The sequence below is a fragment of the Variovorax boronicumulans genome (assembly GCF_029892485.1).
In the GTDB taxonomy this organism is placed as follows: domain Bacteria; phylum Pseudomonadota; class Gammaproteobacteria; order Burkholderiales; family Burkholderiaceae_C; genus Variovorax; species Variovorax boronicumulans_B.
On the sequence record NZ_JARXVG010000010.1, the window covers coordinates 170,171 to 225,206 of the forward strand.

Below are 55,036 nucleotides of genomic sequence, written 5' to 3' on the forward strand. Positions count from 1 at the left end.
ACGCTCGGGGGCATGCCTGCTCCCGCGAAAAAAACCTCCTCGAAAAGCGAGCCCGCCGCATCCTCGTCGGGCCGCTCGGACCGGCTCGATGCCCGCGTGCTCGAAACCCTGGTCGGCTACAACGCCCGCCGCGCCTGGCTGATGATCAGCGGCGTCTTCGCGGAGCGCATGGCGCCCTACGGGCTCAAGCAAATCGATTTCTCGGTGCTCTCGCTGCTGGCGCACAACCCGGGTGCCACCTCGCGGCAGCTGTGCAACACGCTGGACATCCTGCCGCCCAACCTCGTGAGCCTGGTGGCCACATTGGACAGCCGGGGGCTCATCGAGCGCCGGCCGCATCCGCACGACGGGCGCGCGGTCGGGCTGCATCTCACCTCCGACGGGGAAGCGCTGGTGCGGGAGGCCGAACAGACCGTGGTGCAATTGGAGGCCGATGCAAGCGCCAATCTCACGGCGCGCGAGCGCGAGACGCTGATCAAGCTGCTGCAGAAGATCTATCTCTGACTTTCCGGGGCGCTACAGGCCCCGCTCCACCATGTCGCACAGCCGCTGCCCCAGCGCATGGGTGGCCTCCGCATCGAGCGCGCGCAGCGGCCCCTGGATGATGAGCAGCGCCAGCCCGTGTACCGCCGACCACGCGAGGTATTCGGCATTCGGGCGCCGCGCCGCATCGAGCACGCCGGCGTCCACCAGCCGGTCGAGCGCCGCGCCCAGCAGCTGGAACGGGCCCATGCCGCTCGCACCTGCGGCCGCGGGGCCCATCTGGCCCTCGCCTTCCTCGGTGATCACGAACGCCGTTCGAAATAGGCCCGGCTCGGCCTGCGCGAAACGCAGGTAGGCCGTGCCGATGGCGCGCACCTGCGCGCGGGCGAAATCCACGGGCGGCTGGTCGAAATGCAGCACGGCCAGTTCAGACTCCATGGCCTTGGCCGCGGCCGAGAGCGCCGCCTCGCGCACCGCCAGCAGCAGCTCGTGCCGACTGGCGAAGTGCCGATAGGCCGCATTCGGCACCACGCCCGCGCGCCGCGTGGCCTCGCGCAGCACCACCGCATCGGGACCGCCATCGCGCGCCAGTTCGACGCCCGCTTCCAGCAGCGCGCGGCGCAGGTCGCCGTGGCGGTAGGTGGTGCGTGCGGCCGGCAGGCCTTCGGGGACGTTGTTCAACTTCATCGCAATTCCATGTGGACACTGTCCATTATCCCTGCTATTCTTTGTGGACGGTGTACACAAAGTAGTTCCATCGTATTCGCGCAGAAGCCAATGCGCATCCTTGAAACCTCGAAACCTCTCCAGCGAAAAGGAATTGCCATGAAAGTCCAGTCCTACCTGTTCTTCGAAGGCCGTTGCGACGAAGCGATCGCTTTCTACAAGAAGGCTGTCGGCGCCGAAGTCGTCCAGCTCATGCGCTACAGCGATGCGCCCGCCCATGCCTCCATGGAAAAAGGCGAAGGCTGCGCCGGTGCCATGCCCAGCCCCGACAAGGTGATGCACGCCCTGGTCCGCATCGGCGAAACCGAGCTGATGTTCTCCGACGGCCACTGCTCGGGCCAGGCGGAGTTCAAGGGGATCATGCTGTCGCTCACCGTCGCCAATGACGCCGATGCCCGCAGGTGCTTCGACGCGCTCGCCGATGGCGGCCAGGTGATGCAACCGCTGATACCCACCTTCTTCACGTCCAGCTTCGGCATGCTCGCCGACCGCTTCGGCGTGGGCTGGCTGCTGGTGGTCGACGCCGGCAAGTGATCACGACGCCGGCCTGCCCTGTCCCTGCCCCAAGGAATCCCTTCACATGTTCAAGAAAATCGTCCTCGCCATCCTCGCGCTGATCGCGATCGTGCTCATCTACGCAGCCACCCGGCCCGACACCTTCCGCGTGGAGCGCACCGCGCGCATCGCTGCGCCGGCCGAGAAGATCTTTCCGTTGATCAACGACTTCCACCGCTGGAGCGAGTGGTCGCCCTACGAGAAGCTGGACCCGGCCATGAAGCGCAGCTTCGGCGGCGCACCGGCCGGCCAGGGCGCCACCTACGCCTGGGAGGGCAACGACAAGGCGGGCGCGGGCAAGATGGAAATTGCCGAGTCCACACCGTCCTCGAAGGTCGGGATCAAGCTGGATTTCATCAAGCCCTTCGAAGGCCACAACATCGCCGAGTTCACGCTGCAGCCGCAGGGCGACGCCACGCAGGTCACCTGGGCCATGTCCGGCCCGAGCCCCTACATCGCCAAGCTCATGGGCATCTTCTTCAACATGGACCAGATGATCGGCAAGGACTTCGAAGCAGGCCTTGCCAACCTCAAGACGGCCACCGAAAAGTAACCAATCCAAAGGAAACCACCATGTCCCCCATCCACGCCTACCTCACCTTCGACGGCAACGCACAGGAAGCCATGCGCTTCTATGAAAAGACCCTCGGCGGCACCATCCAGATGATGATGACCATCGGCGAAGCGCCCGACACCGAGCAGATGCCCGCCGACGTCAAGAAGCGGATCATGCATGCCTCGCTCGCCTACGGCGACGGCATGCTCATGGCCTCCGACACCATGCCCGGCCAGACCTACGAAGGCATGAAGGGCTTCGGCGTCGCGCTCACCCTCGAGACCGTCGCCGAGGCGCGCCGCGTGTTCGATGCCTTCGCAGAAGGCGGCACCGTCTCCATGCCCTTCGAGAAGACCTTCTGGGTCGAAGGCTTCGGGATGGTGACCGACCGCTTCGGCACGCCCTGGCTCATCAACGGTGGCAAGCCGCTCGTTTAAAGAAAGCGCCTTCTCGGCGATTTGAAGGAATTCCCTCCCATGACCGACACACTCGACAACCGGAAGCGCTGGCTCGCATTGATGGTGCTCTGCCTCGGCGTCCTGATGATCGTGCTCGACACCACGATCGTGAACGTGGCATTGCCCTCGATCCGCACCGACCTCGGCTTCACCGAGACGTCGCTGGTCTGGGTGGTGAATGCCTACATGCTGACCTTCGGCGGCTTCCTGCTGCTGGGCGGCCGGCTCGGCGACCTGTATGGCCACCGCAAGCTCTTCCTGATCGGCCTGGTGCTGTTCACCCTCGCCTCGCTGGCCTGCGGCATCGCCAACTCGCAGGGCGTGCTGGTCGCGGCGCGCGCCGTGCAGGGGCTGGGCGGCGCGGTGGTCTCGGCCGTCTCGCTCTCGCTGATCATGAATCTGTTCACCGAACCGGCCGACCGCGCCAAGGCGATGGGCGTCTATGGCTTCGTCTGCGCGGGCGGCGGCAGCATCGGCGTGCTGCTGGGCGGGCTGCTCACGAGCTCGCTGAGCTGGCACTGGATCTTCCTGGTCAACCTGCCGATCGGCGTGGCGGTGTATGCGCTCTGCGTGGCACTGCTGCCCAATGCGCGCGGACAGGCGCACGGCGAGAAGCTCGACGTCGCCGGCGCGGTCACCGTCACGCTGTCGCTGATGCTCGCGGTCTACGGCGTGGTCAACGGCAACGAAGCGGGCTGGGGTTCCACGCAGACGCTGGGCCTGCTCGGCGCGGCCGTGGTGCTGCTGGCGACCTTCATCGCCATCGAGGCGCGCGTGCAGCATCCGCTGATGCCGCTGGGCCTCTTTCGCCTGCGCAGCGTGTCGGTCGCCAATGTGGTGGGTGTGCTGTGGGCCGCGGCGATGTTCGCGTGGTTCTTCATCTCGGCGCTCTACATGCAGCTGGTGCTGAACTACACGCCGATGCAGATCGGCCTCGCGTTCCTGCCGGCCAACATCATCATGGCGGTGTTCTCGCTCGGCCTCTCGGCCAGGCTGGTGATGCGCTTCGGCATCCGCAAGCCGCTCGCGGTCGGGCTCTGGCTCGCGGCCATCGGCCTGGCGCTCTTTGCGCGTGCGCCGGTCAACGGCAGCTTCGTCGTCGACGTGCTGCCCGGGATGATGCTGCTCGGCCTGGGCGCGGGCATGGCGTTCAACCCGGTGCTGCTGGCGGCCATGAGCGAGGTCGATCCGGCCGATTCGGGCCTTGCATCGGGTGTGGTCAACACCGCTTTCATGATGGGCGGCGCACTCGGCCTGGCCGTGCTGGCCAGCGCCGCGGCGGCGCGCACCGGGTCCATGGCCGCAGCGGGCGCGCAACTGCCCCTGGCGCTCACCGGTGGCTACAACCTTGCGTTTCTTGTCGGCGCCGTGTTCGCGGCGCTGGCGGGTTCGATCGGGGCCTTGCTGCTTCGCACCGCACCACCGGCGCAAATGCAGAACAACGAAGAGGCGGCAGCGCCCCGCGGGACGGTGAGCGAATCGGCGCCGTGAGAACGACGCCATGCAGCCGCCGCTGTTTTTTCTTCAACGGTTCTATCTTTCATTCAGGAGATCACCCATGGCTCGCTATGTAGACGGTTTCATCGTTGCCATTCCCACCCACAACGTCGAGGCGTACCGCAAGCTCGCGCGCAAGGCCGGCAAGGTCTGGATGGAGTACGGCGCGCTCGAATACGTGGAGTGCATTGCCGACGACGTGAAGCCCGGCAAGCTCACTTCGTTTCCGCAGAGCGTGAAGCTCAAGGCCGACGAGACGGTGGCCTTCTCGTGGATCGTCTACAAGTCGCGCAAGCACCGCGACACGGTGAACAAGAAGGTCATGGCCGATCCGCGCATCGCGGCCATGGACCCGAAGACCATGCCGTTCGACGCGAAGCGGATGATCTTCGGTGGCTTCAAGAGCATCGTCGAGCTCTGATCCGGGGCGCCGGGCTCAGGCGAAGAATCCGTCGTAGACCAGCTTGAGCCCGGTCAGCAGCATCCCCAGGTACACGAAGCGATAGAACCACGTCGCGTCGATGCGCCTCGCAATGCGAATGCCGACCCACACGCCGAGCGGCGCGAGCGGCATCAACGCCACCGAGGTGGCCAGCGTGCGAAAGTCGATGAGGCCGAGCCACGCGTAGGGAATCCACTTGCTGAGATTCACCACGAAGAAAAAGTAGGCCATCGTCGCCGTGAACACCACCGGCTTGAGCCTGAGCGGAATCACATAGGCATTGACCGGCGGACCGCCCGCATGCGCGATGAAGCTCGTGAAGCCCGACACCACCGTGAGCACCGCGCCCACGCCGCGCGAGGGCAGCGGATCGTCGGGCTTCGGCGGAAACACCAGCCGCTGCGCGAGGAACAGCAGCGTGAACACGCCGACGATGCCCGCCACCGTGTGCGCCGACAGCACGCGGAACAGCAGCGTGCCGACCACCGTGCCGATCAGCCCGAACGGAATCAGGAACTTCAGCAGCGACCGGTCGAAGTCGCGCCGGAATGCGGCGAGCCCCAGCACATCCATCAGCAGCAACAGCGGCATGAGGATCGCGGCGGCCTGAGGCACCGTGACCGCCAGCGCCATCAGCGGCACCGCGAGCGAACCGAAGCCGGCGCCGAAGCCGCTCTTGCTGATGCCCAGCAGCAGCACGGCGGGGACGGCGACCGCATAGAAATGCGGGTCGGTGATGAGAGGGAAGGCCATGGGAGGTGACGGAGGACGCAGAAAAAAGCCTGCCGTCGGGGGCAGGCTTTGCGAGCGTAGCAGGCCCGGGACCGACGCTTCAGGCCGGCTGCTTCGACGGATCGAGCGGGTTCAGCACGAAGTCGAAATCCAGCCGCCAGCGGCCGTCGCCTTGCTGCTTCCACGGCGCGACCAGCGACTGGCGCACCGCGAACACCGCGTCGGAGTCGAGCCACTTGTCGCCTTCGCGGAACACGTGGGTGATGAGGTTTTCGTAGCCCGGCGCCTCGATCTTGAAATGCAGGTGCGCGGGCCGCCACGGATGGCGTTTGGTCGCACGCAGCAGGTCGCCCACGGGGCCGTCGACCGGGATCGGGTAGGCCTCGGCCAGCACGCTCCTGAAATGCAGCGAGCCGTCGGCCGCTGTGCGCAGGCGCCCGCGGTTCTCGGCGTGGTCGAGCTCCGCCTTCTGCACGTCGTAGTGGCCGCCTTCGTCAGCCTGCCACACATCGACGACCGCGTTGACCACCGGCTCGCCGTCGAGTCCGCGCACGGTGGCGTACACGTCGCAGGGCGCGCCCGCGGCGCCGTTGGCCACGTCGTCGCCGTGCGCGTACTCGGGCGCGCCTTCGAAGTAGAACGGGCCGAACACGGTGGCTTCGGTGCAGCCGGCGGGCTTGTCGTTGTTCATCGCGATCGTGAGCATCGACAGGCCCAGCACGTCCGACAGCAGGATGAACTCCTGGCGCTTGTCGTCGCATTTCTGGCCGGTGGCGGTGAGGTACTGGACGCCCTGGAACCATTCGGCTTCGGTGAGCTTCACCTCGCGCGCGAAGGCGTGCAGGTGCTGCACGAGGCTGGTCATGATCTCGTGCAGGCGCGGATCGGGCGTGTCGGCGAATCGCGCGAGCACGGCCTGGGTGATGTTGTCCTGGTTGAGGTTGCGCATCGTGGCTGTCTCCTTGTCTGGCCTTCGCGGGTCGGTGGTGTCTGTCTCTGGGGTGCTGCGGACTGTAGGCCGCGGGCTGCGCACCCGGAAGCGCCGCGGCGCAAATGATTTTTCCGCCCAGCGGAACGGTCGCGGCGTCGGGGATCCGGTTTCGCCGCGGAACGCGGTTGGCGTTCCGGCCTGAAAGCGTTTCGCGTTACGTAACGAATCGCGAAAGCAGCGCGGTTCGTCTCCTCGGTCTGCTGGGTGCGGCACGAGAAATCCCTTTGAAATCAACGAGATAGTCCGCTTTCGGCATTGCGGTGAAAACCCTGTGCGACGGCGGCACGCATGTTGCGCTTTGGGGTGACTTATTCCACGAGGAGGTTGCCATGATCACCAACACCCAAGCGCCCGTCGGCTCGCTTCCGGTCTTTGCCGACAACAGCGCGGCCCCCGTGGTCCTGGCCCAGGCCAGCGTCACGCCGGTCGCTCCCATGGGGGCGGCCGCGACAGCGGCATCCGCCGCTCCTGCCGCTCCTGCGAGCCTCGGCTCGCTGTCCAACGCCACGCCCGGCACGGTCGTCATGCGCGACGGCGTGCGGATTCCGGTGGACGGCAGCCAGAGCCTGATGGCCGGCGACCGCGTGATCGTTCCCGACGGCGGCCATGCCAATGTGCTGTTCCCCGGTTCGGCGGCCAACAAGGCGCCGCTGTCCGGCGTCTTCGCCGGCGGCACCGACGCCACCATCGGCTCGACCAAGCTGCCCGGCGGCCTGGAGCAGGTGAATGTGGACGTGGCCGCGGGCAACCTGGAGGTCACGCCGGCCGACAGCGATGCCGACGCCGCCGCCGTGGCCGTGACCAAGAAGGCCGCGGGCGGCAGCGGCATCGGACTGGGCGAATTCGCGCTCGGCGCACTCGGCGCTGTTGCGCTCGGTGCCGCGCTGAGCGGCGGTGGCGGCGGCGACGGCAGCACGCCCCTGCTCTTTGCCGGCATCGGTGACAGCGACGCGGACGCCGATGCGGATGCCGACGCGGACGCGGATGCCGACGGAGATGCAGATGCAGATGCCGATGCGGACGCGGACGCCGATGCCGACTCGGATTCGGATTCCGATTCGGATGCCGACTCCGACGCAGACTCCGATGCGGACGCCGACTCCGATGCCGATGCAGACCACCTGCTCGACCCCGGCGACAGCCTCGCCGGCCATCTGCTCGGCGCCCTGGACAACGCCCTCGGCCTGGGCGGCGACAGCGGCACTCACCCCCTTTCCGGTTCCTCGGGCACGCTGGGATCGCTGTTGCCTGTGGCCGACGGCCTCACGGACCTGGTGGACGACGTGCTCTCGCCGATCGCGGGCAACGAATTCAGGCCCAACGATCCGAACCAGTTCGATCCGGTCGACAACGCGGTGGACGACCTGGTCGTCGACATCGGCGGCGTGCTGACCCCCGTGGTCGACGGACTGCTGGGTGACGGCCTGACGGACGCGCTCGTCGCCTCGCTGATCGGCCAGGTCGATTACCTGACCGATGCGCTGGACAACATCCTCGAGAACGTGCTCGGCAGCGAAGGCCTGCTCGGCGGCGTGACCACCGGCCTGGGCATCGATGGCCTCGTGGACGGGTTGATCGGCGACGACGGCGTGGTCGGCCAGGTGCTCGAGGGCCTGCTGGGCGAAGAAGGCCTGCTGGGTGGGCTGCTCGGCGAAGAGGGCTTGGTCGGGCAGTTGCTGGGTGACGATGGTTTGCTGGGTGGCTTGCTCGGCGAGGACGGACTGCTGGGCGGTGTGCTCGGCAGTGAAGGCGGGCTCCTCGGTGGCGTGCTGGGTGATGACGGCCTACTGGGCGGTCTGCTCGGTGGCGAAGGCGGGCTCCTCGGTGGCGTGCTGGGTGACGACGGCCTGCTGGGTGGTCTGCTCGGCGGCGAGGGCGGGCTCCTCGGTGGCGTGCTGGGTGACGACGGCCTGCTGGGTGGTCTGCTCGGTGGCGAAGGCGGGCTCCTCGGTGGCGTGCTGGGTGACGACGGCCTGCTGGGTGGCGTGCTCGGTGGCGAGGGCGGCCTGCTCGGTGGCGTTCTTGGAGACGATGGCCTGGTGGGCGGCCTGCTGGGCGAAGACGGAGTCCTGGGCGGCGTGCTCGGCGGTGACGGCTCACTCGCGGGCCTGCTCGGCAGCGAAGGCCTCACCGGTGGCCTGCTCGGCGAGGGCGGGCTCGTGGACAGCCTGCTCGGCCCCGATGGCGCAGTCGGCAACCTGCTGAGCGATGGGCCGCTGGGCGGCGTGCTCGGCGGTGAAGGCGGGCTTCTCGGCGGCCTGCTGGGCGACGACGGACTCCTGGGTGGTGTGCTCGGCGGTGACGGCGGTCTCCTGGGCGGCGTGCTCGGCGGCGACGGTGGTCTCCTTGCCGGCGTGATCGGTGAAAACGGCATCGTCGGCGGCCTGCTGGGCGGCGACGGCGGTCTCCTCGGCGGTGTGCTCGGTGAAGACGGCATCGTCGGCGGCCTCTTGGGCGGCGACGGTGGTCTCCTCGGCGGCGTGCTCGGCGACAACGGCATCGTCGGCGGCCTCCTGGGCGGCGACGGTGGCCTCCTCGGCGGTGTGCTCGGTGAAGACGGCATCGTCGGCGGCCTCCTGGGCGGCGACGGTGGTCTCCTCGGCGGGGTGCTCGGCGACAACGGCATCGTCGGCGGCCTCCTGGGCGGCGACGGCGGTCTCCTCGGCGGCGTGCTCGGCGAAGACGGCATCGTCGGCGGCCTCCTGGGTGGCGACGGCGGCCTCCTCGGCGGCGTGCTCGGCGAAGACGGCATCGTCGGTGGCCTCCTGGGCGGCGACGGTGGCCTCCTCGGCAGCGTCCTTGGCCAGGACGGCCTCGTGGGCAACCTGCTCGGCGGACTGCTGGGCGGCAACGGCCCGGCCGCCAACATCCTCGAGCCGGTCTCGGCGGTGGTCAGCGTGGCCGATGCCGTCGAGCCGATCGCGTCCAGCGCGACCCACGCGGCGACCGGTGTCGCGGCGCCCGTGACCGACATCCTGGCCGGTGCAGGCTCGGCGGTGGCACCCGTGGTCGCCACTGTCGAACACACGGTCGCCCCGCTGGTGACCGAGGTCGTGACGCCGATCACCAGCCTGCTCGACCACGGCACCGGCAATGCGCAGTCGCCGGTGACGAACATCCTGCACGGCCTGCTGGGCTGAGATCCGGCCGCGCGGCCGGCACGAGGCAAAGAGGGACCGTCGCCGGTCCCTCTTTTTTTGCGCCTGCGCTCCGGGCACGCGCTATCGCGGCGCAGTGGATGGCCTCCTAAAATCCACCGCTCGGTAACGCCCGGGGCCACGGTCAATTCCCCGGAACCAGCCGCCACCCAAGACAAGCCTCCCGGAGACACCCGCCATGGACCGCTGGACCGAAATCGCACTGCTCGTGCAGATCGCCGATGCCGGCAGCCTGAGCCGTGCGGCCGAGGCGCTGGGCCTCTCGAACGCCGCCGCGAGCCGCCACCTGAGTGCACTCGAAGCCCGGCTCGGCGCGCGGCTGGTGGAGCGCAATACGCGGCGCCTCTACCTCACCGACACCGGCCGCGAGTTCTGCGCGCGCGCCAAGACCATCCTGGCCGACCTGGCCGATGCAGAGTCGACGGTGAACGCCACCGCGCTCAATCCGACTGGCGTGCTGCGCATCACCGCCTCGCTGTCGTTCTCGATCCATCACATCGCGCCGCTCCTGCGCGACTACACGCAGCGCTATCCGGGCGTGACGGTGCACGTGGAGGCGGCCAACCGCTACTTCGACCTGATCGACAACAACATCGACGTGGCGATCCGCACGCGCGAATTCGAGCCCGATTCGAACGTCACGATCCGCCGGCTCGGCGAGACGCGGCGCATCCTCGCGGCGTCGCCCCGCTACTTCGCGCATCACGGCTTTCCGAAGACGCTGGACGAGCTCAAGCAGCACAAGCTGCTGATCTACACCCACGCCAACAGCCCGAACGAGCTGCGCTTCACGCGCAAGGGCGAGACGCACACGGTGTCCGTCAACGGCCTGCTCGAATCGAACGACGGCCAGGTGCTGCGCGCCGCCGCACTCGACGGCATGGGCATCCTGGTGCAGCCGACCTACATCGTCCATGAAGACATCGTGGCCGGCCGCCTCGTGCCCACGCTGGACGACTGGGACCTGCCGCACCTGACGATCAACCTGGCGTACCCGAGCCGCAAGCATCTGTCGGCGAAGGTGCGCAGCTTCATCGATTTCATGGCGGCGCATTTCCAGAAAATGGACTACGAGCGCAAGTGGACCAGCCACTTCGGCGCCCACTGACCGAGCCTTTCACCAAAAGATGTGCGTAAACGCACATCCTGCTTTCCGGCAGCTCCGCACACTGGAACCGCAACCGCCGCATTCCGTGGCGGACCCTTCCTTTTTCAAGTTCGCAAGGATCTGCCATGAACACCGTAGCCGCCAATACCTCGCGTGCGTCGCTCACACCGTCGTCGCTCGCCTCGCCCTCCCCCGCCTCGCTGGACGATGCCGGCAAGCTGCTGCTGCGCGTGACCATCGGCGTGCTCGTGCTGCTGCACGGCATCTTCAAGCTGTCGGCCGGCGTCGGCTTCATCGGCGGCATGCTGGCCAAGGCGGGCCTGCCGGGCGGGCTGGCCTATCTCGTGTATGTCGGTGAAATCGTGGCGCCGCTGCTGCTGCTCGCCGGCTTCTGGACCCGCGCCGCCGCCGGGGTGATCGTCATCAACATGATCGTGGCCCTCGGCCTCGTGCACATGGCCGACCTGTTCGCACTGACCAAGCAGGGCGGCTGGGCGCTGGAACTGCAGGGCCTGTACCTGTTCGGCGCGCTGACCGTGGTGCTGCTGGGCGCGGGCCGCTTCAGCGTCGGCGGGACGAACGGACGCTGGAACTGATCCGCCGGTTCAGCCGGCGTCGCCACGCACCTGCGAGACCATGAGCTCGAGGCGGGCGGCGTCGGCCACTAACAGCGCCTTGCCGTCCTTGCGCAACACGCCGCTGCGCACCAGCACATTGAGTTCGCGCGTGACTTGCTCGCGGTTCGTGCTGATCTGGCTGGCCAGCTCCGCATGCTTGGGGGCGGGCTCCAGCCGGGACTCGTTGCCCTCGATGCCGGCGGCGCGCGCCAGGCGCAGCAGCTCGGCATGCAGCCGGTTCTGCACGCCGAGCGTGCTCAGGTCGATCACGCGTTCGGAGAGTTGCCGCACCAGCGATGCCAGCCGCTGCATCACCCGCTCGGCCACCAACGGCTCGTCGCGCAAGAGGGCCATGAAGGCGGGGCGGTCGAGGCTGGCGACCACGCTGGGCTCCAGCGTGACCACGTCGGCGGAACGCGGGCCGCCGTCGATGGCGGCGATGTCGCCGAAGTACTGGCCGGCCTCGGCATCGCGGAAGGTGACCTGCCGGCCGTTGGCCGAATAGGTCGTCACCCGCACCCGGCCCGAGACCAGCAGGAACACCTCGCCCTGCTGTTCGGCGCGCAGGAGCAGCGGCTTGCCCGCCTCCACGCTGTGCCACAGGCACTGCTGGGCGAGCAGGTCCAGGCGCTGGTCGGAGAGGCCTTCGAGCAGCGCGATCTGGCGCAGCGCGAGGCTGGAGCGGGGAGTGGATGCTGGTGTGGCCATGCCGGTCGGTAGGGGCGCGCGCATTATGCTCGGGTGCCGCTTCGAACCCGTTCATGGACAGACGTTCCCCTCCCCAGCCTTTTCCCCTGAAACCGCCGACACGGCGCAATCTGCGTTGGGTGAGCGGGCTGGTGCTGATGGGCTACGTGACGCTGCACCTGCTGAACCATTCGCTGGGCATCTATTCCTTTGCGCTGGCCGAGAGCGTGCTGCGCGGCGCGCAGAAGTTCTGGCACAGCCTGCCGGGGACGGTGCTGCTCTATGGCGCCGCCCTCACGCACCTGGCGCTGGCCGTCGTCGCCCTGTGGGAGCGGCGCACGCTGCGCATGCCACCGCTGGAGGCCCTGCGCGTGGTGCTGGGCTTTGCGCTGCCGCTGCTCATCGCCACCCATCTGACGGCGATACGCGGCGCCTACGAGGCCTACGGCATCGACGGCTCCTACGTGCGCGTGGTCTGGGGTCTCTGGAGCCTGCCGGGTGCGGCCGCCCAGTTCAGCCTGATGCTCGCGGCCTGGACCCACGGCTGCCTCGGCCTGCACTTCGCGCTGCGAGCACAGCCGCTGTACCGGCGCTTGTCTTCCCTGCTGCTGGCGATGGCGGTAGTGCTCCCGTTCACGGCGGCGATGGGGTTCATCTCGATCGGGCGCGAGTTCCAGTGGACCGGCGTGCCGACCGTGCCGGTGCCGACGCCCGCGCAAGGGCTGGCGTTGAACGAAGCCGAACAGAGCCTCAAGTGGCTGTATGTGCTGGCGCTGCTGGCACTGCTCTCGGCACGCTGGGGACGCAACTGGTTTGCGCGCCTTTCGCGCCAGCCGTCCATCGCGCTGCGCTACCCCGACCGCACGGTGCAGGTGCCGCGCGGCTGGAGCGTGCTGGAAGCGAGCCGCTCGCACGGCATCGCGCATGTGTCGATCTGCGGCGGCCGCGCGCGCTGCTCCACCTGCCGTGTGCGTGTGATCGGCGCGGCCGGGCACATCGGCGAGCCGGGCCGCGACGAGCAGCGCACGCTCGAACGCGTGCGCGCGCCGGCCGACGTACGGCTGGCCTGCCAGCTGCGCCCGCATGGCGACATCGAAGTCACGCCGCTCTTTGCACCGCTGCCCAACGCGGGCCGGCCCGCGCCGGTCGGCAGCTTCGGGCGCGAGCGCGACGTGGCGATCCTCTTCGTCGACCTCAGGCGCTGGTCGGGGCTCTCGGAGCGGCAGTGGCCCTTCGATCTCGCCTATGTGCTCGACCGCTACTTCGCCACCGTCGGCGCGGCCGTGCGCGAGAGCGGTGGCGTGCCCAACCAGTTCATCGGCGACAGCGTGATGGCGATCTTCGGACTCGAGACCGACCTGCCCACCGCATGCCGGCAGGCACTGCATGCGACCACGCTGATCGCCCAGCGCATGGACACATGGAGCGAAGGTTTCGAGGCGCAGTTCGGGCAGCGCCTGGAGTTCGGCATGGGCCTGCATGCGGGGCGCGCGGCGGTCGGTGAAGTGGGCTACCTGGAGACCACCACCTTCACCGCCATCGGCGAAGTGGTGAACACCGCAAGCCGCCTGCAGGACCACTCGAAGACGGCCGCGTCGCGCCTGGTCGTCTCGCTGTTCGCGGCACAACAGGCCGGCGTTGCGGATGCGATGGGAGCACCCGAAGCGCTCGCCGTGCGCGGCCGCTCCGAGCCGCTCGAAGTGCTGTATCCGCAGCCCGCAGCCTTGTCCCTGTAGTTGGCGAAAGCGGTGCGCAAACGCACAGCGCGAACCACGATGCGGTTTCACACTGCATCCCGTGGCAACGACGAATGTCCGCCGTCCACACCGTCATCCGAAGGGACACATCATGAAAACCAGCCAACTCATCGCTCTTTCCGCCGCAGCGCTCGCCATGCTGGGTGCTGCAGGCGCGCACGCCGAAGCCTATGAAGGCGTGCACGCGATCACCTCGGCCGCAGCCCGTGCCGACGTGCAGGCGCAAGCCGTGGCCACCGCACGCAGCGGCAACATCTATTCGGACGCCGCCGCCGAAGGCGTGGCCGTCGCCAATTCCACGCGCGAGCGCAGCAGCGTGCGCGAAGAAGCCGTCGCCACCGCGCACGACCCGCTGCAAAGCCTGGACAAGCGCGCGTTCTATCGCGACCAGGTGCCGTCGGCCTACAAGAAGCCCACGGTGTCGTTCACCCGCCAGGCCGGCCTGTAAGAACACGCTCCCTCGGCCCTGTCAGGGCCGCGCACCTTCCCACGCGTTCTGCAGCAAGGCACGAATCGCATCGCGCTCCAGGGGGCGCGGATTGGGGTACTGGTTCTGGAGCGCATGCGCGCAGGCCAGGTCCAGGTCCGACTCCTTCATGCCGATGTCGCGCAGCGCGACCGACGCGCCGTTGTCGCGCGCGAGGTCGAACACGGCCTGCGCCGCATTGCCTGCACCGAGTGCTTTCGCGATGCGCGCCATGGCTTCGGGCGCCGCCGCGGCGTTGTAAGCCAGCGCATGCGGCAGCACGATGGTGTGCGTCTCCGCATGCGGCAGGTTGAAGCTGCCACCCAGCGTGTGGCACAGCTTGTGGTGCAGCGCCATGCCGACATTGCCGAGCACGGTGCCGCAGAGCCAGGCGCCGTAGAGCGCATCGCTGCGCGCGACCGGGTCCTGCGCCGATGCGCGGATCGCCGGCAATGCGCGGCCCAGCGCGGCGATGCCTTCGTGCGCCATCAGGTCCATGACCGGATTCGCGTCGCTCGCGTACAGGCCTTCGGCCGCATGCGCGATGGCGTTGATGCCGCTGGTCACGCTCATGCCCACGGGCAGGCTCAGCGAAAGCTCGGGGTCGTAGATCACGGTGCGCGGCAGCACACGCCAGTCCTTGCCGGTCTTCTTCATGCCGGCCTCGGTGATGCCGTAGATCGGCGTCATCTCGGAGCCCGCGTAGGTGGTCGGGATCGCGAGGATCGGCAGGCCGGAATCGAGCGCGATGGCCTTGCCCAGCCCCGTGGTCGAACCGCCGCCGATGGCCACGGCGCATTCCGCACCCAGGCGCTGCGCCACATCCCGCGCTTCGCGCGCGGTTTCGATGGGCACGTGCATCACGGCGCGGTCGAACACGCCGGCCGCGCGCGCACCCAGCATGTCGGCGATGCGCTCGGCCTGCGGGCGCTGCTCGGGCGTGGAGAGCACCAGCGCGCGCCGCGCGCCGATCGCATCGATCTCGCGCGCCAGGTGCTGGAGCGAGCCCGCACCGAAGACCACGCGCTGGGGAACGCTGTTGTAGACGAAGGATTGGACAGGCATCGCTCGATCTTTCCTGAAAGGGTTCGGGCGAGTGTCCGCGCGCTCCCCGGACGGTTCAACCGCGCGAGCGGAAAGGAGTTTTCCGCTCGGCATGGGGATGTCGATGGCTCTCGATGGCACCGACGCCGCTCGCCTGAGCGAGCAGGCGCCTTCATTCCATCAGGCCGGCGAGACCTGCACCGTCGAGGCCGCGCGGCTCTCGGCGATCGTGAAGCGCACCGGCAGGAAGCGCTCGATCACCGCGCAGTTGGTGCGCGTGTGCTCCGTCACTTCGCTGCAGGTGAACGCGGCGGGCCTGCGCCCCTGCCACACGGCGAGGGCCAGCAGCAGTGCAAGCTGATCGGCCAGGTGCGGTCCGACGGCCGCCTCGCTCTTCTGGAATGCGCGCAATTCTTTCACCAGACCGTGCGCCACCTGCTCGGCGCTGAGCGTCTTCTCGCCGAAGGTCGTGAACACCTCGGTGACGTGTTCATAGGCCAGCGTGGCGATCAGCGCATTGCCCGGGCCTTCGTTCTGACGCACTGCACCAAGGCGCAATTGCTCGCCGGACCAGCCCATCGCGCCGCCCAGCGTATCGAGCTCGCGCGTCGATACATGGCGCGGCAGGCCCGGTGCCAGGCATTCCGCATGGGCCGATTGCTGCGCGCCGCGCGCCATCAGGTCGAAAGGCTGCAATGCGCCCGCGGCCGGCACGATGGTCGCTTCGACCTCACCACCGCCCGCCGGATAGAAGCCACAGCGGCGCAGCGTCAATTGCAGGTCAGCGCCGAGGCGTCGCACCAGCGGCGTGAAGGCGCGCTCCAGGAAATGGAAGGGCGGCGCCATCGGGTTGTGCGTGCCGCCGCTCAGGTGCACCGTGCTTCGCGCACCAGCGAGCAGCAGCGGCGGCAGCACGGTCTGCAACACCAGCATGCAACTGCCCGCGCTGGCGATGGCGAAGCGGTAGTCGCCTGCGCGCACCGGGCCCGGGGTGAAGCGCAGCGATTGCGAACCGAGCTCCGCACCTTCGACCTGCGCGCCGCTGATTTCGGCCGCGGCCTTCACGCACGCGAGGTGCTGGCGCATCAGGCCCGGCTTGGCGCGGCCTGCGCGAATCTTCTCGATGGCGAGGGGTTGACCCGTCACCACCGACAGCGCGAGGCTGGTGCGCAGGATCTGTCCGCCGCCCTCGCCTTGGGAACCGTCCAGTTCGATCATGCGCGGCCTCCTTCCTGCGCAGCTCCGTCGAAGCGCAGGACCGTCTCGCAAAGAAACGCGTCGAGCCCCGCCTCACCGGCCTGCGGCAGCGACGTGATCGGCACCGCAGCGTTGGCCGCCAGTTCGGCTTCGATGAACGCGTGGATGCCGGGCCAGCGCGGGCTGGTCGCGGCTTCGCCGGCGCGCATCTTCACTTCGAGCAGTGCGTTGATCTCGTCGACCAGCGCGGCATCGCGCACGACGTCGAGCGTACGCTGCGCCAATTCGGCAAAACGCATCGGCGGCACGCCGGGCTGCGTGCGGATCCAGCGCGCGGCCAGCAGCGGGCGCAGCACGTAGAGGTATTTCTTGTAGCGCACCTCGTCGGCTTGCAGGTGCTCGCGGAAGTTCTTCTTCGCCATCGAGCTGTAGTGATGCCACGCGCGCGCGTTGGAGAACACCGCTTCCGAGAGCGCGCGAAAACGCGGCATCGCGACCGCATCGTCGCGGTAGACGACGGGCGAGCGCAGCCACTCGAGCAGCGTCGGGTTCGATTCGCGCATCAGGCCCAGCGCCTTGCGCAGGTCCCAGCCGTTGATGTCCAGGTCGCCGCTGATCGGCACCTCGATCACATCGCGCTGCGGCGTCACCGTGAGGTACCACGGCAGGCGGTTCACGTAGATGAAGCGCACGTCATAGTCGCTGTCGGGCGAGGCAAAGCCCCAGCCGCGGCTGCCGGATTCGCAGGCGAAGAGGACGGTGACGTCGTGGCGCTGCTCGATGGCGCGCAGGTTGGCCATGATCTCCTCGCGCATGGCGGGGGCTATGGGGTGGGCGGAGCGGAGGAACTCCTTCTGTTCTTCTTGCTTCATGGCTCGAAATTCTCGTTCTTGTCTGTCGTTTTCTTTCGCCGGCACAACGCGGCGGCCAGCTCAGTCGGTCTGGCTGGCCATCGCCGCGGCCAGGATGCGCCGGCGCGGGTTCCACACCGTGAAGCACCAGATGCCCCACCACTCCTTGCCGTCATCGAAATAGTTGCTCCACTTGCTGCGTTCCGGTTCGCGCTCCGGGTCGCCGACCCAATCGAGCACGACGATGTCTTCACCCGACAGCAGTCCAGTGCATTGGCAAAAACGCGAAAACAGCTGCGCGCAATCGGCCGCGTCCGCGACACGCAGCAAGTGAGGCGGATGGCCGAAGGCCTCGCAGAACCATTCGAACCACGAGACCTCCTCGGGGTCGCGCTTAGAGTCCACGTAGTACTGCGGCGCGAAGCTGTCGGCGCGGACCACCGCCGATGCTTCGAGCGGCGTGGCTCGCGCGGCATCGACATCGGTATCGAACGCGAAACCGGCGACGAATACCGAGGCGAGCGAAGGATCGCGTGCGATCGCTTCCCGGCGGTAGCGTTGGGCGCCCGCCTCGATGTCGTCGCACAGCAGGCGCAGCACCGCACGATGATGCGCTTCGCCGACGTCATCGACATCCGCGGCGACACCACATACGGCAAACTCGAACCCCGAGCCGAGGCGCCGCAACGTTTCGCGCAACGCAACCACTTCGGCCTCCTTGTCCGATGAAAGCGACGTCACCTCATGCGAACGCGCGTTCATGCGGCCTCCAGAAAAAAGTAACGCGCCCACGCTCGCGCATCTCGGTCGGGCGCATGCATCTGCGCCCCGCTGCGAGGGACGTGCCCGGGGAAATTCGCGTCTATTTCGGCGCGGCGTTGCTTGTTGCTTCTCATGGTCTTGTCCTCCATTGATCGGCCGGGCATATGCCGACGGCCTTTGTCTAACCTTTGACGCAAACCACCTGCTTGAGCGTGTAAACCACCTCCACCAGGTCCTGCTGCGCCGCCATCACCGCGTCGATGTCCTTGTAGGCCATCGGAATTTCGTCGATCACGTCGGCGTCCTTGCGGCATTCCACGCCTTCGGTTGCGGCGATCTGGTCGGCGACGGTGTAGAGCTTCTTGGCCTTGATACGGCTCATCTTTCGACCGGCGCCGTGGCTGCAGCTCATGAAGCTTTCGGGGTTGCCCTTTCCGCGCACGATGTAGCTCTTGGCACCCATGCTGCCGGGGATGATCCCGAGTTCGCCAAGCTTGGCACTCACCGCGCCCTTGCGGGTGACGAACACGTCTTCGCCGAAGTGCGTCTCGCGGCTCACGTAGTTGTGGTGGCAGTTCACCGCTTCCACGTGCGCCTCGAAAGGCTTGGTGATCACCTTGCGCGCGGCGGCGACCACGCGCTGCATCATCACTTCGCGGTTCGCACGCGCGAACTTCTGGGCCCAGCCCACCGCGCGCACGTAGTCGCCGAAGTACTGGGCGCCTTCCTCGAAGTACGCCAGGTCCTGGTCGGGCAGGTTGCGCTGGTGCAGCTCGGCGTCCTTCTTAGCAAGCTCGATGAAGTGCGTGCCGATGGCGTTGCCCACGCCGCGCGAACCCGAGTGCAGCATGAACCACACAGCCCCCGCTTCGTCGAGGCACACCTCGATGAAGTGGTTGCCGGTGCCCAGCGTTCCCAGGTGCTTGTGGTTGTTGGTGTTCTTGATGCGCGGGTAGTCCTCGCAGATTGCATCGAACTCATCCACCAGTTGGGCCCAGGCCGCATCAGTTTCGTCGGGCGGCGTTTCCCACGAGCCCTTGTCGCGGCCCATGCGCTTGGGGTTGCTTCCGTGCGGCACGGCCTTCTCGATCGCCGAACGCAGCGGGCCCAGGTTGTCGGGCAGGTCGCGCGCGTTGAGCGTGGTCTTGCAAGCCATCATTCCGCAGCCGATGTCCACACCGACGGCGGCGGGAATGATGGCCTTGAAGGTCGGGATCACCGAGCCCACGGTCGCGCCGATGCCGTAGTGCACGTCGGGCATGGCCGCGATGTGCTTGAACACGATGGGCAGGCGGGCGGCGTTCTCGAGCTGCTTTTGCGCTTCGTCTTCGACCGGGACGCCGTTGGTCCACATCTTCACGGGGACGCCGTTGGCCACTTCATGCAGTTTGTAGTTCTGTTTCATTTCTTTTCTCTCCGAATGTCTATCTCTTTGTTCGTTTTCTACTTCCAGGAAGCCCACGGCCACTTCTTGAATGCCGCGATGAGTCCTTCGTACGTGCGGAGCGGGAAATCGTGCTCCACCCAAAGCTCGCGGTACTTCGCAAGCCCCAATTCCACATAGATGCGCTCCAGGATCGCATGGATGTTGCGCACCAGGTCCACGCGCTGGAAGGTTCCGCGGTCGAGCACCTGGTAGTTGTCCATGGCCGTCATTTCCCAGCTGGCCCAATCGCGATAGCCGCGCAGCTCGAAGGCCAGTTCGTCCTTCTCGCCCGTCACCACCAGATGAACCTCGCCGGGCTCGTCCATGAAGACCGCAGAGGCGTGCTGTGCGCCCTTCACCAGATCGAGCCCCATGCGAGCGAGGTCGCCCAGCGAATCGTGCAGGTACGACACCGCGAAGGCCATGGGCCCCGCATCGGCACGAAAACTCAACGTGGCCCAGCCGGTGCCGCTCAGCACGTAGCCGATCCGTTCCTGGGTGCGATCTTCTTCCAACATATCTTCTTTCTTCTGTTCAACGACAACGAAAAAGGAGGTGACGAGAAACGGTGGGTTGTGAACTGAGCTATCTGCCGAAACAGACCGGGACTCGGACCCGGGACCTTCATGGCCAAGACCATGACGCTCTTACCTGTAAACCCACCTGCATTCACCTCAAAACAAAAAAAGCAGCGACAAGAATCGACGAAACGTTTTCGTGCTCTGACCGCTGAGCTACGGTCTTTCGACCGGCGGGATTCGAACCCGCGACCCCGAGCGTTGGAGGCTGTAGTTCCGTCAGCATTCGCTGCAAAAAACAGTGCGACAAGGATGGCAAGACGTAGACCACGCCGGAGAACCGGCGCCGGGAGTCGAACCCTGGTCAAACCCTGGTCAAACCCTGGTCAAACCAGATGTAGTCCTGCCTGCATTCGCACAACAACTTGCACCCCCGTTCGGCGACAAACATTCGGTGCGAGGAAGAACATGGTTGGATGTACTCGCATCTGCATTCGCCGAACGACGACGTTCAATTTCTTCGGATCGGGCACCGCGGGCCAAGGCCCACGGCACCCTCTCTCTTTTCTCTCAGATCGAAGTCTCTTCGATCACACCCACCCAGTGGTCGGCGCCCAGGCCACCCGCGGCATACACCGCCAGCAGCTTGAACACTTCGTCGCTGAAGCCGCCGATGTTCAGCACATCGTCGCGCTCCTGCGCCTGGGTGGTCGCGTACGGCTGGATGTCGATGCACACCATCCGCGCCTTCGGGTTGCGCTGCTTGAACGCCTCCCACTCCTGCATGGTCGCGGTACCGCGGCCACGTGCGCGGTCGGCCCACGATTCGTTGTCCGACACCAGCACCACCAGATCGGCTTGCGCCTTCTCCTTGTTCAGCAGCGCCAGCGGCGCGCTGCACGAGGTACCGCCGCCACCCACCGCCGCCAGCTTGGCCGCGTTGGTCATCACCGAATCGCGGGGATTCAGCTTGAGCGACACCACCTTCGTCTCGAAGGGCAGCACACGCGCATCCGCATTGCGGCGCAGCACGGCGGCGGCCACCAGCGCGGCCACGTCGATGCAGCGCACCGCCGAGGTCGCAGAACCGCGGTGGCCCGTCACCGGCGAGCTCATCGAGCCCGACACGTCGGGGCAGACCACCACGCGGCCCTCTAACACCGGCACGTTGGCCAGCGCGAGTTCCATCGCGTCCTGCAGCGCTTCCTTCACCACGTGCGGCACCTCGGCGCCGGTTGCGGTGAAGGCCGCCATCAGCTGGTACGGCAGCACGCGCGCCTTGGCCACGGCCTGCGGGTCACGCAGCTTGGCAGCCACTGCATCGGCGAGGCCCGGCAGTTCGAACACGCCGTGGCGCGCAAAGGTGTTCAGGTTCTGACGCACCATCTGCCACGAACCACGCTGCGCGATCTGCGCCCAGGCCTGGGTGTCCAGCTCCAGCGCGGACAGCATCTGGAACGGCACGTCCGGCACCTCGAGCGAACGGTCTCGCTTGAAGCGCTCGAAAGCCTGCGTCACCGGAGGCAGGGCCTCCAGCGCATACGGACGATCGATCAGCCATGCGAACCACGCGGCGCGCCAGGCTTCGACGGGCTTGGGGTGAACCATCTTCACCACGTCGGCCAGCGAAGGCGCGTTGCCCACCGAGGCGTTCAGCAGTTGCGCCTCGGTCGCTTCGAGCAGCCATTGCTGCACGAGCTTCTTCGGACGCGTACCGAGCGACTTGCGGCCCACGGCACCCGAACGCAGCATCTGCACGAAGTTGCGCAGCATCTTGCCGTTGTCCACCACGCGGGAGAACACCTTGGCGAGCAGCGACACGTCGCGCACCGCCAGCGTCGCGGCCAGCAGCGCCGGCATGTCCTTCATGTGGCCGGCACGGCGTGCGTACACGGCGGTCTTGGCAACGAACACCGGATCGACTTCGCGGGTGCAGGGCCAGCACGGCGTCGAGCTGGTCCTGCGCCTGTGCGTAGAAGGTGTTGTTCAGGCAACCGGTTGCGGCGAGTTGCGCCAGCTGGTGCTTGGGCGACAGCGCGTAAGCCACGCCACCCGCTTCGTTGAGCGCGGTGGCCGAAGGCTGCAGGGCGCCACGGCGGGTCTGGAAGAGTTGAAGGTTGGCCATGTGACTTCTCCTTGTGAGGTTCTTTTTGTTCGTTCGATTTCTTGGATGTGTGATCCTTATCGCAACGGGTGTGCCAGCTCTGGGTCGTTTGCCGAATAAATCTCGCAACCTGTTGATTTGATTGAATCTTTTCCTACTTATCGCCTAGAAAATTGATGTCCAAGAGAGACGTCATCCGATACTTCTTATAATTTTGGCTAGCCTTTTATCCAATCAATGAAGAAAAAATCCATCATCGTCATCGGCTTCCTCGGCACCCAGCTCGATGCCGGCCAGGGCGCAGGCCGCTGGAACAAGTGGCGTCCCACCGTCTCGCTCGCGCAGCACGAGGACATGGTCGTCTCGCGCATGGAACTGCTCTACACGCTGCGCCACAAGGCGCTGGCCGAAGTGGTCAAGGCCGACATCGCCACCGTATCGCCCGAGACCACCGTCAACCTCGTGCCGCTCGACCTCGAAGACCCATGGGATTTCGGCGAGGTCTACACGCGCCTGTACGACTGGGCGCGCGCCTACGCGTTCGACACCGAGCGCGAGCAGTACTGGACGCACATCACCACCGGCACGCACGTCGCGCAGATCTGCATGTTCCTGCTGTCCGAATCTCGCGTGGTGCCGGGCGTGCTCGCGCAGACCTCGCCACCGAAGAAGCAGCGCGAGGGCGAAGCCGGCACCTGCACGCTGATCGACCTGGACCTCTCGCGCTACGACGTGATCGCGCGGCGCTTCGATGCGGAGCAGCGCGATGCGGTGGCGTTCCTCAAGAGCGGCATCGCCACGCGCAACGCGCGCTTCAATGCGCTCATCGACGAGATCGAGCGCGTCGCCGTGCGCTCACGCGCGCCGATATTGCTGGTCGGGCCGACCGGCGCAGGCAAGTCGTTCCTGGCGCGGCGCATGTTCGAGCTGAAGCAGGCGCGGCACCAGATGACCGGGCCGTTCGTGGAAGTGAACTGCGCCACGCTGCGCGGCGACGGTGCGGCTTCCACCTTGTTCGGGCACAAGAAGGGCTCCTTCACCGGCGCCGCGAGCGATCGCGCCGGGCTGCTGCGTACCGCGAACCAGGGCGCGTTGTTCCTCGACGAGATCGGCGAACTCGGGCCCGACGAGCAGGCCATGCTGCTCAAGGCCATCGAGGAGAAGCGCTTTTTTCCCGTGGGCGCGGACAAGGAAGTGGAAAGCGACTTCCAGCTGATCGCCGGCACCAACCGCGACCTGCGTAGCGACGTGGCCGAAGGGCGGTTCCGCGAAGACCTGTTCGCGCGGATCAACCTCTGGACGTACGACCTGCCGGGCCTCGCGCAGCGGCCCGAGGACATCGAGCCGAACGTCGACCACCTGCTGGCCATTCACGCGGCCGAGAACCATCGCGTCGTGCGCTTCAATGCCGAGGCGCGCGCAGGCTACCTGCGGTTCGCGCAGAGCGGCGAGGCGATCTGGAGCGGCAACTTCCGCGACCTCTCGGCGAGCGTGACGCGGCTGGCCACGCTGGCGGACGGCGGGCGCATTCCGGTCGCACTGGTCGAGGCAGAGATCGCGCGGCTGCGCTGGCTGTGGAAACACGGCGGGCCGACGGCGACGCTCAGCGGCGATGTGGATCTGGATGCGTTGCTGGGCAAAGAGCGAGCGGCTGCGCTGGACCTGTTCGACCGGCTGCAACTCGACGCCGTGGTTCGCGTGTGCAAGCAGGCGCGCAGCCTCTCCGATGCGGGGCGCCAGCTCTTCCAGGCATCGCGCGCACAACGCAGCGTGGTGAACGATGCGGACCGCCTCCGCAAGTACCTCGCGAAGCACGGGCTCGACTGGAACCAGTTGGGCCACTGATAGATTCGACGGTCCGCAAACCGGGACACCCAAGGGAGATGAATCGATGAAGAGCATGCGCGGAATCAAAGGCGCCTTGTGGGCCGCAGGCGTGGCGCTGGTGTTCGCCACGGGGGCGCAGGCGGGCGGTGTGCTGCGCCCGGGCCTGTACGAAGGCCTGATGCTGGCGGTCGATGGCGGCGGTGCCGTGAGCGGCAGCTTTGCGCAGCAAGACAGTTGCGCCTTCCGGATCGCGGGCCGCGCCAGCGCCAAGGGCGTGGCCGAGGTCCGCACGGTCAGCGAAGGTTCCGCGCCAGCCATCGAAGGGAGGCTGTCCGCCGGCACCGACAGCGTCAGCCTTGCCCTGCCGGGCGGACAGCAGTTGCCGGGCTGCGGCAACGTGCTGCCACCCTTGATCGACAAAGGCCTGGACCTCGACCTCACGCACAAGGGCACATGGACCCGCCTGGTCAGCGTGGTCGCCGACAGGACGGCACTGCGCAAGTCGCCCGGCGAGGCGGGGCGCGCCTACGTCGTTCGCGGCGATGTGCTGGGCGTCGTGTCCGGGAAGGCAGACCTGCTCGAAGTCGACTTCGTGAGCGCGCAGGGCCGCGTGATGCGCGGCTGGATCGCCGCGAAGGACGCGAAGGCGATCGGCGCGCCGTAGCCCCGACGGGTTGCCGCGCTATCCTCCGCGCCGATGGCCATCTCCGCATTCGCAGTGAAAGTCCCGGCAGCCGAACCGCTCGCGGAAGACCTGCGCCGCCGGTACGACGCGACAGTGGCGCTGGACAAGATCGGACGAATCCCCACAACGGCCTAACTTGCCCCATGCGCAACGTCCTCTTCATCTGCAGCCGAAACCAATGGCGCAGCCCCACCGCCGAGCAACTCTGGCGCCGCCATCCGCTGATCGCGGCGCGCTCCGCAGGCACCAGCCCGAATGCGCGGCACCGCGTTTCCATCGACGACATCGAATGGGCCGACGTCATCCTCGTGATGGAAGAAAAGCACAAGTCGCGGCTGGTGGCCGAATTCACACGGATGCTGGAAGGCAAGCCGATCCACGTGCTCGACATCCCCGACGAATACAAATACATGGACCCCGAACTCGTCGAAGAACTCCAGCGCTCGGTCGGGTCCATCCTCGAAATCGATTGACCCCATGACCGAGATCTACATCAGCACCGACGTCGAATCCGACGGCCCCATCCCCGGCCCGAACTCGATGCTCAGCTTCGGCTCGGCCGCCTACACGGCCGACAAGCAGCTCCTCTCCACCTTCAGCGCCAACCTGCACACCCTGCCCGGCGCCGAGGCCGATCCCAAGACCGCCGCCTGGTGGAAGACCCAGCCGGAGGCCTGGGCCGCGTGCCGCACCGACCTGCAGGACCCGGCGCGCGCCATGAAGAACTACGTGGCCTGGCTCAAGGGCCTGCCCGCGCGGCCGGTGTTCGTGGCCTACCCGGCGGGCTTCGACTTCCTGTTCGTCTACTGGTACCTGATGCGCTTCGCTGGCGAGAGCCCGTTCAGCCATTCGGCGCTCGACGTCAAGTCGTTCGCAATGGCGATGCTCAGGCTCGACTACCGCGACAGCACCAAGCGCGCCATGCCCAAGCGCTGGTTCGACAAGCTGCCGCACACGCACATCGCGCTCGACGATGCGATCGAGCAAGGTGCCCTCTTCTGCAACATGCTCGCGGAAAACCGCCGCGCCCCGGGTCCGCAATGACGAACACCGTCCGCCGATGGATGAAGCTGGCGCTGTGCGCCGTGCCGCTCTTCCTCGGCGGCTGCGTGCAGTCGATGTTCTATTACCCCGACCGCGTGCGCTACGAAACGCCCGACGCGCTGGGCCTGCGCTACGAGAGCGTGCAGTTCAAAAGCGCAGACGGCACGCGCCTCACCGGCTGGTTCATTCCCGCCGTGGGCCGGCAGAACCCGAAGGAAGCCAAGGGCACTGTGGTTCATTTCCACGGCAATGCGCAGAACATGTCGACGCACTGGCGCTTCGTGGCGTGGCTGCCGCGGCAGGACTACAACGTGTTCGTGTTCGACTACCGCGGCTACGGCGAGTCCGAAGGCGTGCCCGAACCGAAGGGCGTGTTCGAAGACTCCAGCGCCGCGCTGAACTACGTGCGCTCGCGCGGCGATGTCGATGCACAGCGCCTCTTCGTCTTCGGGCAGAGCCTGGGTGGTACCAATGCCATCGCCGTCGTCGGCTCGGGCAACCGGGCCGGTGTGAAGGCTGCGGCGATCGAATCGACCTTCTACTCGTACACGTCGATCGCCAACGACAAGCTCTCCAGCGCGGGCCTGCTGGTGAGCGACGACTACGCGGCATCGAAATACGTGGCGGCCATCTCGCCGATTCCGCTGCTGCTGATCCACGGCACGGCCGATGGCGTGATTCCGCATGCGCATTCGCAGCGGCTCTTCGCCGATGCGCGCGAGCCCAAGCGGCTGATCGAGGTGCCCGGCGCCGGCCATCTCGAACCGATGGCGGCAGCGCGATTCGGCACCACCTACCAGCAGGCGCTGACGGACTTCTTCGACACCGCGATGCGTTCGCCCCCACCATGAAGCACTTCGACGAAGCCGCCACCCGCGCGCCCCTGGGTTTCAAGAAGCTGGTGCCTGCCCTCCGCGCGGCTTTCTCGGCCGAGGCACGGGTGCCGCCGCGTCATGTGCACAGCATCGAGGCCGCAGGTGCGGACAAGGGCACCGTGCTCATCATGCCGGCGTGGAGCGATGCGGGCTTTCTCGGCATCAAGACCATCAACATCTTTCCCGGCAACGGCGCGCGCGGCCTGCCCGGGCTGCATGCGACCTATGTGCTGTACGACGCACATACCGGCGTGCCGCTGGCAATGATGGACGGCAATGAGATCACCGCGCGCCGCACCGCCGCGGCTTCGGCACTCGGCGCTTCGTTCCTCGCACGCGAGGATGCGCGCCGCCTTCTGCTGCTGGGCACCGGCCGCATCGCCCGCATGCTGCCGGCCGCGCATGCGAGCGTGCGTCCCATCGACGAAGTGGCGGTATGGAACCACCGGCCCGAGGGCGCCGAAGCGCTGGCCGCGCAGTTGCGCACCGAAGGCTGGAACGCGCGGGCGGCCACGGACCTGGAAGCGGCCGTGCGCCACGCAGACATCGTCAGCTGCGCCACGCTGGCCTCCGCCCCGCTGGTGCGCGGCGAATGGCTCGCACCGGGCTCGCACCTGGACCTGATCGGCAGCTTCACGCCCGCGATGCGCGAGGCCGATGTGCAGTGCTTCGTGGGTGCGCGCACCTTCATCGACACGAACGAAGCGCTGCAGAAATCGGGCGACCTGCTCGATGCGATCGCGGCCGGCACGCTGCGCGCGCAAGAGGTTCAAGGCACGCTCGCCGAGTTATGCCGCGGGCAACGCCCCGGCCGCACGGGCAGCGAAGAGCGCACCGTGTTCAAGGCCGTCGGCAGCGCGCTCGAAGACCTGGCCGCCGCCACGCTCGTGTGGCAGCACGCGGCCTCAGAAGTTTCAGGGTAAGTCCCGATCGTGCGGCGGGGCGGGCAACCCAAATGCGGGCCATGCGCAAGGGAAACTCCAGGGAACGAACAATCGCCGCCGGGCAGCCGGCCGATCCGTTCATGGCACGAAACTTGAAAGCAGCCCCTGCAACCCGGCGTTGGACGACAGGCGCATACGTCATACGGCTGATAGCGCCCGACGCCGAGTAGCACTAATCTGCTAATGCGATGAAATCAGAGAGGCAACCGCATGCTCACCATCCTTCAGAAAGCCAACATCCTCAGCAAGGTGGGGTTCGACGTACCGGCGCGACCGGACGACGATCTCTCGACCAATGCCGTGACAGGATCGGCCGCCAAACCCGAAGGCATTTCCCAGAAGGCGCACGACTGGGCCAAGGCCATCGAGACCCTGTACGTTGCCTATGTGGCGGCCCGCGCCGCCAAGAGCCTGCGAGATTCCGAGGAAGTGCGGCAGAACGCGATGCTGCAGAAGCTTTCTTCCAAGGCGTACGCCTGAAGCATCGGCCCCGGTTCCCCGCATCGCTCCGCGGGCGATGCATGAGCGCCGTCGCTACCGGCTGACGCTCACGGGCAGTGGCGCGGCAACTGCCCGCCCTGCTCGCCCACCTGTTTACTTGCCTTGCGCCGACTGCAGCACCGAGTTCTGCAGGGTCGAGACGACCTTGCTGTTCACGCGCGAGCCGCTGGTCACGTTCTGATCGGGCGCGGCGGCGGTGGCCATGGCTTCCTGGTAGACCTGGGCCGGATCGCGTTGCGCCGTGAACGGGTCCGGCCCGCGCGAGCCGCGCGTCACGTTCTGGTTCGGTGCGTGGGCGGTGTCCACGGCCTGCTTGTACATGGCGTCTGCATCGGCCGTGGAAACGAACGGGTCCGCACCGCGCGAGCCGCGGGTGACGTTCTGGTTCGGTGCATGGGCGGCGGCGATGGCTTCGGCTTCGACGGCTTCGCGCGTGCGGCCGGCGGACTGCTGGGCTTGCGCGGAAGTAACGGCGAGCACCGCGAATGCGGCGGCGAGGGCGAGTTGCGAGGTCTTCATGATTGGGTTCTTTGCGAGTGTTGGAGGGGCCGGCCCGCGGATGCGGGAAAACCCTGAGCAAGTTTCGCGCGGGCAAAAGGCATCTGCGTGACGGCCCCAGCCGGCGATGGGGTTGCTGATACCGGAGGCAACGCGCCGCGCACGCTTCTGGTACGGAAGATCTCGCACCAGCTCGCGCCCGGACTCCCATGCAAGGTTCACCGCGCACGATGCATGACAATCCGGCGCCGCATCTTCAATACGTGACACCTCATGGAATCGCCACTCGGAACCGTCATCGTCTACGCGCGGGACATGCAGAAATCCGCGGCCTTCTATGCCCGGCATTTCGGCTTTGTCACCACCGGCGAAGTCATCGAAGGCCTGATCGAACTGACGCATCCGGACGGCGGGGCGGGCATCCTCATCCATCAGGCCGGCAAGTCGGTGAAGCTCGGACAAGTGGGCGTGAAGCTGAGCTTCCATGTGAAGGACGTCGCCGCGTTCGCCGCGCAGGCGGCGCTTAAAGGCCTCGTGTTCGGCGCGGTGCACGAAGCCAACGGGTACGCATTCGCCAATGCCAAGGACCCCGACAAGAATTCGATCAGCATCTCGAGCAGGGCACACCGGCGCCCTGCGGCTTGAAGGGCAGCCGCCTCGTCCGGGGATTTCCGGCCCGCCATGCTGACCCGCAACAGGCGCCCTGTCCCACACCCAGCATGCGGCCAGCGTCCAACATGCATTCATGACCGACCCACGCAATGTCGCGCACGACAAAAAAGTGCAGCAGGAAAAGAAACACCACGGCGAAGAAATCGCCCCCGGCGCCATCCACGCGCCGCAGCCTGGCCAGAAACCCGCCTTGAAACATGAGGAACCGGCGGCGCCCGACAGCGACCCTTCTGGTTCCAACTGATCCTTCCACCTCGAGAGCCCCGTTGACGGGGCTTTTTTCTTGCCGGCGCCGCCACCCGCTCAATAGATGGAAGCCCCCTTGCCTTGCCACAGGACATCGACGCCCAATCCGCAGGGTGCATCACGCATGCCGGGAACCTCCAGATGTCCGCTGCCATGTTCGCCGCCCTGTTCTTCACCGTGGCGCTCCTCGTCACCACGGCCTACTTCATCATGGGCTCGATCCCGCTGCTGGTGCTCAAGCACGACACGCCGCTCGATGCGCGCTTCGTGCGCGGCTTCTTCAACCTCTACTACGTCGGTGCATTCATCACGGCCAGCGCAACGGCGATCAGCTTCGCGTTCGCGGGGCGCCTTGGCATTGCCGCGGGTGCGGCGGCACTGGCGATGATGGCTGTGGTGCTGCGCAAGAAGGTCATTCCCAAGATGGACGCGCTCGGAGAGCAGATCAAGTCCAACTACATGGAGGCGATTCCGGGGTTCCGCAAAACGCACATCACCGCCATCCTGATCAACCTCGCTCAACTCGTGGTGATCGTGTGGACGCTCATTGCGGTGAGCCGGCAGTAGCAACGGCAGCGCCTCGCCGCAGCACCACCGACACTCCGGCCGCGCGCGCCCTCAGCTGGCCGCAGCCGCCGTCCACGTCCTGCCCGGCCGAATCGCGCAGCTTCGTCAGGATGCCGCGTTCGTGCAGCGTGCGGGCGATCTGCTTGCAGTGCTCCCACGACGGACGGCTGAACGACACGCCATCCACCGCGTTGAACGGAATCATGTTCAGCACGCCGTACTTGCCCGAGAGCAGCCTGACGAGGCCGTCGATCTCGTCCTGCCCGTCGTTGATGCCTTCGAGCAGCGCCCACTGGTACTGGATCGGGTAGCCGGTCGCGCGCGCATAGCGCTCGCCCGCATCGACCAGCTCCTCGGGCGTCATGTTCGGCGCGCGCGGCAGCAGCGTCTTGCGCAACTCGGCCTTCGTCGTGTGCAGCGAGAGCGCCAGCGCAGGCCTCACCCGTTCCCGGTGCAACCGCTCGAACGCGCGCGGATCGCCCACGGTGGAGAACACCAGGTTCTTGTGGCCGATGTTGCCCACCGTGCCGAGCAGTTCGATGGCCTCCATCACGTTGTCCAGGTTGTGGGCCGGCTCGCCCATGCCCATGAACACCACCTTGCGCACCGGCCGGCGCGTGCGCGCGAGCGCGACCTGCGCAACGATCTCGGCGCTGCCCACCTGGCGCAGCAACCCGTCGCGCCCGGTCATGCAGAACTGGCACCCGACCGCGCAGCCGACCTGCGACGACACGCACAGGCCATCGCGCGGCAGCAGCACGCTCTCGACCGTCTGGCCGTCCGCCAGGGCGACGAGCAGCCGCTCCGAACCATCGGCGCCAGGATGCACCGTGTGGATGCGCGCCAGCCCCGCCAGCTCGGCCTCGATGGCCGGCAGCGCCTCCATCAGCGACGATGGAAAGAAACTGTGCGGCAGGCGCCGGCCGCTGTCGCGCGGCAGCGCGTGAGACCACAGCCGCAGGATGCGCTGCTCGTGGCTGGGGCCCGCGCCGGCTTCGCGGAGGCGTTGTTTCAGTTCGTGGATTCGCATGCGCGGAGGGAGGGAATGGGACGCCGGCCGCATCGACGGCCCGCCCCCTATTGTCGCCACCCCTCGATCCGGCGGCTCAACGGGATTGTTTGAAGCCGAACACCTCTTCCCAAGGCGCCTGCGCACCGCTGCGCTCCCACGCCGAGCCCACGGGACTCTCGGTGATGGCGGCCAGCGACGGGTCCATCTTGAGAAAGGAATTCAGCGGGCAGATCTTCGGCGGGTTGTTGTCGAGCATCTCCTGGCTCTCCTTGCCGCTCAGGAAGATCCAGCCCGAGTCGTGCGGGTTGTTCGGCTTGACCCGGTAGGCAAAACCCACGGGCAGGCGGTTCGGTCCCATGACCTGGTCCGACGCCAGCACCAGCGGCGCAAAGGCGGTGAACTTGGCGTTGCCCGGCTCTTTCTCTTTCTTGAACGGCCACATGTCGATTCCCCTTCGGCTCAGTGTTTGTTCCCTTTGACCCGATCGATCAGCTTGCGCGCAAACCGCCCCAGCGTCATCGGCCCCAGCCGGTGGCTCAGCCGCGCCCGCTGCGCCTCGGGCATCTGGGTGCCGAAGCGCCGCAGCGTGTCCCTGATCGTCGTGTACTCCTGCTCGTGCTGACCCAGCAGGCCGTACGCCTCGGCAAGCCATTCGCTCGCGTTGACGACGCGCTCGCGCAGCTGCGCATCGGTGCTGTCGTCGAAACGGGCGATGAGCGTCTGGTAGACCTCGGCGCGCCCCGCCTGGTCGCCTTGCTGGCCGAGCACGCTCGCCTGGTCGAGCATCGCCCTGGCCACCCAGACCTGCAACGCGACGTCCTTCGCATCGCCCTCCGTGCGGATGAGCTGCGCGTAGCTTTCCAGCGCGGCGTCGATGTTGCCGGCCTGTTTGTGGGTCAGGCCCTGGCAGTAGATCGCGCGCGCCACGCGCCGGCGCAGATCGATCACGTTGGAGCCGGCCCAGCGCGCGATGATGTCGCTGTACACCGCCTGCTCTTCCTCATGCCGCCCGAGCTTGTCGAGCGCCGTGCTCTTGTAGCCCAGGCACAGCGCCACGTGCTCCTGGATCGACATCGACAGCTCTTCGCCGTAGCGCGCGTCCATCTCTTCTGCGCACGCGATCACGCCTTCGAGCTGGCCCAGTTGCTGGAGCATGTAGGTCTTGTTGGTCAGCGCACGCGAGCACTGGTTGCGCAGCTCGGGGTGGCTGGCTTCGATGTGCTCGGCCAGCACCTGGTCGGTCAGCGCGATGCCTTCGCGCTGCTGGCCGGCTTCGCCCAGCTCGTAGCCGCGGGTGATGGTGGCGCGAATCTCGTCGAGCTTTTCGACGGGCAGGTCCGGAAAGTCGCCGCCGAAATCCGCGCCTGAGAGCTTGTCGAGCGTGACGAGGCAGGCCTGGCGGCTCGCGGCCGCCTTCGACAAGGTATCGCGCATGTCCTCCGAGGTGATGTTGCGAAAGCGCGCGACGAGCTGGTCGTACACCACCAGCGCCTCCGCCGGGCGGTCCACCAGCTTGAACAGCAGGTAGCCCTTGTTGAGCAGGGCGCTCGCCACGATCTGCAGAACCTGCTCGTCGCTCTCGTCGGCCGTGAGCGCGAGCAGGCGGTCGTAGGCCGCGATCGCTTCTTCGAAGGCCTCGGCCTCGCGCAGTTCGTGTGCGCTGGAATACATCGCATCGATCACTTGCCTGCGCAGATCCGGCACCGCGTCGCGTCCGAAATCCGCAGCCAGCGCGTTCAGCATCGGCGCCTGCACATCGGCCGGCTCATTGCGCAGGGCCATGATCTGCAGGCGCGCGTGGACGGCCTCCTCGCGCAGCGCCTGGCTCGCGCTCGCATCGACGCCCGACGCGGCCGCCTGGTACAGCGCGATCGCCTCGTCGTTGCGCCCGGCGCCGCGCAGCACGCTGGCACCGGCCATGGCGGCGCGCGTTGCAGTCAGGATCAACTCGGGGTCGGTCTCGCCGGTGTGCTTGCCGAAGCGCGCGTGCACCGCATCGAACTGGGCGGCGGCGTCGTCCGAATGGTCCAGGTCGCGCAGCGCCTGGCCGCGCGCCACGCCGGCGCGCGCCACCCAGCGCCGCACCGGTGTGAGCGTCGATTGACCGAAGCGCGCCTCCAGTGCGTCGCAGGCGGGCAGCACGTCTTCGGGCTCCTCCGCGTCGTAGGCGGTGCGGCACATCACCTCGGCCATCAACTCCTCGATGTCTTCGCCGGTGTGATGGCCGAAACGCGCGATGAGCGCGGCGCGTACCGCCGGCACTTCGTCGTCGCGGTCCAGGCGATACAGCACATGCGTCTTCAGCGCCATCGCGCGGCAGGCGCGCAGCGCGACACCGGGCAGTTCGTCGGCCAGGTGCGCGGCCAGCACGTCTTCGCAGGCGGCCAGTGCCAGTGCGTGTTCGCCGGCGTCGTCGAGCATGTCGGCGCGCAGGAACCCGGCGCGCGCATGCACTTCGCGCAGCGCCTCGCGCGGGTCGACCCTGTAGGCGGCCAGCACTTCTTCGAGCATGGGGATGGCCTCTTCGACGCGCCGGCCGGCCTGGGCCAGGCGGATGGCCTGGGTGATGCGCGATTGGCCGACCCAGCCGGCCACGGAGGGCTCGGGCGCATGGGCCAGGTCGCGCCAGGCGGCATCGAAGGCTTCTCGCGATTCGGTGGGGTACTCCAGGTCGGCCAGCAGCTCGCCGCGCCAGATGCGGGCGCGCGCAACGGTCTCGCGCGTGGCCTCGGGCGCATCGCCGGCGTAGCGGCGCACGATGTCTTCGCAGCTGCGCACCATGTCCACCTTGGCGAACGCGCCGCCGAGGGAGCCGGCCACCACGGCGCGCTGGAAGGCGGCGCGGGCCACCCACGCGCGCACTTCAGGGGTGCTCGCATCGCCGAAGCGGCGTTCGACTTCTTCGTAGGCCTCGACCTCGCGCCTGGCCTCGCCGAGGACCCGCCATGCACTGCCCTTGGCGTTGAACGCCTGCGCGATCCAGAGTGCGCGGCCCGCGGGCGCGGCATCGGCATGCGCAATCAATGCATCGCAGAGTTCCACGCGCTCGCCATGCCGGCCGAGCTCGGCGAGCGCCTCGCCCTTGCGCAGCCAGGCTTCGTAGAGATGCTCTTCGAGCAGGGGGTCATTGGCAGCGTGCAGGCGGTCGATGACCTGCTCGGCTTGCGCGATGCGGGCCAGCGCCGCGGCTTCGACTGCGTTCGGGGTCAATCCGGATTCCTCCCTTGCGTGCCGTGGGGCACGCTGTGCGCCTGCCTGGTGCAGGCAGGGGCACTTTAAAGGAAGGCGGAATCGAAACCGGGACGGGACGGGGCTCGGGGGCGGCCCGCGCCGTCACTCAATCACCAGCGCACCTTGAACCCCACGCTCGCATTCACCCCGCTCTTGACGCGCGCATCGCCGCTCGAGCTCCACTGCTTGCCCAGCTCCGCGTACACGCCCACGTTCTCGCTCACCTGCAGCGTGGCGCCCGCCGCCAGCTCGGTGCTGGTGCCACCGGTGCGCGTGGCGATGTCCGCGTAGCCGGCCGGGCCGATGAAGCGGGTGACATCGGTGCCGCGGCTGCCGCGGTACACGTTGGCGCGCACATAGGGCTGCAGCAGCCCGGCGCCGGTGGCGATCTGGCCCTTCACACGCACGCCGGCGCGCACCAGCGTGCCGTTGTGGCTGTCCTGCTGCACGAGGGCGCCGGGGATGCCCACGTCGCCGAGGTTCACGCGCTGGTGCACCAGCTGCAGCTGCGGCTCGATGGCCCAGTTCTCCGCGATCGCGAACGACTGCCCCACCTCGACCGACGCCAGCACGCTGTTGCCCTTGCCGCCGCCGGAAACGCCCAGCGCGGGCGAGGCGGTGTAGCGGTGGCGCCCGGCCTGCAGCACGCCATCGACATACAGGCCGCCTTCGTTCTTCCAGGTCGCATAGGCGCCCAGGTATTCGCTCTTCTGGTCGTTGGTGCCGACCGCGAGGTTCGCCAGGCCGCTGGCGAAACCGTTCACGCGCATGTTGCCGTCGAGCTGGCCGACGTACACGCCCACGCGCCAGTTGGGGTCGGCCCACAGGTCGGTGCCGGCCTGGAAGCCCGTGAGGCGTCCCTTGCTCGTCGGGCTCACGGTCCCGCCCTGCGAGATGGTGCGATCGGTGCTGATGATGCGGCCCCAGGCCTGGCGGTAGCCCTGCACCGGCGTGGCCGTGTTGGCCCCCGGGGACAGGTCGTCGCCCGTGCGCTGGTGCATGTTGCCGAGCATCGCGAGGCTGGACTGGCGCAGCTGCTCGGGCAGCGCCGCGTACAGCGGCACTTCGGCGCGGTAGGTGGGCACGAGCGCGCCGCCAGTGCCGCCTGCGCCGCCGGTTCCCGTGCCGCCGCCGGGTGGCGCAACCGCCGCGGCGGTGGAGCGCAGGTACCAGTTCTCGCCCGCGCCGGTGGCGTCGGCGGCGTACAGCCGGTATTCATAAGCCCCGGCATCCACATGCGCGCCGGCCAGCGCGAACGCGCTCCTGGTCGTCTGCGCGGTGGTGGTCGCGCCGTTGATCGCGCTGATCACCTCGATGCCGTTGCCCGTGGTGAGCGCGCCCAGGCCGCCCAGGTTGGTGACCTGCACATTCGTCGTGCCACTGGCGACGGCGGTGACGCCGCTCAGGATGAGCCGGTCGCTCGCGCTCGCGCTGCCGCCCAGCGAAGTGCCCAGGCGCAGCGTGCCGCCGTTGCCCACCCAGGGGCCGTTGACCGTCAGCGTGGTGCCGGGCACCGTGCCCACCAGCGACACCGTGCCGCTGTTGGCCATCGACGCGATGGCCTGGCTGTTGCCCGCCAGGTCCAGCGTGGCACCCGGGGCCACGGTGAAGGCGCTGGCGGCGCTGAGGATGTTGGCCGCGCCGGCACGCAGGGTACCCACCGCCACATTGGTACCGCCTGCGTGGGTGTCGGCGCCGCCCAGCGTGAGCACGCCCGCGCCGATCTTCACCAGATCGCTGGCGCCGGAGATCGCGCCCGTCCACGCCAGGTCATGCCCGTTGGTATCGATGGTGCCCGTGCCGCCGAGCAGCAGCGCGTTGTTGACCGCGAGGCCGCCCGCGCCGGCAATCACGCTGGCGGTCGCGCCCGTGCCGATGGCAATGGCGCCCGTCATCGACGAGCCCGCGTTCAGCGTGAGCCTGTTGGCGCCGCCGGTGAACTCGACCGCCGCGGCGCGCGTGACACCGTCGCCGCCCAGCCCGCCCGAGATGCTTGCGCTGTTGACGATCGCAAGGCCCGCGCCCGTCACGCCCGCGCCGCCCACGCCGTTGGCGCCGCTCGGGCCTCCGTTGCTGTTGGCCCCGCCGACGCCGCCCGCCCCGCCGGTGATGGCACCGGTGTTGGTGATGGTCGCGCCCGCGCCGGTCGATGCGAGGCCCGCCCCGCCATCCCCGCCGCTGCCCGGCGAACCGGTGCCACCCACGCCACCGCCCGATGCGCCGCCGGCGCCCCCGGCGCCGCCCGCGATCGAGCCGGTGTTGCTGACCGAGACGGCCACGCCCGCCAGCGTCGCGCCGATGCCCCCTGCGCCGCCACCGCCGCCCGAGGCGTTGGCACGCGAGCCCGCCAGTTCGGCCCCGCCTGCGCCGCCCGCCCCGCCCGCGATGGCGCCGGTGTTGGTGAAGCTGAGCCCCGGGTTCGTCGCGTTCAGGAAGAACCCGCCGCCCCCGCTACCGCCACCGCCGCCCTGCGAGAACGCGTTGCCGCCCTGCCCGCCCGCGCCGCCCGTGGACGACCCCGTGGCCGTGTAGTTGCCGAGCGGCCCGCTCAGGATCGCGCCGTACCCGCCAGCGCCGCCGCCCCCGGCCGCCCAGTACCCGTTGCCGCCCGCACCACCGACGCCGCCGGTGTAGCTGTCGGATGAGCTGGTGACGTTGTTCGCGACCGACGCCCCCTGAAAGCCCCCGCCGCCGCCACCGCCGTAACCGTCGCCAACGCCCGGCCCACCGGTCTGCGCCTGGCCCGCGCCACCCGCGTCACCCTGGAACGCACCCGGGCCGGCGGGCGTGCTCGCAGCACCCGCCGCACCGCCGATGCCAGGCGTTGCGGCGCCGAAGCTGCCGATGCTGGCACTGCCCCCCGCCGTGACCCCGCCCGGCGTCGACGACCCGCCGGCACCGCCCGATGCGCCGAGCGTGGTGTCGTTGATCGCGCCGCTGCCCCCGATGCCGTTGCTGCCACCGGCGCCCCCATTCAGCGACGTGTCGCCCACAGGCTGCCCGCCCGCGCCGCCCGCTGCCAGCACGGCCAGCGGCACCGCACAGACCAGCAGCGCCGCCGCAGCCGCGGCCACCGCGCGCACGCCGCCTCCGCTGGACGCAGAAGAAGAGCGCGCGGTGCCGCGCGAGATTTCCGGCGCGGCGATCCAGGTGCCGAGCGCGGGATTCCAAAGGGTCCGGAAGATTTTGTTCATGGCTTCAACGTGTTTTTGCGGTCATTGATCGGGCCTGGCGCCCGAATACAGCAGCAATTGCTTGCTCCTCCTCCGCACGCCGTTAATTACTCACTTCAAGCCAAAAATGTAAGGACGCGTAGCGGTTGCGCATATACCCGGGCGGGAGTACCCCAAATGGGCCGGACTTTTGCGGGGCGGTACCGCTTTGCTTCTTGTGACGGCTCGTTGGGGATGGGGTACCTATCGGAGGCGTCAGGAAGTAACAAATGCTTTTTTGGCCTTGGGGTCAGTGGCGCTTGGGAAGAGGCCGGCGTCGCTCCGCGGCGGAAAGGAACCGAGAGAAGGACATGCAAGACGAGGCCGAGGAGAAGGTCTCGTCCTGCTTCCGCAGTTGGAGATCTTTAGAACTGGCGGGTATCGATCAAGCCAACTGGCGCTTGATAGCCTTGAGCGCATTGACCCGCGCGGCGTCGTTGTGAACGTCAGCCGTTTCAAGTGCCTGGAGCCAGGCGAGCGACTCAGGCGTAGCGGCACCTCGGATAGCGCACAGGCACAGGCTTGCGAGAAATGGCTTGGACGCCCTGTCGTAGGCCTTCAACCCCATCCGTCTCAGCCGGTCCTGCAGCAAAGCATCGATCAGCACGCCACCCTTGAAACTCAGCAGTTGGTTCAGTGCAGACAGGGCCTGCCAATCGGCATGTGTCACATCAGGCGACCGCCAATCGGCGGACTCGCAAAACTCCGTCAATGCCCGGACGCTCTCGACAGTCTTTACGTGTGCAAGAACGGCAATCGCGAATGTTGCAAGCTCACGGTCCGACAGCTGGGCTTGAAGTGCTGCGACACCGCCGCGCCCGTAAGCCGCGCAAACCTGAGCCCATCGTGCAAAAGGCGCCACGCGCGTCCCGTCTTCGAGCAGCCCATTGGCCAGCCATCCATGCTGCGCGCAAAGGCGATCGATTTCGTCTGCTCCGGCAGCCCCCTGCATGAGCGCGAACCGGATCATGTCCTCGACGTTCATGGAGCCGCCATAGGCCGAGGGGGCCGTACCTTTGGCTACCTTTCGGGCGAGTACGTTGAAGTTCATCTCTTATGGGCGGGCTGGCGCCGCAAAAACGAAAGCGGCCCCGGCAACTTTAGCGGGGGCCGCATAGCGATCAACGCGGGCTACCCCGCAACCCGATCAATCCAACGAAACATTCGCCTTCTTGATCACATCCCCAAACCGCTGCGTCTCGCTCGCCACAAACTGATCAAACTGCGGCCGAGTCGTCGGGAACGGCTCATACCCGAAGCTCTTGAACTTCTCCAGCACGTCGGGTTCCGCCAGCCCCTTCTCGATGTCGCGCTTGATCTTCTCCGTCACTGATGCGGGCAGGCCCTTGGGCACCGCGATCGCGTTCCAGCCGATCACCTCGAAGCCCTTCGGACCGCCCGATTCGGCCACGGTCGGCACGTCGGGGAATCCGGCGTTGCGCTGGGGCGCGGCCACGGCCAGGAAGCGCAGCTTGTTCGCGCGCTGCAGCGGGCCTGCTGTGGCGCTGCTGCCCAGCGCAAAGGCCAGCTCGCCCGTGGCGACCGAGGTGTAGAGCTGCGTGGTTTCCTTGTAGATGATGTGTTCCATCTGCGTGCCGGTGGCCGACTCGAAGAGTTCGGAGCCCAGGTGCACCGGGTTGCCGACGGACCACGAGCCGTAGTCGAGCTTGCCGGGGTTGGCCTTGGCGTCGGCGATCAGGTCGCCCACGGTCTTGTACTTGCTGTTGGTGGCAACGGTGAAGAAGAAGTAGGTCTTGAAGAGCGGCAGCAGCGTGTCGAAGTCCTTGGCGCTGTCGTAGGGCAGCTTCTTGAAGAGCGCGGGGTACGCGGCCAGGTGCACGTTGTCGAGCACGATGATGTCGTGGCCGTCCTTGGCGCCGCGCTTGAAGGCGTCGATGGCGATGAAGCCGTTGCCGCCCGGGCGGTTCTCGACCACCACCGGCTGGCCCCAGGCGCGCGAGAGCTTGTCGGCCACGAGGCGGGCCACGCCGTCCGGACCGCCGCCGACCGGGAACGGCGTGATGATGCGCACCGGCTTGGTGGGGAAGGCGGGTGCCGGTTGCTGTTGCTGCGCCGATGCGGCCGTGGGCAGCAGGCCGGCGGTGGCCAGTGCGAGTGCTGCCACTGCGATGCTGCGGCGCGTGGCCTTGGTGGTCGTCGTGTTCTTCATTCTCTTCTGATCCTCTTGGTTAAAAAAATGCCATCGGGCCGCTGTGTGCGCGGCTTCCGATGGCTTGGGTTTCTGCTTCTGGTTGTTGTGCTGAGCTGTGCTGTGTTGTGTTGTGGTCAGACGCGTTCGAGGATCAGCGCAATGCCCTGCCCCACGCCGATGCACATGGTGCACAGCGCATAGCGGCCGCCGCCCTTGTGCAGCTGGTTCACCGCGGTGGTGGCAAGGCGTGCGCCGCTGGCGCCGAGCGGGTGGCCGAGCGCGATGGCGCCGCCGTTGATGTTCACGCGCGCGTCGTCGTCCTTCAGGCCCAGCAGGCGCAGCACGGCGAGGCCTTGGGCCGCGAAGGCTTCATTGAGTTCGATGACGTCGATCTGGTCGATGGTGAGGCCGGTGAGCGCCAGCACCTTCTGCGTGGCGGGCGCGGGGCCGATGCCCATCACGCGCGGCGCAACGCCGGCGGTGGCCATGCCGACCACGCGAGCGCGCGGCGTGAGGCCGTGCTTCGCGGCACTGGCTTCGTCGGCCAGCAGCAGCGCGCAGGCGCCGTCGTTCACGCCGCTGGCATTGCCCGCGGTCACGGTGCCGTCGGGGCGCACGACACCCTTGAGCTTGGCGAGGGATTCGAGGCTGGTCTCGCGCGGGTGCTCATCCTTGTTGACGATGATCGCGTCGCCCTTTTTCTGGGGCACGCTCACGGGCACGATCTCAGCGTCGAAGAAGCCGGACTTCTGCGAGGCCACGGCGCGCAGCTGCGAGTTGAGCGCCATCAGGTCTTGCGCTTCGCGCTCGATCTTGTAGTCGGTGGCGACGTTCTCGGCCGTCTCGGGCATCGAGTCGACGCCGTACTGCGCCTTCATGAGCTTGTTGACGAAGCGCCAGCCGATGGTGGTGTCGTACACCGCGTTGTTGCGGCTGAAAGCGCTCTCGGCCTTGGGCATGACGAAGGGAGCGCGGCTCATGCTCTCGACGCCGCCGGCGATCATCAAACCGGCTTCGCCTGCGCGGATGGCGCGCGCTGCGGTGCCGACCGCATCGAGGCCCGAACCGCACAGGCGGTTGATGGTGCCGCCGCCGATTTCGAGCGGCAGGCCCGCGAGCAGCGCCGACATGCGCGCGACATTGCGGTTGTCTTCGCCGGCCTGGTTGGCGCAGCCGTAGAGCACGTCGCTCACGGCCTGCCAGTCGACGTTCTTGTTGCGTTCCATCAGCGCCTTGAGCGGCACGGCGCCCAGGTCGTCGGTGCGCACGCTGCTGAGCGAGCCGCCGTAGCGGCCGAAGGGGGTGCGAACGGCGTCGCAGATGAAGGCTTGGTTGGTCATGTGCTTTGTCTCTTGATTGCTTGGGTGGTTTTACGCAGCGATCGGCAAGCCGACCAGCTTCTCGAGTTCTTCGCGGGTGAGGCCCTCGACGAGGTCGACGAGCTTCAAACCCTCTGGCGTGCATTCGAGCGTGGCGAGGTCGGAGTACACGCGCTTGACGCAGCCGATGCCGGTGAGCGGATAGGTGCACTCTTTCACCAGCTTGCTCGCACCCTGCTTGGTGAGCAGATCCATCATCACCCAGGTCTGCTTGGCGCCGATGGCCAGGTCCATCGCGCCGCCGACGGCGGGAATGGCGTCTTTTTCGCCGGTGTGCCAGTTGGCGAGGTCGCCGGTGGCCGACACCTGGAACGCGCCGAGCACGCAGATGTCGAGGTGGCCGCCGCGCATCATCGCGAAGCTGTCGGCATGGTGGAAGAACGAGCCGCCCGGCAGCAGCGTGACGGGCTGCTTGCCGGCGTTGATGAGGTCGTAGTCTTCCTCGCCGGCCTCGGGCGCGGGGCCCATGCCGAGGATGCCGTTCTCGCTCTGCAGGATGACTTCACGGCCCTGCGGCAAGTGGTTGGCCACGAGCGTGGGCTGGCCGATGCCGAGGTTGACGACGGCGCCGTCGAAGATGTCCTGCGCGACGCGGGCTGCGAGCTGGTCCTTGGTGCGACGTGTGTATGCCATGTTCATGCTGCCTTCTTGAAACCGCCGGCTTGTGTCGCCACGCGTTCGATGCGCACCACCTGGTGCACGAAGATGCCCGGGGTCACGACGGTCTCGGGGTCCAGGGTGCCTAGCTCGGCGATGTCGTGCACGGTGGCGATGGTTTTCTTCGAGGCCATGGCCATCACCGGGCCGAAGTTGCGCGCGGCCTTGCGGTAGACCAGGTTGCCCCAGCGGTCGCCGCGCTCGGCCTTGATGAGCGCCACGTCGCCGTGGATGGGGTACTCCAGCACGTACTGCTTGCCGTCGATCTCGCGGGTTTCGCGGTTGCCTGCGAGCTGCGTGCCGTAGCCGGTCGGGCAGAAGAAGGCGCCGATGCCGGCGCCCGCGGCGCGGATGCGCTCGGCCAGGTTGCCCTGGGGCACCAGTTCGAGTTCGAGCTTGCCGCTGCGGTAGAGCCCGTCGAACACCTGGCTGTCGGCCTGGCGCGGAAAGCTGCAGATGATCTTGCGCACGCGGCCGGCCTTGAGCAGCGCGGCCAGACCGGTCTCGCCGTTGCCGGCGTTGTTGTTAACGACGGTGAGGTCCTTGGCGCCCTGCTCGACGAGGCCGTCGATGAGTTCGCCGGGAATGCCGGCGGTGCCGAAGCCGCCGATGAGAACCGTGGCGCCGTCCTGGATGCCTTCGAGGGCATCGGCGACCGAGCGCGCGATCTTGTTGATCATGAAGCTTGTCTCCGGGTGGAAAAAAGGGGTGACTCGAAATGTTCGTATACAGAACATTTGTTCGTATAATGAATTCTAAAGACGATCGCGCACCATGGCAACCCAGACGAATCCCTCCGAAACTCCCGCCCCCGGCGACAGCTATGTGCAGTCGTTCGCACGCGGCCTGCAGGTGATTCGCTCGTTCAGCGAGAGCGCGCCGCGGCAAACGCTGAGCGAAGTCGCCGCAGGCAGCGGCCTCACGCGGGCGGGCGCGCGGCGCATCCTGCTCACGCTGCAGACGCTGGGCTATGTGGTGACCGACGGCAAGCTCTTCACGCTCACGCCCCGCATCCTCGACCTGGGCTTTGCGTACCTCTCGTCGATGCCGATCTGGAACCGCGCCGAGCCAGTGATGGAGGCGCTGGTGCAGCAGGTGCAGGAGTCGTGCTCGGCCGCGGTGCTCGATGCGACCGACATCGTTTATGTGCTGCGCGTGCCGACCAAGAAAATCATGCACATCAGCCTGGGCGTGGGCTCGCGGCTGCCGGCCTACTGCACCTCGCTGGGCCGGCTGCTGCTGGCCGATCTTGAAGACGACGAGGTGCGCGCGCGGCTCGAGGCCTCGAACCTCGAGGCGCTCACCAAGCACACGGTGACCGACATCGATGCGCTCATGGCCAAGGTCGCGCAGGCGCGCAAGCAGCAGTGGTGCCTGGTGAACCAGGAGCTCGAAGAGGGCCTCATCTCCGTGGCGGCGCCCATCGTCAACCGGCAGGGGCGCATGGTGGCGGCGCTCAACATCAGCGGGCAGGCGAATCGCACGAGCGCGAAGGTGATGCAGGAGACGATGCTGCCGGCGCTGATCGATGCGGCGAAGCAGGTGTCGCGCTTGCTTTAGCGAGTCACCGGGGGCCATTAGGATCGGGCGTGCCATGACCGATCCTTACGTCACCACCAGAGGAAATCAGCACCGATGATCGAGTTCTTTCACACCAAGGAGCGCCTTCGTTTTCTGTTGTTCGTGGGCGCCATTGCGACGCCGATCCTGCTCGTCGCCATATGGTTCGTGAGCAGCATGGAGGCGTCGTCCGCCGCCAAGGGCGAGCCCAATGACAAAGGCGGCCTGCACTACCGCATCCAGGAAAAGAGCGGCGCGAAGGCACTGCCGCCCGCGCTGGCCGCGTTGCTCCCGGTGCCGCCGAACACGGCGATGACCGACGTGAGTGTCGACACCGACGGCGCAGGCCGCGTGACGAGCGCGGCCATCAAGGCCTTCAGCACCGACGACTTCAAGACCGTCGCGGCCTTCCACCGCCCCACGCTCGCGCCCGTGACCACCGACAGCGCGGGCTCGCTCGAAGGTGTGCGCGATGGCTACGAGATTCGCATCTCGCACGAGAAGACCTTCTTCGACAACGACCCGTACAAGGACCGCACGAAGATCGAATACACCGTCAATCCCGCGAAGAAGCCGTAGCGCCGGGCTGAGCGCGCACGGCTTGCGCAGCGTGGGGACCAACGGCCAGCCCCGGCGCTGCGGTGCAGGCCTGCTTTTTGCGTCCCGCAGCGGGGCGGCCGGCCACCCATGCGGGAAAGCCCGGAGCCGGGCCGTTGCGGGCACGCCGAAAGACTGTCATCACGGTTTCGGAAGGTTACCTGCCCCACTTACAATGCCTGCCGCATCTCCCATCCCCTACGAGGTCTTGTCCGCAATGCCCAAGAGCCCCCGGCCTCGCGCCCGCTTTCCCTTCTCTTCCACCGTGCGCGCACTGCTGCTGGCCGTTGCCGCCTCTGGCGCAGCACTGCCGGCACTGGCCGCGATCGAGCATGAGGACGTCGACCGCCTCATGCAGGCCGGCAAGCTCGACGAGGCCATGGCGAAGGCCGATGCGTTCCTGAAGGACAAGCCGCGCGACCCGCAGATGCGCTTTCTCAAGGGCGTGATCCAGCTGGACACCGGCAAGCGCGCCGAAGCCATCGCCGCCTTCACCCAGCTCACGCAGGACGCGCCCGAGCTGCCCGAGCCGTACAACAACCTCGCGGTGATCTACGCGAGCCAGAACCAGTTCGACAAGGCGCGCGGCGCGCTGGAAAGCGCGATTCGCACCAACCCCAGCTACGCCACCGCCCAGGAAAACCTCGGCGACGTGTACGCCAGATTGGCCAGCCAGGCCTACAGCAAGGCGCTGCAACTGGACCAGAACAACACCGCGGTGCAGCCCAAGCTGGCCGTGATCCGCACCCTCTTCACGCCGACGCCGCCGGGCGCCAAGCCCACGGCGCTGGTCGCCTCGGCCGCGCCGGAACGGCCCGCGCCTGCAGCCAAGGCGCCGCCGGCACCGGTACCTGCACCGGCGCCCACCCCCGCTCCCGCACCGGCCGCCAAGGTGGCCGCTGCACCCGCGCCCGTCGCCGCCCCGGCCAAGGCGCCTGAAGCCGCGCCGACGCCTGCACCGGCACCTGCCGCCGCACCGGCCTCCACCGCCGAGATCGAATCCGTGGTCCGCGGCTGGGCCTCGGCCTGGGCCGGCCAGGACATGGAGCGCTACCTGGCCGCCTACGGCCCCGACTTCGTCCCCGGCGGCGGCCAGAGCCGCAAGGCCTGGGAAGAAGACCGCCGTGCACGCATCGTCGGCAAGTCGAGCATCAGCGTGAACATCGAGAACCTCGTGATCAAGGTCGACGGTCAGAACGCCACGGCCAAGTTCCGCCAGATCTACCGCGCGGACAGCCTCAACATCTCGAGCCGGAAGACGCTGGACCTGCAGCGCTCGGGCAACCAATGGCACATTCGCAAGGAAAGCGTCGGCGGCTAGTGACAGACATCGTCCGGCGCGGCCGGCTAAAGAATCCTCCGTTCCCGCGCCGCGGGAACCTGCTCGCAGCGCTGATGACCGCATCGGCGCTGATGCTGGCGGCACCCGGCGGTGCCCTCGCATCGAACAAGACGGGCAGCGCAAAGACCAGCAGCGGCGCCAAGGCCACCAAGGCAGGCAAGGCCGACAAGGCAGCCAGGGGCCCCAGCAGCCGTGCTTCCGCCAGGGAAGCCAGGGCCGGCGCCGGCAAGGCCGTCCAGGCCAAGGGCAAGAAGGCCGCCCCGCCGGAAATCCGGACCGCCGCTGCTGCCACCACCAGGCCCGCCCGCAAGGCCGCGCCCGGCGCCTCCATCCAGGAAGCCAGCAGCGCCGAAGCCCGCCTGATCTCCGTGTATGAACTGTTCGGCCGCGGCCAGGCCCGCCCCGCGCTGGCCAAGGCCCGCGACCTGGTGCGGGACTATCCGAACTTCCAGCTCGCGCAGCTCGTCTACGGCGACCTGCTCGCGGCGCAGGTGCCGCCCACGAACGCCTTCCCCGACAACGCCGGCATCGCGCGCCTGCGCGGCAACCCGGCCATGGCCGAGTTGCACGAGGAGTCGCGGCGGCGCCTGCAGGCCCTGCGCGAACGGCCGCCTGCGGGCACGGTGCCCTCGCAGTTCCTGTCGCTCTCCACGCGCAGCCGCTACGCCATAGCGGTGGACGCCTCGCGTTCGCGCCTGTACCTGCTGGAGAACTCCGACAAGGGATTGAAGCTGGTGGCCGACTACTACATTTCGGTCGGCAAGTCGGGCACCGACAAGCTCGCCGAAGGCGATGCGCGCACCCCGCTGGGCGTGTACTACATCACCAGCAGCCTGGACCCCAGGTCGCTCAAAGACTTCTACGGCGCGGGCGCCCTGCCCATCAACTACCCCAACCCGTACGACGTGCGGCGCGGCCGCACCGGCGGCGGCATCTGGCTGCACGGCACCCCGCCCCAGCAGTTCGCGCGGGCGCCGCTCGCGAGCGACGGCTGCGTGGTCATGGCCAACCCCGACCTGAAGCAACTGCTGCGCAAGGTGCAGATCGGCGCCACGCCGGTGGTCACCGCCCGCAGCCTGCAATGGATCTCGCCACCGCAGGCAGAAAAAGAAGCCCAGACATTTACCAGCGCAATTACCGCCTGGAAAGATACGCGGGCGAGCGGAAATGAAGCGCAATTGAAGAAATTCTATTTGCCGGATTTCCAGCGCAGCGCGAAGAAATCGACCGAGGGAATTTCGGTCGCCCATGACGAAGTGGAATATGCGCAAGGCAAGCGCGTCCAGTTCAAGGACATGTCGTACCTGCACTGGCGCGACGGCGACGACACCATGATCGCCACCTTCGGAGAAGTCTTCGAAGGCGAAAAGAGCGGGCGCACCCGGCGCCAGTACTGGCTGCGCCAAGGCAGCGAGTGGAAGCTCTTTCACGAAGAAATCCTGGGCTGAGGCCCCATTCGAGGCCGGTTTGAGGCCCTGTCGGCGACGGGGTCACCCCCTCAATCCGTGATTTTTTGCGCAGCCAAAGCACCTATTTTGGGTGTTACAACTCGGCTTCCGCGACCCCGTGCTACGTAACACGTAACGCCTCTGTTCCCGTAACACCCCCCTTCCGCGCGTTCCCGCGACCGTAACGTTACCTCCCATCTTCATGGGAGTTTCGACACGGTTTACAGAGGGAAAAATGCTTCTCCACATTGTTAACAAACCTGACCAGGGACACCTGGGCCCAGGTGGCAGGAGGCTGGCCGCCATCCTGCTACGTACTTCTCCAATATCACACCAAAGGCCTCACTCCCTCGGGTTTGCCTTGTTGATACACGGAGTTACGCTGTATAACATCCACCTTGCCAGTCGCTGTTAACACTTCCTGAAAGGGCACGAAATGCTTAATTCAATTACTCGATTTATTGAGGACGAGGAAGGCGCCACCGCAATTGAATACGGAATCATTGCGGGCCTGATTTCAATTGCCATCGTCGGGGTTCTTTCTGGAAGCGATGGCCTTGGCACCAAGCTTTCCAGCCTCTTCACCTATATCGCCGGCAAAGTCACCACTCCCGCCAGTTAGTGCGGCTGCATCACACCGCCTCCACATCAGTTCCCGCCAACACTTCTGAAAGGCTCATCATGACCAACTCAATTACCCGTTTCATCCGCGACGAAGAAGGCGCCACCGCCATCGAGTACGGAATCATTGCCGGGCTCATCTCCATCGCCATCGTTGGCGTTCTGTCGGGTTCTGGCGGTTTGGGCCAGAAGCTGGCCGGCGTGTTCACCTACATCTCGGGCAAGCTGACGATCCCGACGTCCTGAGCGCATCCAACGATGCGATCGGTGTGCCTCATCTGGTTGTTGTTCGTCGCCGTCTATGACTTCCGTCAACGTCGCGTTCCCAACTGGCTCGTGCTTGCCGGCGCCGCACTGGCGCTGGCTGCACTCGCCCTCGAGATGCAGCCCTTCGACATCGGCTGGACCACCGCATTCACAGCCGCCGCAGTCGCCTTTGGCGTACTCCTGCTCCTGTACGCCGTCGGCTTCATGGGAGCGGGCGACGTGAAATTCGCTGCCGCACTCGGACTCTGGGTGGGCCTGTCGGCCCTGCTGCCGATCTGGATCGTGGGCAGCATCCTGGCCGGTGTGCACAGCACCCTCTTTCTCGCACTGCAGCGCTGGCCCGTGTTTCCACGGCTCTCGCTGATGCTGCTCGGCCGCACACACGCTGCGGCCATCGACAACGGCAACGCTGCGCCCAAGCGCAGGCGCCTCGTCGTTCCCTACGCGGCCTATCTCGCACTGGCCACAGCGGCATGGATGGTCTGGGGGCGACAGAGTTAGCAGTTGCCTGCCTCTGTCACCGCAGGCCCTTCATCCCTCCATTTCCATGATCGCTTGCCACCCCTTCTTCATTCGCCGCTCATGATCAACCTCACCAAAATCCTCGCCGCCATCCTGGTGCTCCTGGCCATCGCGCTCGGGGTCTACGCCTGGATGCTGAGCCGGCAGGCGCCCGCACCCGCCGTGGCGGCCACCGGCGCTGCGACAGGCCCCGTCAAGGCTCGCGAGGTGCTCGTCTATCCGGTCGTGGTGGCTGCCAAGGCGCTGCCTGCGGGCGAGGCGATTCCCGCCGACGCACTGCGTGTGGAACGCCTGACGATCAACCCGGCCGGCGCTTTCCAGGACGTGGCTGTGGCCGCTGGCCGCGTGCCGGTGCTGGACCTCGCCGAGGGCACGCCCCTGATGGAAAACCAGCTCGTCTCGGGCCTCGCACTGCGCATCGCGGAAGGCGAGCGTGCCGTCGGCATCAAGGCCGACGAAATCATGGGCGTCGGCAACAAGATCCAGCCCGGCGACTTCGTCGATGTCTTCATCATGCTCAAGTCGGACGGCAAGGACGTGGACCGCAGCCAGGCCCGGCTTCTTCTCGCCCGCAAGCGCGTGCTGGCCTTCGGGAATGCGTCGGTCGACGGCTTGCCGTCCAAGTCCCCCGACAAGGCCGCTGCGCAGCAAGCCCAACGCAACGAAATGGCCCGCACCGCCGTGCTAGCCGTTCCCATCGACGAGGTGAACCGGCTGACCATCGGCGACGCCAGCGGTCGCCTGATGCTCGCGCTGCGCAACCCGACGGACATGGCGCAGCCCGATCCCAAGCTCTTCGCCGAACTGCCCACCGCGCTGCAGCCGCCGCAATCCAAGACCGGTGAACCGCGCCGCGCCCCGCTCGAAGGACTCGACCGCGCACAAGCCGGCCTGACCGCCGCCGACCTCGTCACCGGCGGCAAGGGCCCGAGCGTGCGGCCGCCGGTCGCCGAAGTGCGCGCCGTCGCCAGCAGCCCACGCGCGGCCAGCACCGGCACGCGCGGCGGCCTGCAGGTCGAGGTGATTCGCGGCGAACGCAGCGAAACCGTGAACTACTGAACTTGAACCGCCAGCCGACACCCGCCCTCCAGGAAAAACACATGCCTTACATGCTTCGCGAGCAGTCGACCGATGCCAACCCCGGCCCGCAGAAGGCCCCATCGCAGCTGCTGCGTTCGTCCTTCGTCGCGCTGTGCGCATTGGCACAGGCCGTGTGGCCGGTGGCGTCCACGGCCGCCGACGCACAGGCACAGCCGGCGCGCCCGCAGCAGCAGCAGCAATTTCAGTTGCCGCGCCCGCTGATCCTGAGTGCCGGCACGCAGCAGGAGTTGCTGATCGACAAGGGCATCGACCGGATGGCGATTGGCGACGAGAGCGTCGCCAACGTCACCATCACACGCAAGACGCCCAATTCGCCGGCGGCGCGGTTGATCGTGACGGGCAAGGCCGCGGGCCGCACCTCGCTGATGGTCTGGGAAAAAGGCAACGCCGCCGCGACCACGTACACGATCGAAGTGCGGCGCCGTTCTTCCACGGTTGCCGGCTCCATGGACAGCATGACGGCGCACCAGCTGGCACGCAGCACGGCGCTCGCCAGCGCCGGCGAAAAGACGGAACTGATCGACCGCTCGGTCGTGAACGTGCGCAGCAGCACGGTGCAGGTCGAAGTGAAGATCGTGGAGTTCAACCGCAGCGTGCTCAAGCAGGCGGGCCTGAACCTCTTCAGCACGCGCCCCAATTCGAATGGGTTCAGCTTCGGGGTGTTCGCGCCTTCGTCGCTGCAGACCGCCACGTTCAACACCAACGGCCAGATCAACTACGAGTACAACAGCCCGCTGGCGCAAGCCTTCAGCCTGCTCTTCAATTTCAGCAAGGCCGGCCTCGGCTTGGACGTCGGCTTCCTCGAGGGCAATGGCATGGCCCGCGTGCTCGCAGAACCCACGCTGGTGGCGCTGTCGGGCCAGAGCGCCAGCTTTCTGGCCGGCGGTGAACTGCCGATTCCCGTGCCGCAAGGCCTGGGCACCACCAGCATCGAATACAAGCCCTTCGGCATCGGCCTGACGCTGACGCCCACGGTGCTGTCGAACGATCGCATCGTGCTCAAGGTCGCACCCGAAGCCAGCGACCTCGACTACACCAACGCGCTGAGCCTCAACGGTGTCGCAGTGCCGGCAATCACCACGCGCCGCGCCGACACCACGGTGGAACTGGGCGACGGCGAGAGCTTCATCATCGGCGGGCTCGTGAGCCGCAGCACCACGTCGAATGCGGACAAGGTGCCGCTGCTGGGAGATCTGCCGATCCTGGGCGCCTTCTTCAGCAAGAACAACTACAAGATGAACGAAAAGGAATTGGTGATCCTGGTCACGCCGCACCTGGTCAAGCCCATTGCGAAGGGCACGGACCTGGCACCGTATCTGCCCGGTTCGGCCGAGCAGCGCGACGGCGCGGTGTGGCGCTCGTACTTCCTGGGCGGGGCGGCAGATACCGCAGTTCCCGGCTTCTCCCGCTGAAATGGATGAGCCGGACACCCATGTATCGCAGGCAAGCCCGATGAACGCCCCACGCGACAGCATCCCCGAAACAGGCAGCGAAACCTATCTGTTTGCGTCGAGCAATGGCAGTCACATCACCTGGTTGACCGACGCCCTGGGCACGCTGGGCTCCGTCGTTGTCCTGGCCCCGGACACGAAATCGCTCGACGAGCGCATCGCACTCCTCGGGCCCGTGGCGGTGTTCATCGATTTTTCGCCCGAGCAGAGCGTGATGGCCACCCAACTCCATCAGCGCCTCAAACGCGATTGGCCGACGCTGCCCGTGCTGGCCACCGGCAACTCTGCAGAGCCCGCAGCCATGCTCTCCGCCCTGCGTGCGGGCGTGGACGACTTCATCGACATGGCCGCAGCCTCCGCGGAAGCCGTGACCACCCTGCGCGCCCTGCTCGATCGCCGCGGAACCCTGCAGGGCGGCACCCGTGGCAGCACGCTCGCACTGCTCGGCGCGCGTGCCGGTCTTGGCGTGACAACGCTGGCCACAAGCCTGGCCCTCGCTCTGAACGATCAGCTCGTCCAGGCCCCGGCGCGCCCCCCGGGGCGCAGCGTCCGGCAGGGCGTGGCGCTGCTCGACCTGGGCCTGCCGGCGCGCGACGGTCTCCTTTATCTCGACACGCAAAGCGGCTTCAGCTTCGTCGACGGTGTGCGCAACCTGCGCCGGCTCGACCAGACCTTGCTGCACACCGCGCTCGCGCATCACAGCAGCGGCGTTGCCATCCTGCCGCTGCCTGCCAGCCTCGCGCAAGTGCGCGAGATCTCGCATGCAGATTCCGTCACGCTGATCAAGCGCCTGGCCGACTTCTTCGATTTCCAGATTGCCGACCTCGGCGGCTTCTCGACCATCGACTTCATGGCGCAGACGGTGCGCGAAGCGCAGCAGGTGTGGGTGGTATGCGACCAAAGCATCGGCGGCATCGTGTCGACCGCCAACATGCTCAAGGAACTGCGGGCACGCGGCGTCGAAATCGAGCGCCTGGCCTTGGTGGTCAACAAGTTCGACGGCCATGTGGGCCTGTCGGCCAAGGACATTGCCGAACGGCTCGAACTGCCGCTGCGGCACGTCCTGCCCTCGCGCAGCGCGCAGCTGCTGGCGGCAGCGAGCCGCGGCGAGATGCTGGTGCGCACCGCACGCGGCGACCCCTACGCGCAGGCCGTGACCGGCATCGCCCGGAGCCTGCATCAGGAATACATCTCCGCAACGGGACAACCCCCGGCCAAGGATCCACGCTGGGTTGCGCTCATGTCGCAGCTCACTGGCTTCTGGAAGAGTTCACACGAAGGTTGAACCCATGTCTACCGATATCGAATTTGCCGACGACGACCAGACGTTCATCAACTCGCAGCAGTTCCAGGACATCAAGAGCTGGACGCACGACCATCTGCTGAGCCGCATCGAAGAGCTGGGCGCGGAGTTCGGCCGCTGGTCGCGTGCGTCGATCCAGCAGTTCGTCGAACTGGAGGTCGACAGCTTCGTGCGCCTTCGCCGCGTGCCGATCAACGACCGCGAGATGCAGCTCATCTCGGACGCGTTGACGAAGGAGCTTGCGGGCTTCGGGCCGCTGGAAGACCTGCTCAACGACCCGGCCGTCGAAGACATCCTGATCAACGGCTACCAGAACGTGTACGTCTCGCGCCACGGCATGCTGGAGCGCGAGACGGTGCGCTTCGCCGACGCGGAGCATGTGATGCGCATCGTGCGGCGCATCCTCGCGCCGCTGGGGCGCCGGCTGGACGAATCCAACCCGATGGTCGATGCGCGCCTGCCGGACGGTGGCCGCATCAACGTGATCATCGAGCCGCTGGCCATCGATGGGCTTTCGGTCTCGATCCGCAAGTTCCGCAAGGAACCCCTCACGCCCGCCGATCTGGTGAAGCTCGGCACCTTCGATGCGGGCATGGCGCAGCTGCTCGAAATTGCGGTACGTGCGCGCTGCAACATCCTCGTGAGCGGCGGCACCAGCTCGGGCAAGACGTCCCTGCTCAATGCGCTGGCGAGCTTCATCCCCGGGCGCGAGCGCGTGATCACCATCGAGGACACGGCAGAACTGTCGCTGGGCACCAGCCACGTCGTGCGGCTGGAAAGCCGCCCGGGTGGCTTCGACGGGACGGGCGTCATCTCCATTCGCGACCTGCTGCGCAACAGCCTGCGCATGCGCCCCGACCGGATCATCGTGGGCGAGGTGCGCGGCGCCGAAGTGATCGAGATGATGCAGGCCATGAACACCGGCCATGAAGGCTCGATGGGCACCATCCACGCGAGTTCGCCGCGCGAATGCCTTTATCGCCTGGAAATGCTGGCGGGCTTTGCGGGCTACCAGGGCAGCGAAGTGAGCCTGCGCCGGCAGATTGCCAACGCCATCGATTTCATCGTGCAGATCGGGCGCCTCTCGGGCGGCCAGCGGCGCATCATTTCGCTGAGCGAAGTCACCGGCGTCAACGACAACATCGTCGCGATGCAGGAGCTGTACCGCTACGAGCCGATCGTCTCGCCCGATGGCGAAGAGCGCGACCGCTGGGTGTCGCTGGGCATTGCGCCGCATTCGCCGAAGATCACGCGCTTCCGCCAATCGATGGCGCGTGCGGCACAGGGGGACAACCGTGCGTGAAGGCCTGCTCATCGTGGCATGCATCGCGCTGCTGATGGCAGCAGCGGGGCTGTTGCTGTGGCAATGGGCGAAGAGGCGGCAGGTGCGCCAGGCCACGGACCGGCACCTGAGTCAGCAGATTCTTGCCACCGGCGCGGCCACGACGATACCGATGCCCGTGCGGGATCTTCCGGGAGAAAGCGCGACCACCCCCCTGACGACCGATCCTTGGCTGGAATCGGAAGCGGCGACCGCAGCTGCGGTTCCCGCCAGTTTGCTTGAGCGAGCCCTTCCAGGGTGGCTGGTGGGCGTGATCGAGCCGCGCACCGTGGTGCTCTCGCTGCTCGCCATCGTCGGGCTCTGCGTGCTGGTCGGCGTGCTGGCGGGATGGCTGGCCGCACTGGCTGTACTGTTCCTTCTGCTGCTCGTCGCGAGCTTCGTGCTGTGGTGGCGGCTGCAAAAGGCTCGCCGCAAGCTGGTGAGCCAGTTGCCCCCTTACATCGACGCAATGGTGCGCCTGATCACCATCGGCAACTCCACGCAAGCAGCCTTCCAGCTGGCGATTCCGACCACGCAGGAACCGCTGCGCGGCCATCTGGAACGCTCGGCCACACTGGTGCGCGCGGGCGTGGACCTGGACCGTGCGCTGCACCAGACGGCGACCCACGTGCGCGTGGAGGAAATGTTCCTGCTGGCCTCGATCCTGGGCCTGGGCGTGCGCTACGGCGGCCGTGCCGACCTGCTGCTGGAGCGCGTAGGCAACTTCATGCGCGACCGCGAGCAGGCCGAGCAGGAGCTCAACGCCATGTCGGCGGAGACGCGCCTCTCGGCATGGATCCTCGGCCTCCTGCCCGTGGGCGTGGGCGCCTTCCTGATCTTCACCAATCCCAGCTACTTCATGGGCATGTGGAATGACGGCACGGGCCGCATCCTGATCTTCTCTTCCGTCGGCCTGCAACTGACGGGTGCGGCGCTTCTTTACCGCCTTGCGAAGCTGGCATGACGTTCACCTCCAATCAACTCGCGATCTTCAGCCTCGTGCTACTGGCATTGGGTCTGGTGATAGGTGCTGGTGCGCTGATTGCCACCGAGTTCCGCCGCACACGCAGCGGCCAGGTCATCGGCCGCGCCATCCGGCAGGCCTCGCTCGCGCCCGATGCCCTCAAGTCGCCCGTGGGATCGGACGAAGAAACCGAAGCGGCATTCCGCCCCGAGCTCGACCTGCCGTTCCATTGGCTCAATTCGCGACTGGGCCGGGCACTGGTCGCGGACGAAGACCGCAACCTCATCGATCAGTGCGGCCTGCCTTCCAAGCGCGCGCAGCTGATCTTTCTGGTGACGCGGATCACGCTTGCGCTGCTGCTTCCGCTGCTGGCCTACGTGCTGTGGAGCGGCGGGCACGAGCAAGGCACTGTCGTCGTAGTGCTGACGGCCGCGGCCGCCATCGGGTTCATGGCGCCCAAGTGGGTGCTCGGCCGGATTGCCGCCGCGAGGCGCGAGCGCGCCGCCAGCGAGCTTCCGCTCTTCATCGACCTCCTTCGGCTGCTGCAAGGCGTGGGCCTGAGCCTGGACCAGAGCCTGCAGATCATGGCGACCGACTTCCGGCACGTGCTGCATGTGCTGGGCTACGAACTGAGCATCGCCAACGCCCAGTACAGCCAGGGACGCACCCGCGAGCACTCGCTGCATCGCCTGGCCACGCTGCACAAGAATGAAAACCTCCGGGGCCTGGTTTCGCTGCTGGTGCAAGTCGATCGGCACGGCGGCGCGGTGCAGGAGCCGCTTCGCGTGTTCAGCGACCGCCTGCGCGAAAGCCGGCGCTCGGAGATGAAGGAACGTATCGGCAAGATCACGGTGAAGATGACCGGCGTCATGGTGACCACACTGCTGCCGGCGTTGGTCATC

General features: G+C 67.2%; 55 protein-coding genes (1 of these 55 only partly in view). 34 read left to right on the top strand and 21 right to left on the bottom strand.

Annotated elements, in window-relative coordinates; genetic code table 11:
• The first annotated feature begins 12 nt into the window (after nt 1–12).
• Nucleotides 13–504 (top strand): MarR family winged helix-turn-helix transcriptional regulator, encoded by a 492-nt coding sequence (locus M2282_RS22415; RefSeq protein ID WP_280810969.1) that lies wholly within the window; start codon nt 13–15, stop codon nt 502–504.
• Nucleotides 505–516: 12 nt separating this feature from the next.
• Here the strand turns inward: M2282_RS22415 and M2282_RS22420 are convergent, their stop codons facing one another.
• Nucleotides 517–1,170, bottom strand: coding sequence for a TetR/AcrR family transcriptional regulator (locus M2282_RS22420; protein ID WP_280810970.1), 654 nt, complete (start codon nt 1,168–1,170; stop codon nt 517–519).
• Between the two features lie 138 nt (nt 1,171–1,308).
• On the opposite strand from M2282_RS22420, the gene M2282_RS22425 reads away from it, so the two are divergent.
• The 5 genes from M2282_RS22425 to M2282_RS22445 all read left to right on the top strand — a co-directional run bounded on the left by M2282_RS22425 (nt 1,309) and on the right by M2282_RS22445 (nt 4,696).
• Nucleotides 1,309–1,743 carry a VOC family protein gene (locus M2282_RS22425; protein WP_280810971.1) on the top strand — a complete coding sequence of 145 codons (435 nt, stop codon included), beginning with the start codon at nt 1,309–1,311 and terminating at the stop codon, nt 1,741–1,743.
• 46 nt (nt 1,744–1,789) lie between these two features.
• Nucleotides 1,790–2,317 (top strand): SRPBCC family protein, encoded by a 528-nt coding sequence (locus tag M2282_RS22430; RefSeq protein WP_280810972.1) that lies wholly within the window; start codon nt 1,790–1,792, stop codon nt 2,315–2,317.
• Nucleotides 2,318–2,337: 20 nt separating this feature from the next.
• A complete protein-coding gene (locus M2282_RS22435; protein ID WP_280810973.1) occupies nt 2,338–2,757 on the top strand; it encodes a VOC family protein in 420 nt (139 codons plus the stop codon).
• Between the two features lie 39 nt (nt 2,758–2,796).
• Complete coding sequence (locus tag M2282_RS22440) at nt 2,797–4,269, top strand: DHA2 family efflux MFS transporter permease subunit (protein ID WP_280810974.1); 1,473 nt, start codon at nt 2,797–2,799, stop codon at nt 4,267–4,269.
• Between the two features lie 67 nt (nt 4,270–4,336).
• Nucleotides 4,337–4,696: a DUF1428 domain-containing protein gene (locus M2282_RS22445; protein ID WP_280810975.1), complete on the top strand. Its 360-nt coding sequence runs from the start codon at nt 4,337–4,339 to the stop codon at nt 4,694–4,696.
• 15 nt (nt 4,697–4,711) lie between these two features.
• Here the strand turns inward: M2282_RS22445 and M2282_RS22450 are convergent, their stop codons facing one another.
• Nucleotides 4,712–5,470, bottom strand: a complete 759-nt coding sequence (locus M2282_RS22450; protein WP_280810976.1) for a sulfite exporter TauE/SafE family protein — start codon at nt 5,468–5,470, stop codon at nt 4,712–4,714.
• 79 nt (nt 5,471–5,549) lie between these two features.
• A complete protein-coding gene (locus M2282_RS22455; protein WP_280810977.1) occupies nt 5,550–6,398 on the bottom strand; it encodes an intradiol ring-cleavage dioxygenase in 849 nt (282 codons plus the stop codon).
• 371 nt (nt 6,399–6,769) lie between these two features.
• Between M2282_RS22455 and M2282_RS22460 the strand changes: the two genes are divergently transcribed.
• The 3 genes from M2282_RS22460 (at nt 6,770) to M2282_RS22470 (ending at nt 11,302) form a co-directional block, all read left to right on the top strand.
• A complete protein-coding gene (locus M2282_RS22460; protein WP_280810978.1) occupies nt 6,770–9,580 on the top strand; it encodes a hypothetical protein in 2,811 nt (936 codons plus the stop codon).
• 196 nt (nt 9,581–9,776) lie between these two features.
• Nucleotides 9,777–10,706 (top strand): LysR family transcriptional regulator, encoded by a 930-nt coding sequence (locus M2282_RS22465; RefSeq protein ID WP_280810979.1) that lies wholly within the window; start codon nt 9,777–9,779, stop codon nt 10,704–10,706.
• A gap of 125 nt (nt 10,707–10,831) precedes the next feature.
• Entirely contained in the window at nt 10,832–11,302 is a 471-nt protein-coding gene (locus M2282_RS22470; RefSeq protein WP_280810980.1) for a DoxX family protein, read from the top strand.
• 9 nt (nt 11,303–11,311) lie between these two features.
• Here the strand turns inward: M2282_RS22470 and M2282_RS22475 are convergent, their stop codons facing one another.
• Nucleotides 11,312–12,055 (bottom strand): Crp/Fnr family transcriptional regulator, encoded by a 744-nt coding sequence (locus tag M2282_RS22475; RefSeq protein ID WP_432422927.1) that lies wholly within the window; start codon nt 12,053–12,055, stop codon nt 11,312–11,314.
• Nucleotides 12,056–12,084: 29 nt separating this feature from the next.
• Here M2282_RS22475 and M2282_RS22480 point away from each other — a divergent pair, with 29 nt between their 5' ends.
• Together M2282_RS22480 and M2282_RS22485 are read left to right on the top strand one after the other, a co-directional pair.
• A complete protein-coding gene (locus M2282_RS22480; protein ID WP_280810982.1) occupies nt 12,085–13,746 on the top strand; it encodes an adenylate/guanylate cyclase domain-containing protein in 1,662 nt (553 codons plus the stop codon).
• A gap of 112 nt (nt 13,747–13,858) precedes the next feature.
• Entirely contained in the window at nt 13,859–14,215 is a 357-nt protein-coding gene (locus M2282_RS22485) for an alpha/beta hydrolase (protein WP_280810983.1), read from the top strand.
• Between the two features lie 21 nt (nt 14,216–14,236).
• Here M2282_RS22485 and M2282_RS22490 read toward each other — a convergent pair whose 3' ends face one another.
• The 7 genes from M2282_RS22490 to M2282_RS22520 form a co-directional block, all read right to left on the bottom strand.
• Nucleotides 14,237–15,298 carry a maleylacetate reductase gene (locus M2282_RS22490; RefSeq protein WP_280810984.1) on the bottom strand — a complete coding sequence of 354 codons (1,062 nt, stop codon included), beginning with the start codon at nt 15,296–15,298 and terminating at the stop codon, nt 14,237–14,239.
• Between the two features lie 159 nt (nt 15,299–15,457).
• A complete protein-coding gene (gene rtcA, locus M2282_RS22495) occupies nt 15,458–16,495 on the bottom strand; it encodes an RNA 3'-terminal phosphate cyclase (RefSeq protein ID WP_280810985.1) in 1,038 nt (345 codons plus the stop codon).
• The gene (locus M2282_RS22500; protein ID WP_280810986.1) at nt 16,492–17,346 is read right to left on the bottom strand and encodes a nucleotidyltransferase domain-containing protein; all 855 of its coding nucleotides are present in this window, start codon (nt 17,344–17,346) and stop codon (nt 16,492–16,494) included. Before M2282_RS22500 ends, rtcA begins: the two co-directional genes overlap by 4 nt.
• A gap of 60 nt (nt 17,347–17,406) precedes the next feature.
• Complete coding sequence (locus M2282_RS22505; RefSeq protein ID WP_280810987.1) at nt 17,407–18,087, bottom strand: hypothetical protein; 681 nt, start codon at nt 18,085–18,087, stop codon at nt 17,407–17,409.
• Between the two features lie 181 nt (nt 18,088–18,268).
• Nucleotides 18,269–19,492 carry an RtcB family protein gene (locus M2282_RS22510; protein ID WP_280810988.1) on the bottom strand — a complete coding sequence of 408 codons (1,224 nt, stop codon included), beginning with the start codon at nt 19,490–19,492 and terminating at the stop codon, nt 18,269–18,271.
• A gap of 38 nt (nt 19,493–19,530) precedes the next feature.
• Nucleotides 19,531–20,031 (bottom strand): hypothetical protein, encoded by a 501-nt coding sequence (locus M2282_RS22515; protein WP_280810989.1) that lies wholly within the window; start codon nt 20,029–20,031, stop codon nt 19,531–19,533.
• 570 nt (nt 20,032–20,601) lie between these two features.
• On the bottom strand, nt 20,602–21,945 hold the full coding sequence (locus tag M2282_RS22520; protein WP_280810990.1) for a vWA domain-containing protein: 1,344 nt from the start codon (nt 21,943–21,945) through the stop codon (nt 20,602–20,604).
• A gap of 427 nt (nt 21,946–22,372) precedes the next feature.
• On the opposite strand from M2282_RS22520, the gene rtcR reads away from it, so the two are divergent.
• From rtcR to M2282_RS22555, 7 genes are all read left to right on the top strand, one after another.
• A complete protein-coding gene (gene rtcR / locus M2282_RS22525; protein ID WP_280810991.1) occupies nt 22,373–23,980 on the top strand; it encodes an RNA repair transcriptional activator RtcR in 1,608 nt (535 codons plus the stop codon).
• Nucleotides 23,981–24,035: 55 nt separating this feature from the next.
• Nucleotides 24,036–24,626 carry a hypothetical protein gene (locus M2282_RS22530; protein ID WP_280810992.1) on the top strand — a complete coding sequence of 197 codons (591 nt, stop codon included), beginning with the start codon at nt 24,036–24,038 and terminating at the stop codon, nt 24,624–24,626.
• A gap of 164 nt (nt 24,627–24,790) precedes the next feature.
• A complete protein-coding gene (locus tag M2282_RS22535; RefSeq protein WP_280810993.1) occupies nt 24,791–25,120 on the top strand; it encodes a low molecular weight protein tyrosine phosphatase family protein in 330 nt (109 codons plus the stop codon).
• 4 nt (nt 25,121–25,124) lie between these two features.
• Entirely contained in the window at nt 25,125–25,691 is a 567-nt protein-coding gene (locus tag M2282_RS22540; protein WP_280810994.1) for an exonuclease, read from the top strand.
• A complete protein-coding gene (locus M2282_RS22545) occupies nt 25,688–26,542 on the top strand; it encodes an alpha/beta hydrolase (RefSeq protein ID WP_280810995.1) in 855 nt (284 codons plus the stop codon). The genes M2282_RS22540 and M2282_RS22545 overlap by 4 nt, the downstream gene beginning before the upstream one ends.
• Nucleotides 26,539–27,489, top strand: a complete 951-nt coding sequence (locus tag M2282_RS22550) for an ornithine cyclodeaminase family protein (protein ID WP_280810996.1) — start codon at nt 26,539–26,541, stop codon at nt 27,487–27,489. The genes M2282_RS22545 and M2282_RS22550 overlap by 4 nt, the downstream gene beginning before the upstream one ends.
• Before the next feature lie 231 nt (nt 27,490–27,720).
• On the top strand, nt 27,721–27,990 hold the full coding sequence (locus tag M2282_RS22555) for a hypothetical protein (protein ID WP_280810997.1): 270 nt from the start codon (nt 27,721–27,723) through the stop codon (nt 27,988–27,990).
• A gap of 114 nt (nt 27,991–28,104) precedes the next feature.
• Here M2282_RS22555 and M2282_RS22560 read toward each other — a convergent pair whose 3' ends face one another.
• Nucleotides 28,105–28,530 (bottom strand): hypothetical protein, encoded by a 426-nt coding sequence (locus tag M2282_RS22560; protein WP_280810998.1) that lies wholly within the window; start codon nt 28,528–28,530, stop codon nt 28,105–28,107.
• A 252-nt stretch (nt 28,531–28,782) separates the two neighbouring features.
• Here M2282_RS22560 and M2282_RS22565 point away from each other — a divergent pair, with 252 nt between their 5' ends.
• The 3 genes from M2282_RS22565 (at nt 28,783) to M2282_RS22575 (ending at nt 29,994) form a co-directional block, all read left to right on the top strand.
• Nucleotides 28,783–29,154 carry a VOC family protein gene (locus M2282_RS22565; protein ID WP_280810999.1) on the top strand — a complete coding sequence of 124 codons (372 nt, stop codon included), beginning with the start codon at nt 28,783–28,785 and terminating at the stop codon, nt 29,152–29,154.
• A gap of 100 nt (nt 29,155–29,254) precedes the next feature.
• Nucleotides 29,255–29,425: a hypothetical protein gene (locus M2282_RS22570; RefSeq protein WP_280811000.1), complete on the top strand. Its 171-nt coding sequence runs from the start codon at nt 29,255–29,257 to the stop codon at nt 29,423–29,425.
• A gap of 143 nt (nt 29,426–29,568) precedes the next feature.
• Nucleotides 29,569–29,994: a hypothetical protein gene (locus tag M2282_RS22575; protein WP_280811001.1), complete on the top strand. Its 426-nt coding sequence runs from the start codon at nt 29,569–29,571 to the stop codon at nt 29,992–29,994.
• Here the strand turns inward: M2282_RS22575 and M2282_RS22580 are convergent.
• The 9 genes from M2282_RS22580 to M2282_RS22620 all read right to left on the bottom strand — a co-directional run bounded on the left by M2282_RS22580 (nt 29,972) and on the right by M2282_RS22620 (nt 42,317).
• Complete coding sequence (locus M2282_RS22580; RefSeq protein ID WP_280811002.1) at nt 29,972–31,024, bottom strand: RNA methyltransferase; 1,053 nt, start codon at nt 31,022–31,024, stop codon at nt 29,972–29,974. The genes M2282_RS22575 and M2282_RS22580 overlap by 23 nt on opposite strands.
• 76 nt (nt 31,025–31,100) lie before the next feature.
• Nucleotides 31,101–31,448, bottom strand: coding sequence for an immunity protein Imm33 domain-containing protein (locus M2282_RS22585; RefSeq protein ID WP_280811003.1), 348 nt, complete (start codon nt 31,446–31,448; stop codon nt 31,101–31,103).
• A 17-nt stretch (nt 31,449–31,465) separates the two neighbouring features.
• Nucleotides 31,466–34,216 (bottom strand): hypothetical protein, encoded by a 2,751-nt coding sequence (locus tag M2282_RS22590; RefSeq protein WP_280811004.1) that lies wholly within the window; start codon nt 34,214–34,216, stop codon nt 31,466–31,468.
• 131 nt (nt 34,217–34,347) lie between these two features.
• Complete coding sequence (locus M2282_RS22595) at nt 34,348–37,431, bottom strand: autotransporter outer membrane beta-barrel domain-containing protein (protein ID WP_280811005.1); 3,084 nt, start codon at nt 37,429–37,431, stop codon at nt 34,348–34,350.
• Nucleotides 37,432–37,834: 403 nt separating this feature from the next.
• Nucleotides 37,835–38,500 (bottom strand): hypothetical protein, encoded by a 666-nt coding sequence (locus M2282_RS22600; protein WP_280811006.1) that lies wholly within the window; start codon nt 38,498–38,500, stop codon nt 37,835–37,837.
• Nucleotides 38,501–38,596: 96 nt separating this feature from the next.
• The gene (locus M2282_RS22605) at nt 38,597–39,619 is read right to left on the bottom strand and encodes a Bug family tripartite tricarboxylate transporter substrate binding protein (RefSeq protein WP_280811007.1); all 1,023 of its coding nucleotides are present in this window, start codon (nt 39,617–39,619) and stop codon (nt 38,597–38,599) included.
• A gap of 116 nt (nt 39,620–39,735) precedes the next feature.
• Complete coding sequence (gene pcaF / locus M2282_RS22610; RefSeq protein WP_280811008.1) at nt 39,736–40,941, bottom strand: 3-oxoadipyl-CoA thiolase; 1,206 nt, start codon at nt 40,939–40,941, stop codon at nt 39,736–39,738.
• A 30-nt stretch (nt 40,942–40,971) separates the two neighbouring features.
• Nucleotides 40,972–41,613: a 3-oxoacid CoA-transferase subunit B gene (locus M2282_RS22615; protein WP_280811009.1), complete on the bottom strand. Its 642-nt coding sequence runs from the start codon at nt 41,611–41,613 to the stop codon at nt 40,972–40,974.
• A 2-nt stretch (nt 41,614–41,615) separates the two neighbouring features.
• On the bottom strand, nt 41,616–42,317 hold the full coding sequence (locus M2282_RS22620; protein WP_280811010.1) for a 3-oxoacid CoA-transferase subunit A: 702 nt from the start codon (nt 42,315–42,317) through the stop codon (nt 41,616–41,618).
• 94 nt (nt 42,318–42,411) lie between these two features.
• On the opposite strand from M2282_RS22620, the gene M2282_RS22625 reads away from it, so the two are divergent.
• The 13 genes from M2282_RS22625 to M2282_RS22685 form a co-directional block, all read left to right on the top strand.
• The gene (locus M2282_RS22625; RefSeq protein WP_280811011.1) at nt 42,412–43,197 is read left to right on the top strand and encodes an IclR family transcriptional regulator domain-containing protein; all 786 of its coding nucleotides are present in this window, start codon (nt 42,412–42,414) and stop codon (nt 43,195–43,197) included.
• Nucleotides 43,198–43,272: 75 nt separating this feature from the next.
• Entirely contained in the window at nt 43,273–43,776 is a 504-nt protein-coding gene (locus tag M2282_RS22630; RefSeq protein WP_280811012.1) for a hypothetical protein, read from the top strand.
• Between the two features lie 235 nt (nt 43,777–44,011).
• A complete protein-coding gene (locus tag M2282_RS22635; protein WP_280811013.1) occupies nt 44,012–45,115 on the top strand; it encodes a nuclear transport factor 2 family protein in 1,104 nt (367 codons plus the stop codon).
• Nucleotides 45,082–46,584, top strand: a complete 1,503-nt coding sequence (locus M2282_RS22640; protein WP_432422928.1) for a L,D-transpeptidase family protein — start codon at nt 45,082–45,084, stop codon at nt 46,582–46,584. The genes M2282_RS22635 and M2282_RS22640 overlap by 34 nt, the downstream gene beginning before the upstream one ends.
• 436 nt (nt 46,585–47,020) lie before the next feature.
• A complete protein-coding gene (locus tag M2282_RS22645; RefSeq protein ID WP_280811015.1) occupies nt 47,021–47,206 on the top strand; it encodes a Flp family type IVb pilin in 186 nt (61 codons plus the stop codon).
• Between the two features lie 59 nt (nt 47,207–47,265).
• A complete protein-coding gene (locus M2282_RS22650) occupies nt 47,266–47,451 on the top strand; it encodes a Flp family type IVb pilin (RefSeq protein WP_280811016.1) in 186 nt (61 codons plus the stop codon).
• A gap of 12 nt (nt 47,452–47,463) precedes the next feature.
• Nucleotides 47,464–47,973, top strand: coding sequence for an A24 family peptidase (locus tag M2282_RS22655; protein ID WP_280811017.1), 510 nt, complete (start codon nt 47,464–47,466; stop codon nt 47,971–47,973).
• 81 nt (nt 47,974–48,054) lie between these two features.
• Nucleotides 48,055–49,053 carry a Flp pilus assembly protein CpaB gene (cpaB, locus tag M2282_RS22660; RefSeq protein ID WP_280811018.1) on the top strand — a complete coding sequence of 333 codons (999 nt, stop codon included), beginning with the start codon at nt 48,055–48,057 and terminating at the stop codon, nt 49,051–49,053.
• A 41-nt stretch (nt 49,054–49,094) separates the two neighbouring features.
• The gene (locus tag M2282_RS22665; RefSeq protein ID WP_280811019.1) at nt 49,095–50,507 is read left to right on the top strand and encodes a type II and III secretion system protein family protein; all 1,413 of its coding nucleotides are present in this window, start codon (nt 49,095–49,097) and stop codon (nt 50,505–50,507) included.
• A gap of 40 nt (nt 50,508–50,547) precedes the next feature.
• On the top strand, nt 50,548–51,831 hold the full coding sequence (locus tag M2282_RS22670; RefSeq protein WP_280811020.1) for a histidine kinase: 1,284 nt from the start codon (nt 50,548–50,550) through the stop codon (nt 51,829–51,831).
• A 4-nt stretch (nt 51,832–51,835) separates the two neighbouring features.
• Nucleotides 51,836–53,152 (top strand): CpaF family protein, encoded by a 1,317-nt coding sequence (locus tag M2282_RS22675; protein WP_280811021.1) that lies wholly within the window; start codon nt 51,836–51,838, stop codon nt 53,150–53,152.
• Nucleotides 53,145–54,134 carry a type II secretion system F family protein gene (locus tag M2282_RS22680; protein WP_280811022.1) on the top strand — a complete coding sequence of 330 codons (990 nt, stop codon included), beginning with the start codon at nt 53,145–53,147 and terminating at the stop codon, nt 54,132–54,134. The genes M2282_RS22675 and M2282_RS22680 overlap by 8 nt, the downstream gene beginning before the upstream one ends.
• A protein-coding gene (locus M2282_RS22685; RefSeq protein ID WP_280811024.1) for a type II secretion system F family protein crosses the window boundary here: on the top strand, nt 54,131–55,036 show its 5' portion. It continues 60 nt past the right edge of the window; only the first 906 of its 966 coding nucleotides appear in the window; its start codon is at nt 54,131–54,133; its stop codon lies off the right edge, out of view. The genes M2282_RS22680 and M2282_RS22685 overlap by 4 nt, the downstream gene beginning before the upstream one ends.

Coding starts and splice junctions, on each gene's coding strand:
- pcaF (WP_280811008.1), bottom strand. CDS start 40,941: ATGACCAACCAAGCCTTCATCTGCGACGCCGTTCGCACCCCCTTCGGC.
- M2282_RS22565 (WP_280810999.1), top strand. CDS start 28,783: ATGGAATCGCCACTCGGAACCGTCATCGTCTACGCGCGGGACATGCAG.
- M2282_RS22420 (WP_280810970.1), bottom strand. CDS start 1,170: ATGAAGTTGAACAACGTCCCCGAAGGCCTGCCGGCCGCACGCACCACC.
- M2282_RS22540 (WP_280810994.1), top strand. CDS start 25,125: ATGACCGAGATCTACATCAGCACCGACGTCGAATCCGACGGCCCCATC.
- M2282_RS22620 (WP_280811010.1), bottom strand. CDS start 42,317: ATGATCAACAAGATCGCGCGCTCGGTCGCCGATGCCCTCGAAGGCATC.
- M2282_RS22530 (WP_280810992.1), top strand. CDS start 24,036: ATGCGCGGAATCAAAGGCGCCTTGTGGGCCGCAGGCGTGGCGCTGGTG.
- M2282_RS22425 (WP_280810971.1), top strand. CDS start 1,309: ATGAAAGTCCAGTCCTACCTGTTCTTCGAAGGCCGTTGCGACGAAGCG.
- M2282_RS22645 (WP_280811015.1), top strand. CDS start 47,021: ATGCTTAATTCAATTACTCGATTTATTGAGGACGAGGAAGGCGCCACC.
- M2282_RS22675 (WP_280811021.1), top strand. CDS start 51,836: ATGTCTACCGATATCGAATTTGCCGACGACGACCAGACGTTCATCAAC.
- M2282_RS22415 (WP_280810969.1), top strand. CDS start 13: ATGCCTGCTCCCGCGAAAAAAACCTCCTCGAAAAGCGAGCCCGCCGCA.
- M2282_RS22515 (WP_280810989.1), bottom strand. CDS start 20,031: ATGTTGGAAGAAGATCGCACCCAGGAACGGATCGGCTACGTGCTGAGC.
- M2282_RS22450 (WP_280810976.1), bottom strand. CDS start 5,470: ATGGCCTTCCCTCTCATCACCGACCCGCATTTCTATGCGGTCGCCGTC.
- M2282_RS22595 (WP_280811005.1), bottom strand. CDS start 37,431: ATGAACAAAATCTTCCGGACCCTTTGGAATCCCGCGCTCGGCACCTGG.
- M2282_RS22600 (WP_280811006.1), bottom strand. CDS start 38,500: ATGAACTTCAACGTACTCGCCCGAAAGGTAGCCAAAGGTACGGCCCCC.
- M2282_RS22670 (WP_280811020.1), top strand. CDS start 50,548: ATGAACGCCCCACGCGACAGCATCCCCGAAACAGGCAGCGAAACCTAT.
- cpaB (WP_280811018.1), top strand. CDS start 48,055: ATGATCAACCTCACCAAAATCCTCGCCGCCATCCTGGTGCTCCTGGCC.
- M2282_RS22505 (WP_280810987.1), bottom strand. CDS start 18,087: ATGAACGCGCGTTCGCATGAGGTGACGTCGCTTTCATCGGACAAGGAG.
- M2282_RS22555 (WP_280810997.1), top strand. CDS start 27,721: ATGCTCACCATCCTTCAGAAAGCCAACATCCTCAGCAAGGTGGGGTTC.
- M2282_RS22440 (WP_280810974.1), top strand. CDS start 2,797: ATGACCGACACACTCGACAACCGGAAGCGCTGGCTCGCATTGATGGTG.
- M2282_RS22545 (WP_280810995.1), top strand. CDS start 25,688: ATGACGAACACCGTCCGCCGATGGATGAAGCTGGCGCTGTGCGCCGTG.
- M2282_RS22560 (WP_280810998.1), bottom strand. CDS start 28,530: ATGAAGACCTCGCAACTCGCCCTCGCCGCCGCATTCGCGGTGCTCGCC.
- M2282_RS22490 (WP_280810984.1), bottom strand. CDS start 15,298: ATGCCTGTCCAATCCTTCGTCTACAACAGCGTTCCCCAGCGCGTGGTC.
- M2282_RS22630 (WP_280811012.1), top strand. CDS start 43,273: ATGATCGAGTTCTTTCACACCAAGGAGCGCCTTCGTTTTCTGTTGTTC.
- M2282_RS22650 (WP_280811016.1), top strand. CDS start 47,266: ATGACCAACTCAATTACCCGTTTCATCCGCGACGAAGAAGGCGCCACC.
- M2282_RS22470 (WP_280810980.1), top strand. CDS start 10,832: ATGAACACCGTAGCCGCCAATACCTCGCGTGCGTCGCTCACACCGTCG.
- M2282_RS22575 (WP_280811001.1), top strand. CDS start 29,569: ATGTCCGCTGCCATGTTCGCCGCCCTGTTCTTCACCGTGGCGCTCCTC.
- M2282_RS22480 (WP_280810982.1), top strand. CDS start 12,085: ATGGACAGACGTTCCCCTCCCCAGCCTTTTCCCCTGAAACCGCCGACA.
- M2282_RS22635 (WP_280811013.1), top strand. CDS start 44,012: ATGCCCAAGAGCCCCCGGCCTCGCGCCCGCTTTCCCTTCTCTTCCACC.
- M2282_RS22625 (WP_280811011.1), top strand. CDS start 42,412: ATGGCAACCCAGACGAATCCCTCCGAAACTCCCGCCCCCGGCGACAGC.
- M2282_RS22640 (WP_432422928.1), top strand. CDS start 45,082: ATGGCACATTCGCAAGGAAAGCGTCGGCGGCTAGTGACAGACATCGTC.
- M2282_RS22430 (WP_280810972.1), top strand. CDS start 1,790: ATGTTCAAGAAAATCGTCCTCGCCATCCTCGCGCTGATCGCGATCGTG.
- M2282_RS22655 (WP_280811017.1), top strand. CDS start 47,464: ATGCGATCGGTGTGCCTCATCTGGTTGTTGTTCGTCGCCGTCTATGAC.
- M2282_RS22535 (WP_280810993.1), top strand. CDS start 24,791: ATGCGCAACGTCCTCTTCATCTGCAGCCGAAACCAATGGCGCAGCCCC.
- M2282_RS22550 (WP_280810996.1), top strand. CDS start 26,539: ATGAAGCACTTCGACGAAGCCGCCACCCGCGCGCCCCTGGGTTTCAAG.
- M2282_RS22665 (WP_280811019.1), top strand. CDS start 49,095: ATGCCTTACATGCTTCGCGAGCAGTCGACCGATGCCAACCCCGGCCCG.
- M2282_RS22585 (WP_280811003.1), bottom strand. CDS start 31,448: ATGTGGCCGTTCAAGAAAGAGAAAGAGCCGGGCAACGCCAAGTTCACC.
- M2282_RS22605 (WP_280811007.1), bottom strand. CDS start 39,619: ATGAAGAACACGACGACCACCAAGGCCACGCGCCGCAGCATCGCAGTG.
- M2282_RS22455 (WP_280810977.1), bottom strand. CDS start 6,398: ATGCGCAACCTCAACCAGGACAACATCACCCAGGCCGTGCTCGCGCGA.
- M2282_RS22500 (WP_280810986.1), bottom strand. CDS start 17,346: ATGAAGCAAGAAGAACAGAAGGAGTTCCTCCGCTCCGCCCACCCCATA.
- M2282_RS22460 (WP_280810978.1), top strand. CDS start 6,770: ATGATCACCAACACCCAAGCGCCCGTCGGCTCGCTTCCGGTCTTTGCC.
- M2282_RS22485 (WP_280810983.1), top strand. CDS start 13,859: ATGAAAACCAGCCAACTCATCGCTCTTTCCGCCGCAGCGCTCGCCATG.
- M2282_RS22570 (WP_280811000.1), top strand. CDS start 29,255: ATGACCGACCCACGCAATGTCGCGCACGACAAAAAAGTGCAGCAGGAA.
- rtcR (WP_280810991.1), top strand. CDS start 22,373: ATGAAGAAAAAATCCATCATCGTCATCGGCTTCCTCGGCACCCAGCTC.
- M2282_RS22510 (WP_280810988.1), bottom strand. CDS start 19,492: ATGAAACAGAACTACAAACTGCATGAAGTGGCCAACGGCGTCCCCGTG.
- rtcA (WP_280810985.1), bottom strand. CDS start 16,495: ATGATCGAACTGGACGGTTCCCAAGGCGAGGGCGGCGGACAGATCCTG.
- M2282_RS22615 (WP_280811009.1), bottom strand. CDS start 41,613: ATGGCATACACACGTCGCACCAAGGACCAGCTCGCAGCCCGCGTCGCG.
- M2282_RS22435 (WP_280810973.1), top strand. CDS start 2,338: ATGTCCCCCATCCACGCCTACCTCACCTTCGACGGCAACGCACAGGAA.
- M2282_RS22465 (WP_280810979.1), top strand. CDS start 9,777: ATGGACCGCTGGACCGAAATCGCACTGCTCGTGCAGATCGCCGATGCC.
- M2282_RS22445 (WP_280810975.1), top strand. CDS start 4,337: ATGGCTCGCTATGTAGACGGTTTCATCGTTGCCATTCCCACCCACAAC.
- M2282_RS22475 (WP_432422927.1), bottom strand. CDS start 12,055: ATGCGCGCGCCCCTACCGACCGGCATGGCCACACCAGCATCCACTCCC.
- M2282_RS22580 (WP_280811002.1), bottom strand. CDS start 31,024: ATGCGAATCCACGAACTGAAACAACGCCTCCGCGAAGCCGGCGCGGGC.